This window comes from Microcystis flos-aquae FACHB-1344, from assembly GCF_014698375.1.
GTDB classification, from domain to species: Bacteria; Cyanobacteriota; Cyanobacteriia; order Cyanobacteriales; family Microcystaceae; genus Microcystis; species Microcystis aeruginosa.
Genome location: NZ_JACJSW010000182.1, coordinates 1 through 48,707 on the forward strand (window position 1 = coordinate 1; position 48,707 = coordinate 48,707).

General features: G+C 44.0%; 49 protein-coding genes, 1 tRNA gene and 3 pseudogenes. 26 read left to right on the top strand and 27 right to left on the bottom strand.

Annotation, left to right across the window (positions count from 1 at the left end; translation table 11 throughout):
- Nucleotides 1-420, top strand: a pseudogene (locus H6G48_RS17880) (IS701 family transposase); the annotation flags it as partial.
- A 16-nt stretch (nucleotides 421-436) separates the two neighbouring features.
- On the opposite strand, the pseudogene H6G48_RS17885 reads toward H6G48_RS17880, so the two are convergent.
- The 4 genes and pseudogenes from H6G48_RS17885 to ndhL form a co-directional block, all read right to left on the bottom strand.
- Nucleotides 437-801, bottom strand: a pseudogene (locus tag H6G48_RS17885) (transposase family protein); the annotation flags it as partial.
- A 155-nt stretch (nucleotides 802-956) separates the two neighbouring features.
- On the bottom strand, nucleotides 957-1,385 hold the full coding sequence (locus H6G48_RS17890) for an ATP-dependent zinc protease family protein (RefSeq protein WP_002795887.1): 429 nt from the start codon (nucleotides 1,383-1,385) through the stop codon (nucleotides 957-959).
- A gap of 4 nt (nucleotides 1,386-1,389) precedes the next feature.
- Entirely contained in the window at nucleotides 1,390-1,695 is a 306-nt protein-coding gene (locus tag H6G48_RS17895; RefSeq protein WP_002763321.1) for a DUF3007 family protein, read from the bottom strand.
- A gap of 20 nt (nucleotides 1,696-1,715) precedes the next feature.
- Nucleotides 1,716-1,955 carry an NAD(P)H-quinone oxidoreductase subunit L gene (ndhL, locus tag H6G48_RS17900; RefSeq protein ID WP_002732218.1) on the bottom strand — a complete coding sequence of 80 codons (240 nt, stop codon included), beginning with the start codon at nucleotides 1,953-1,955 and terminating at the stop codon, nucleotides 1,716-1,718.
- 171 nt (nucleotides 1,956-2,126) lie between these two features.
- Here ndhL and H6G48_RS17905 point away from each other — a divergent pair.
- A tRNA-Leu gene (locus H6G48_RS17905) sits at nucleotides 2,127-2,212 on the top strand.
- A gap of 87 nt (nucleotides 2,213-2,299) precedes the next feature.
- Here H6G48_RS17905 and H6G48_RS17910 read toward each other — a convergent pair.
- Entirely contained in the window at nucleotides 2,300-2,938 is a 639-nt protein-coding gene (locus H6G48_RS17910) for an HAD-IA family hydrolase (protein WP_190722712.1), read from the bottom strand.
- Nucleotides 2,928-3,875: a tRNA epoxyqueuosine(34) reductase QueG gene (queG, locus tag H6G48_RS17915; RefSeq protein ID WP_190722713.1), complete on the bottom strand. Its 948-nt coding sequence runs from the start codon at nucleotides 3,873-3,875 to the stop codon at nucleotides 2,928-2,930. Before queG ends, H6G48_RS17910 begins: the two co-directional genes overlap by 11 nt.
- Nucleotides 3,876-4,225: 350 nt before the next feature.
- On the opposite strand from queG, the gene H6G48_RS17920 reads away from it, so the two are divergent.
- From H6G48_RS17920 to tatA, 3 genes are all read left to right on the top strand, one after another.
- Nucleotides 4,226-4,924 (top strand): DUF3782 domain-containing protein, encoded by a 699-nt coding sequence (locus H6G48_RS17920; protein WP_147071181.1) that lies wholly within the window; start codon nucleotides 4,226-4,228, stop codon nucleotides 4,922-4,924.
- A 441-nt stretch (nucleotides 4,925-5,365) separates the two neighbouring features.
- Nucleotides 5,366-6,796 (top strand): dihydrolipoyl dehydrogenase, encoded by a 1,431-nt coding sequence (lpdA, locus tag H6G48_RS17925; protein ID WP_190722714.1) that lies wholly within the window; start codon nucleotides 5,366-5,368, stop codon nucleotides 6,794-6,796.
- A 105-nt stretch (nucleotides 6,797-6,901) separates the two neighbouring features.
- Entirely contained in the window at nucleotides 6,902-7,078 is a 177-nt protein-coding gene (tatA, locus tag H6G48_RS17930; protein WP_190722715.1) for a twin-arginine translocase TatA/TatE family subunit, read from the top strand.
- Nucleotides 7,079-7,200: 122 nt separating this feature from the next.
- On the opposite strand, the gene H6G48_RS17935 is transcribed toward tatA, so the two are convergent.
- Both H6G48_RS17935 and carB read right to left on the bottom strand, forming a co-directional pair.
- Complete coding sequence (locus H6G48_RS17935; RefSeq protein WP_190722716.1) at nucleotides 7,201-8,604, bottom strand: TldD/PmbA family protein; 1,404 nt, start codon at nucleotides 8,602-8,604, stop codon at nucleotides 7,201-7,203.
- A 252-nt stretch (nucleotides 8,605-8,856) separates the two neighbouring features.
- The gene (gene carB, locus H6G48_RS17940; protein WP_190722717.1) at nucleotides 8,857-12,102 is read right to left on the bottom strand and encodes a carbamoyl-phosphate synthase large subunit; all 3,246 of its coding nucleotides are present in this window, start codon (nucleotides 12,100-12,102) and stop codon (nucleotides 8,857-8,859) included.
- 288 nt (nucleotides 12,103-12,390) lie between these two features.
- On the opposite strand from carB, the gene H6G48_RS17945 reads away from it, so the two are divergent.
- Nucleotides 12,391-13,431 (top strand): amidohydrolase family protein, encoded by a 1,041-nt coding sequence (locus H6G48_RS17945; protein ID WP_190722718.1) that lies wholly within the window; start codon nucleotides 12,391-12,393, stop codon nucleotides 13,429-13,431.
- Nucleotides 13,432-13,502: 71 nt separating this feature from the next.
- Here the strand turns inward: H6G48_RS17945 and H6G48_RS17950 are convergent, their stop codons facing one another.
- Together H6G48_RS17950 and H6G48_RS17955 are read right to left on the bottom strand one after the other, a co-directional pair.
- Nucleotides 13,503-13,910 carry an MAPEG family protein gene (locus tag H6G48_RS17950; RefSeq protein ID WP_061432305.1) on the bottom strand — a complete coding sequence of 136 codons (408 nt, stop codon included), beginning with the start codon at nucleotides 13,908-13,910 and terminating at the stop codon, nucleotides 13,503-13,505.
- A gap of 8 nt (nucleotides 13,911-13,918) precedes the next feature.
- The gene (locus H6G48_RS17955; protein ID WP_002741066.1) at nucleotides 13,919-14,425 is read right to left on the bottom strand and encodes a hypothetical protein; all 507 of its coding nucleotides are present in this window, start codon (nucleotides 14,423-14,425) and stop codon (nucleotides 13,919-13,921) included.
- Nucleotides 14,426-14,483: 58 nt separating this feature from the next.
- Here H6G48_RS17955 and H6G48_RS26935 point away from each other — a divergent pair, with 58 nt between their 5' ends.
- From H6G48_RS26935 to ruvX, 3 genes are read left to right on the top strand one after another with little or no spacing between them, the layout of a single operon-like run.
- The gene (locus H6G48_RS26935) at nucleotides 14,484-14,609 is read left to right on the top strand and encodes a hypothetical protein (protein ID WP_268807312.1); all 126 of its coding nucleotides are present in this window, start codon (nucleotides 14,484-14,486) and stop codon (nucleotides 14,607-14,609) included.
- Nucleotides 14,610-14,637: 28 nt separating this feature from the next.
- Nucleotides 14,638-15,879 carry a GNAT family N-acetyltransferase gene (locus H6G48_RS17960; protein ID WP_190722719.1) on the top strand — a complete coding sequence of 414 codons (1,242 nt, stop codon included), beginning with the start codon at nucleotides 14,638-14,640 and terminating at the stop codon, nucleotides 15,877-15,879.
- Nucleotides 15,879-16,316, top strand: coding sequence for a Holliday junction resolvase RuvX (gene ruvX / locus H6G48_RS17965; RefSeq protein ID WP_002763343.1), 438 nt, complete (start codon nucleotides 15,879-15,881; stop codon nucleotides 16,314-16,316). Before H6G48_RS17960 ends, ruvX begins: the two co-directional genes overlap by 1 nt.
- Before the next feature lie 57 nt (nucleotides 16,317-16,373).
- Here the strand turns inward: ruvX and H6G48_RS17970 are convergent, their stop codons facing one another.
- The 3 genes from H6G48_RS17970 to H6G48_RS17980 all read right to left on the bottom strand — a co-directional run bounded on the left by H6G48_RS17970 (nucleotide 16,374) and on the right by H6G48_RS17980 (nucleotide 20,331).
- Nucleotides 16,374-17,636, bottom strand: a complete 1,263-nt coding sequence (locus H6G48_RS17970) for a vWA domain-containing protein (RefSeq protein ID WP_190722720.1) — start codon at nucleotides 17,634-17,636, stop codon at nucleotides 16,374-16,376.
- Nucleotides 17,637-17,953: 317 nt separating this feature from the next.
- Nucleotides 17,954-18,769 (bottom strand): prohibitin family protein, encoded by an 816-nt coding sequence (locus tag H6G48_RS17975; protein WP_190722721.1) that lies wholly within the window; start codon nucleotides 18,767-18,769, stop codon nucleotides 17,954-17,956.
- 308 nt (nucleotides 18,770-19,077) lie between these two features.
- Complete coding sequence (locus H6G48_RS17980) at nucleotides 19,078-20,331, bottom strand: methionine gamma-lyase family protein (protein ID WP_190722722.1); 1,254 nt, start codon at nucleotides 20,329-20,331, stop codon at nucleotides 19,078-19,080.
- Between the two features lie 119 nt (nucleotides 20,332-20,450).
- Between H6G48_RS17980 and H6G48_RS17985 the strand changes: the two genes are divergently transcribed.
- The 4 genes from H6G48_RS17985 to H6G48_RS18000 all read left to right on the top strand — a co-directional run bounded on the left by H6G48_RS17985 (nucleotide 20,451) and on the right by H6G48_RS18000 (nucleotide 25,257).
- Nucleotides 20,451-21,284, top strand: coding sequence for an acyl-CoA desaturase (locus H6G48_RS17985; RefSeq protein ID WP_190722723.1), 834 nt, complete (start codon nucleotides 20,451-20,453; stop codon nucleotides 21,282-21,284).
- A gap of 483 nt (nucleotides 21,285-21,767) precedes the next feature.
- Nucleotides 21,768-22,940 (top strand): 1-deoxy-D-xylulose-5-phosphate reductoisomerase, encoded by a 1,173-nt coding sequence (gene dxr / locus H6G48_RS17990; RefSeq protein WP_190722724.1) that lies wholly within the window; start codon nucleotides 21,768-21,770, stop codon nucleotides 22,938-22,940.
- Between the two features lie 334 nt (nucleotides 22,941-23,274).
- The gene (proA, locus tag H6G48_RS17995; protein ID WP_190722725.1) at nucleotides 23,275-24,570 is read left to right on the top strand and encodes a glutamate-5-semialdehyde dehydrogenase; all 1,296 of its coding nucleotides are present in this window, start codon (nucleotides 23,275-23,277) and stop codon (nucleotides 24,568-24,570) included.
- A 15-nt stretch (nucleotides 24,571-24,585) separates the two neighbouring features.
- Nucleotides 24,586-25,257, top strand: a complete 672-nt coding sequence (locus tag H6G48_RS18000; protein WP_190722726.1) for a riboflavin synthase — start codon at nucleotides 24,586-24,588, stop codon at nucleotides 25,255-25,257.
- A 62-nt stretch (nucleotides 25,258-25,319) separates the two neighbouring features.
- Here the strand turns inward: H6G48_RS18000 and H6G48_RS18005 are convergent, their stop codons facing one another.
- A complete protein-coding gene (locus H6G48_RS18005) occupies nucleotides 25,320-25,790 on the bottom strand; it encodes a PIN domain-containing protein (RefSeq protein WP_190722727.1) in 471 nt (156 codons plus the stop codon).
- Nucleotides 25,790-26,965 carry an ImmA/IrrE family metallo-endopeptidase gene (locus H6G48_RS18010; RefSeq protein ID WP_190722728.1) on the bottom strand — a complete coding sequence of 392 codons (1,176 nt, stop codon included), beginning with the start codon at nucleotides 26,963-26,965 and terminating at the stop codon, nucleotides 25,790-25,792. Before H6G48_RS18010 ends, H6G48_RS18005 begins: the two co-directional genes overlap by 1 nt.
- A gap of 243 nt (nucleotides 26,966-27,208) precedes the next feature.
- Between H6G48_RS18010 and ahcY the strand changes: the two genes are divergently transcribed.
- From ahcY to H6G48_RS18040, 6 genes are all read left to right on the top strand, one after another.
- Complete coding sequence (ahcY, locus tag H6G48_RS18015) at nucleotides 27,209-28,486, top strand: adenosylhomocysteinase (RefSeq protein ID WP_002795864.1); 1,278 nt, start codon at nucleotides 27,209-27,211, stop codon at nucleotides 28,484-28,486.
- A gap of 98 nt (nucleotides 28,487-28,584) precedes the next feature.
- Entirely contained in the window at nucleotides 28,585-29,190 is a 606-nt protein-coding gene (locus H6G48_RS18020; protein ID WP_190722729.1) for a DedA family protein, read from the top strand.
- Nucleotides 29,191-29,196: 6 nt separating this feature from the next.
- Nucleotides 29,197-29,622 carry a hypothetical protein gene (locus H6G48_RS18025; RefSeq protein ID WP_242034690.1) on the top strand — a complete coding sequence of 142 codons (426 nt, stop codon included), beginning with the start codon at nucleotides 29,197-29,199 and terminating at the stop codon, nucleotides 29,620-29,622.
- Entirely contained in the window at nucleotides 29,619-30,044 is a 426-nt protein-coding gene (locus H6G48_RS18030) for a type II toxin-antitoxin system VapC family toxin (RefSeq protein ID WP_190722730.1), read from the top strand. The genes H6G48_RS18025 and H6G48_RS18030 overlap by 4 nt, the downstream gene beginning before the upstream one ends.
- A gap of 128 nt (nucleotides 30,045-30,172) precedes the next feature.
- A complete protein-coding gene (locus H6G48_RS18035; RefSeq protein ID WP_002789758.1) occupies nucleotides 30,173-30,370 on the top strand; it encodes a hypothetical protein in 198 nt (65 codons plus the stop codon).
- Nucleotides 30,367-30,756 (top strand): type II toxin-antitoxin system VapC family toxin, encoded by a 390-nt coding sequence (locus H6G48_RS18040; RefSeq protein WP_002795860.1) that lies wholly within the window; start codon nucleotides 30,367-30,369, stop codon nucleotides 30,754-30,756. Before H6G48_RS18035 ends, H6G48_RS18040 begins: the two co-directional genes overlap by 4 nt.
- 176 nt (nucleotides 30,757-30,932) lie before the next feature.
- On the opposite strand, the pseudogene H6G48_RS18045 reads toward H6G48_RS18040, so the two are convergent.
- From H6G48_RS18045 to H6G48_RS18095, 11 genes and pseudogenes are all read right to left on the bottom strand, one after another.
- A pseudogene (locus H6G48_RS18045) lies at nucleotides 30,933-32,409 on the bottom strand (GUN4 domain-containing protein).
- Between the two features lie 391 nt (nucleotides 32,410-32,800).
- Nucleotides 32,801-33,748 (bottom strand): F0F1 ATP synthase subunit gamma, encoded by a 948-nt coding sequence (locus H6G48_RS18050; protein WP_190357086.1) that lies wholly within the window; start codon nucleotides 33,746-33,748, stop codon nucleotides 32,801-32,803.
- Nucleotides 33,749-33,947: 199 nt separating this feature from the next.
- Nucleotides 33,948-35,456 (bottom strand): F0F1 ATP synthase subunit alpha, encoded by a 1,509-nt coding sequence (atpA, locus tag H6G48_RS18055; RefSeq protein WP_002763364.1) that lies wholly within the window; start codon nucleotides 35,454-35,456, stop codon nucleotides 33,948-33,950.
- A gap of 68 nt (nucleotides 35,457-35,524) precedes the next feature.
- Entirely contained in the window at nucleotides 35,525-36,073 is a 549-nt protein-coding gene (atpH, locus tag H6G48_RS18060; protein WP_002795847.1) for an ATP synthase F1 subunit delta, read from the bottom strand.
- Complete coding sequence (locus H6G48_RS18065; protein WP_061432323.1) at nucleotides 36,074-36,616, bottom strand: F0F1 ATP synthase subunit B; 543 nt, start codon at nucleotides 36,614-36,616, stop codon at nucleotides 36,074-36,076.
- A 147-nt stretch (nucleotides 36,617-36,763) separates the two neighbouring features.
- The gene (locus H6G48_RS18070) at nucleotides 36,764-37,195 is read right to left on the bottom strand and encodes a F0F1 ATP synthase subunit B' (RefSeq protein WP_002795845.1); all 432 of its coding nucleotides are present in this window, start codon (nucleotides 37,193-37,195) and stop codon (nucleotides 36,764-36,766) included.
- Nucleotides 37,196-37,425: 230 nt separating this feature from the next.
- Nucleotides 37,426-37,671, bottom strand: a complete 246-nt coding sequence (gene atpE, locus H6G48_RS18075) for an ATP synthase F0 subunit C (protein ID WP_002740068.1) — start codon at nucleotides 37,669-37,671, stop codon at nucleotides 37,426-37,428.
- Between the two features lie 230 nt (nucleotides 37,672-37,901).
- A complete protein-coding gene (gene atpB, locus H6G48_RS18080; protein ID WP_147068794.1) occupies nucleotides 37,902-38,651 on the bottom strand; it encodes a F0F1 ATP synthase subunit A in 750 nt (249 codons plus the stop codon).
- 57 nt (nucleotides 38,652-38,708) lie between these two features.
- Nucleotides 38,709-39,071, bottom strand: a complete 363-nt coding sequence (locus tag H6G48_RS18085) for an ATP synthase subunit I (protein WP_002789747.1) — start codon at nucleotides 39,069-39,071, stop codon at nucleotides 38,709-38,711.
- A gap of 538 nt (nucleotides 39,072-39,609) precedes the next feature.
- The gene (psbQ, locus tag H6G48_RS18090; protein ID WP_061432325.1) at nucleotides 39,610-40,050 is read right to left on the bottom strand and encodes a photosystem II protein PsbQ; all 441 of its coding nucleotides are present in this window, start codon (nucleotides 40,048-40,050) and stop codon (nucleotides 39,610-39,612) included.
- A gap of 147 nt (nucleotides 40,051-40,197) precedes the next feature.
- Nucleotides 40,198-41,331, bottom strand: a complete 1,134-nt coding sequence (locus H6G48_RS18095) for an FAD-dependent oxidoreductase (RefSeq protein ID WP_190722731.1) — start codon at nucleotides 41,329-41,331, stop codon at nucleotides 40,198-40,200.
- A gap of 219 nt (nucleotides 41,332-41,550) precedes the next feature.
- On the opposite strand from H6G48_RS18095, the gene phaA reads away from it, so the two are divergent.
- The 7 genes from phaA to chlP all read left to right on the top strand — a co-directional run bounded on the left by phaA (nucleotide 41,551) and on the right by chlP (nucleotide 47,804).
- Nucleotides 41,551-42,741 (top strand): acetyl-CoA acetyltransferase PhaA, encoded by a 1,191-nt coding sequence (gene phaA / locus H6G48_RS18100; RefSeq protein WP_190722732.1) that lies wholly within the window; start codon nucleotides 41,551-41,553, stop codon nucleotides 42,739-42,741.
- A 12-nt stretch (nucleotides 42,742-42,753) separates the two neighbouring features.
- Entirely contained in the window at nucleotides 42,754-43,470 is a 717-nt protein-coding gene (gene phaB / locus H6G48_RS18105; RefSeq protein WP_190722733.1) for an acetoacetyl-CoA reductase PhaB, read from the top strand.
- A gap of 89 nt (nucleotides 43,471-43,559) precedes the next feature.
- Nucleotides 43,560-43,835, top strand: a complete 276-nt coding sequence (locus tag H6G48_RS18110) for a BrnT family toxin (RefSeq protein WP_190722734.1) — start codon at nucleotides 43,560-43,562, stop codon at nucleotides 43,833-43,835.
- Complete coding sequence (locus H6G48_RS18115) at nucleotides 43,819-44,031, top strand: hypothetical protein (protein WP_002784823.1); 213 nt, start codon at nucleotides 43,819-43,821, stop codon at nucleotides 44,029-44,031. Before H6G48_RS18110 ends, H6G48_RS18115 begins: the two co-directional genes overlap by 17 nt.
- Nucleotides 44,032-44,110: 79 nt before the next feature.
- A complete protein-coding gene (gene phaE / locus H6G48_RS18120) occupies nucleotides 44,111-45,106 on the top strand; it encodes a class III poly(R)-hydroxyalkanoic acid synthase subunit PhaE (protein WP_190722735.1) in 996 nt (331 codons plus the stop codon).
- Nucleotides 45,107-45,267: 161 nt separating this feature from the next.
- A complete protein-coding gene (locus H6G48_RS18125) occupies nucleotides 45,268-46,362 on the top strand; it encodes a class III poly(R)-hydroxyalkanoic acid synthase subunit PhaC (RefSeq protein ID WP_002795840.1) in 1,095 nt (364 codons plus the stop codon).
- Between the two features lie 224 nt (nucleotides 46,363-46,586).
- Complete coding sequence (chlP, locus tag H6G48_RS18130; protein ID WP_190722736.1) at nucleotides 46,587-47,804, top strand: geranylgeranyl reductase; 1,218 nt, start codon at nucleotides 46,587-46,589, stop codon at nucleotides 47,802-47,804.
- Nucleotides 47,805-47,998: 194 nt separating this feature from the next.
- On the opposite strand, the gene H6G48_RS18135 is transcribed toward chlP, so the two are convergent.
- Nucleotides 47,999-48,565, bottom strand: a complete 567-nt coding sequence (locus tag H6G48_RS18135; protein ID WP_242034691.1) for a hypothetical protein — start codon at nucleotides 48,563-48,565, stop codon at nucleotides 47,999-48,001.
- Between the last annotated feature and the right edge of the window lie 142 nt (nucleotides 48,566-48,707).

Here is a 48,707-nt window from a genome sequence, read left to right on the forward strand (position 1 = left end):
ATCGTCATGAATGCAAGTTCAATGGAAAAAGCCACAGAGGTGGACTATTTCATCACCAATGTAGTTGAGGCAGATACAGTAACAGCGTCGTGGATAGTCAAGACTTACACCGAAAGAAATTGGGTGGAAGTATTCTACCGAGAAGCCAAAGGATGGTTAGGGTTAAGGGAATACCAAGTCAGGGATAAACGAAGCTTACTTCGTCATTTTATCTTGGTGTTTTGTGCCTATACATTTATCCTGTGGCATAAGTTAACTGGGGGATTGCAAAGGCGGTGGGCGAATCGACCTTTAAACACTTTTGTGGAAGCTTTAGAAGCTTTTCGGACAGCGATGTCTTTCCGTTTCTTTGAGTGGCTGACCGAGAATCGGGATGTGTTTGCCGCTTACAAAGCCAGTTTAGGCTTTATTTGGGCTTGAAATTTGTTTAAGTCCCATTAGGATTTTTTCGGGTGTTTTTGAGACTTTTTCCATCTATACCTAGCCCCAATTTATGTCATCTCTTTGTCCATATTCTTCTAATGCCCATTCATTAAACATTTTTAACAAACTCTGCCATTTAACTCCCATCATTACCCTTCTAATTGTTGAATAGGATGGGACTCTTTCGGGAATTATATTAAATTCTTGACTGAGCCTGTGCCGATTATTTTTAGCAAACTCTCCTAGCTCTCTCTAACCTGAGTATCCTAGCATTGTTCCTAGTATTATTACTACTAATACTATCCATAAAGGGTGTCTTTTTCCTTGATCTTTCCGAAAGTCCTTGACTTGTTTCAGTTTTTCTATTAAGCTCAACATATGTTTTAAAAGTTGCCGGTCACTTATCATTTTACCTGATAGTGATCGCTTTTACTTTTGATATTCTGATGGGAGAATGAAACAGCCCTAGGGGGTTGGGGGGGCCACACCCTGCCACCACCGAAAAACTTTTTGCCGCAAACCCTAAATATAACTTAACTCAGTAAAAAAGACTTATTCGGATGGACAAGAAAGCCTTTTTTCAGCGCTTCTCGTCCTAATAACATCCGAAAACCCATGACATCGCGATTAGTTAAAGTTAATTCGATCGCCCATTGACGACCACCAAGCAATACACTTGTTCTAATAACAGGACGTAGTTGACTTTGACCCCCAGAATTTTTTACCTGTCGCCATTCGAGGATTTCTGCGGTGGTGGTGACAGTGTGGTGACTATCTTTTTGGTAGGGATGAACTTGAAAGCGCAGCCAATTGCGATCGCCATCCAGAAAAGGGTGGAGATGAAAAGCGTGTAGGGCCGAGGAGCGAGCGCCTGTATCAATCTTGGCCTTTATTTTGGTAATGCCTAAATCAGGTAAATCCAGCCATTCTCGCCAACCGATGATGATTTTATCGGGTTTCATCCGTCTATTTAGTTTTTTCTTCTTCGATTTCCCGCTGCATTTGGGCGATTTCTTCGGGAGTCATCGCTTCCAGGCGTTTTTTAAAGACGGCATCTTCGTAATCCTTGCGCTGTTTGCCGTAGGTCATATTATCGGTGGCAACTCGAAACAGATAGGTAAAAATCCAACCGATGACACCACCTACCAACACCGCTTGACTCCAAATTCCCGCCGAAGCACTATCTAAACCGGTTTTTTGTAGGATAATGTAGAGGATGCCGCCCATAGCAAACATCCCTATACCAATCCCGATGACATCGATGCGTCTCATGGGTTTTTTTGGTTGATAACTTAAGCTTTTAGGGTACGACGTTGGGGACGGAAGTTAAGGAAAGGACTTAACAACAGCATCCCGGGGAAGAAAAAGCTCATCAGAAAGTACATAAACCCTCTTTCCCAAGAAGAAGCCACATACCAGCGCGTATTGAGGTAGTAGTAGATAACGGCGGGAATGACGAGCAAATACAAGACACTGAGAGATAGGTAGATCAGGGCGATGATAATGGTTTCTTGCGTCAGAATTGATTGCATAAGGATTGATTTTTCTCAATGGCTGTCGGTGAACGGCAATTCACCTGCTGATTATTTTACCCCCTCTTTCCCCCTTTGCGGCGATCGAATTGGCGGGCTAAAATAATTGTTGAAAATACTCTTGCCAATTAAATTATTTGTGATATGATAAAAAATTGTCGGTTAAATAACGGGGGCGTGGCGGAATGGTAGACGCTACGGACTTAAAATCCGTTGAGCCTTATAAGCTCGTGAGAGTTCGAGTCTCTCTGCCCCCATCGCTCGAAGTCTATATTTAAACTGAGTGTTGGGTATTTTAGTACAAATGCCCAAACTGCCTCTCCTTGCCCCTAGGAAAAACTTTTTCAGCCAGCCCTATCTAAAATATCCAATAATTCTAGGGGATGATGAATCAGATGATCGGGGTTAAATTGAGTGAGAATTTGAGGGGAGTTAAAGCCCCAAGCGACGGCCACCACTTGCACTCGACTTTTTTGGGCAGCAGTAATATCTCTAGTTTCATCGCCGACATAAATCATTTCATCGAGACAGAATTTATTTTCTCGAATCAGGCGATCGATAATTTTGTGTTTGCCGAATAAAGGCGTTCCCGAATAGATAAAATCAAATAAATTTAAGAGTTGATTATTTGCTAAAAATATGGTGACGTTTTCCTTGGTATTAGAAGTTATTATTCCTAATCTATAGCCTCTTTCTTTAAGAGTGGCGAGGCAGTGATGCCAGCCATGGAAAGGTTTCAGACATTCAATTTGTTTATTTAATTCCCGTTTAACTCGATAGAGTAAAAAAGGGATTTTAACGGGGGAAACTTGGGATTGTTTAATAATTTCTTGGGAACTAAGGTTTTTTAGTCTGGCCAAATCTTCCTCGTTGATGGGTTGATAACCAAAATTTTTAGCCAAACGATTGACAATCTCCACGAAAGTATCGTGGGTATCGGCGATAGTACCATCAAAATCGAACAGGACTACTTTAATTGTCATCTTGTGCGGGGTGAGGGGAATGGGCTAAATTAGCTTGGGCATTACGTCGCCACTGCTGGGGTTTAATTCGACGCAGGGCTGACGAGATGAAACGACGATCCCACTCCTCTATAGTTAGATTAGCTAATTCCTCCAACCTTGGCGAGAGGTTTTCGGGACGAGGTTGAAAATCCTCCACGTCGGTAACTTGGGCAAAACGTTGATTCCAAGGACAGACATCTTGACAGATATCGCAGCCAGCTACCCAACCTTGTAAATTCTCGGCAATTTCTGTAGGCAAAGTTACAGCACGATTTTCGATGGTATGATATGCAATACAGCGATTAGCATCCACCACAGAGGGACTAACTATTGCTTGGGTCGGACAAGCGCTTAAACAACGGCTACAGGTGCCACAATGGGCGCTATGGGGTCGATCGGGTTCTAAAGGTAAATTAGTTAATATTTCGGCTAAAAAAACCCAACTGCCGTAATTACGGGTAATTAAGTTACCATTCTTGGCAATCCAGCCGATCCCTGCTCTTTGCGCCCAAACTTTATCCTGTACCGGTCCTGTATCCACATAGTAACGGGTTTGAATTTGCTCCCCCTGACTTTCTAACCATTGACTGAGGGCTTTTAATTTTTTACTTAATACTTTGTGATAATCCCGTCCCCAAGCATAACGGGAAATTTTGCCATGGTTTTGCTCTTGACTGTGTTGCTGGGGGGTGTAGTAGTTAAGGGCGAGACCAATTAGCGATCGCGCTTCTGGCCAAAGAGTTTTGATATCCTGTCGTTTCGGGTTAGTCATCCAATCCATATCAGCGTGATAACCCCGCTCTAACCAGCTTTTTAGATGGGATACCGCCGAGTCTTGGCTGTCCACAGAGGCAATACCGACCCCATGGAAGCCCAACTCTAGCGCTTTTTCTTTGATCTGTGTTTCTGATACCATAGAAATATCTTAAGTCAAGTATTTGTAACAATTATTTACAATGATCAATTTATTGAGCCAAATCCCAGGCTGAACAGTTAGAAACTATGATCAACGAAGAAACTGTTGTGGTTCCCGTCCCCGCTATATCGTCCTCATACTAAATCCAGTTATTAAAAACTGATTATTTATTCTCCGTTTTGCATGAGTGCATGAGTAGAAAACGGGTTTCTCCGAGAAACCCGTTTTCTGTGCGTTACTCAACGGATTTAGTATAACTATTGACTTGCTCAATTAACACCCGTCCCTAAAATGACTTGCACTTTGCTAGTACAATTATAGTAAAATAAGAAAGATTAAAACAAATAACCATGTCTCAACCGATTACCATCGAAGATATCTATAAACTTTTTGAGAAAACTAACGAAAAGTTTGAACAATCACGCCAAGAATACGATCGCCGGGCTGCTGAAGCCAAGGCCGAAGCCGATCGCCGGGCCGCCGAAGCCAAGGCCGAAGCCGATCGCCGGGCCGCCGAAGCCAAGGCCGAAGCCGATCGCTGGGCCGCCGAAGCCGATCGCCGGGCTGCTGAAGCCGATCGCCGTTTAGCCAAGCTAGAGAAAACAGTGGCCAATACCAGTCGTGCTGTGGATAGTTTAACCACTCGCTGGGGAAGATTTGTCGAGGAATTAGTCGAACCTGCTGTTATTAGCCTATTTCGTGGCAAAGGTATCGATGTCAAAGAAACCTACAGTCGTGCCAGGGTAAAACGGCAAGGAATAGCCATGGAGATTGATATTTTAGCCGTCGATGAAACCGAGGTAGTTTTAGTAGAATGTAAGTCTCGTTTATCGAAAGATGATGTCAACGAGTTTTTAGAAAAATTAAGTCGATTTAAACAAGCATTTCCCCATTATAAAAACTATCAAGCTTATGGTGCAGTGGCAGGAATAGAAATAGATGAAGGAGTAGATCGTTATGCCTATAAACAAGGTTTATTTGTAATTAAACCATCGGGAGAAACGGTAGAAATCATTAATGATTCTGGTTTCGAGCCTAAATTATGGTAGGAGAAAGATGGTTCCTTCATCTGGCAAAGTATTGGCAGCAGGTCTAATTTTTCCAACCTAGGACTATACTAACTTATGGATACGATGCAGGATTAGTATTCATATTTTGATTCAGTAACGTCTTGCATAATTAATTTTTGAGGATTCAAAAACGGCAAAAATAAGGATTAAATTGCCTAAAATCTGTGAAGAGACCATTTAATTGATTATTATTCATGCTTAATTCTCCTGACTACTGACGACCGGCTCCTAATCCCAACAACAATTTTTGATTTTTACCAGAGGTCTAGTAACGTCTTGTCCTAAAATTGCCAATAGCCAGTTTCAATGCACAAGAGCCTGATGGCTAAAAACTGGCTCCAGTTTTTGACCGGGATAGCACCGCTTGATCACAGTGGATCGTAAAATGGGATAATGCTAACTTTGAGAGTCAGAGAGACTATGAGTGAATTCGACTACGATTTAATTATTATCGGTGCTGGAGTTGGTGGCCACGGAGCAGCCCTACACGCGGTCAAATGTGGGCTAAAAACGGCTATTATCGAAGCCAAAGATATGGGAGGAACCTGTGTCAATCGCGGTTGTATTCCTTCTAAAGCTTTACTGGCAGCCTCGGGACGAGTGCGAGAATTAGCCGATAGTGACCATCTGAAAAGTCTAGGTATTGCCATCGCTGGCGTTAATTTTGACCGTCCGACAATTGCCGATCATGCTAACAACCTTGTCAGTAAAATTAGAGGCGATCTCACTAATAGTCTTAAACGTCTCAAGGTTGATACTATCCACGGTTGGGGAAAAATCGCCGGTCCGCAAAAAGTTAGCGTCATCGGGGATAGTGGCGAAAAAATCTACACCGCTAAGGATATTATGCTCTGTCCGGGGTCGGTTCCCTTTGTCCCACCGGGGATCGAGATCGATCATAAAACGGTTTTTACCAGCGATGAGGCCGTTAGATTAGAAACTTTACCCAAGTGGATCGCAATTATCGGTAGTGGTTATATCGGTCTGGAATTTTCGGATATATACACCGCTTTGGGTTGTGAAGTGACGATGATCGAAGCTTTAGATAGTCTCATGCCTGGATTTGACCCAGAAATCTCGAAAATCGCTGAAAGAGTTCTGATTAAACCTAGAGACATCGAGACTTATGTGGGAGTTTTGGCAAAAAGTATTAAACCGGGGAATCCTGTGGCCATTGAACTGGTGGACGCAAAAAGCAAAGAAGCGATTGAAATTTTAGAAGTAGATGCTTGTTTAGTCGCTACAGGAAGAATCCCGGCGACAAAGAATCTCGGATTGGAATTTGTGGGGGTAGAACTGGATAAACGCGGTTTTATTGCCGTTAATGACAAAATGCAGGTAATTCAGTCCGGTGAACCGGTTCCCCATCTCTGGGCTGTGGGTGATGCTACGGGTAAAATGATGTTAGCTCACGCTGCTTCGGGTCAAGGGGTAATAGCCATTGAAAATATCTGTAATCGCCCAAAAACCATCGATTATCGCAGTATTCCCGCCGCTGCTTTTACCCACCCCGAAATTAGTTATGTGGGTTTAACGGAACCGCAAGCAGAAGTTTTGGCACAGGAAGAAGGGTATAAGGTCGCTGCTGTCAAAACCTATTTTAAGGGAAATTCCAAGGCTTTAGCGGAAGGAGAAACGGAAGGCATCGCTAAAGTCGTTTATCGTCAGGATACGGGCGAATTACTCGGTGTTCATATTATCGGTATCCACGCATCGGATTTAATTCAAGAAGCGGCCAATGCGATCGCTGAACGTAAATCTGTCCATGAACTCGCTTTCCGCATCCACACCCATCCAACTCTCTCAGAAGTCCTCGACGAAGCTTATAAACGCGCTGAAGTGGCAGCATAGAGTCAGTTATCAGTTATCAGTTATCAGTTATCAGTTATTACCGTTAAGTTTCTGACTCCTGAATTCTGACTCCTTTCTCTTTTTTTACTTTTTACTTTCAAGATTATGTTTGGATTAGGTTGGCCAGAAATAGTAATTATTGCTGTGGTTGTTCTCCTGATATTTGGACCGAAAAAAATACCCGAATTTGGGGCAGCTTTGGGGAAAACTTTACGGGGATTTAAAGAAGAAATCAATAAAGATGAGCAAGAAATTGAAGACAGTGACGAGAAGATGAGATAGATTTCGCCAGGATGAAACTCCGCTACAGCAGTTATCAGTTATCAGTATTAAATAGTAGTTTCCCACTTTCTTTTCACTCTTTGCTGTTTACTGATCACTGATTACTGTTTACTGCTCACTGATTACTGAATATCTGCTTCTCCCCCCACCACCACATCGCGGATGCGGAGACTGGGGCCACCGCAGCCGACGGGTAAACCACTTTGACCCCCTTTTCCGCAGCCTCCCGACTCGTCCCAGTAGAAATCATCCCCAATTGCCTCAATATTGGCTAGGGTTTTAAAGACATTACCGGAGAGAGTCACATCCTTAACCGGTTCAGCAATTTCCCCATCGCGAATCATCCAAGCTTCCCCGGCGCTAAAAGTGAACATTTCGCCGTTAGTCATGCCTCCCTGCCAATTTTGGGCATAAACTCCCGTTTTTATCCCCGAAAATAACTCTTTAACGGCAGTGGTTCCCCGTTCAATCCAAGTGTTGGTCATGCGGACAATGGGCGGATAATGATAATTGAGACAACGAGCGTTACCGGTCGGTTTTTCGCCTAATTTGCCCGCCGTTTCCCGCGAATGCAGTCTTCCCACCAAAACCCCATCTTTAATTAACTGAGTCGTGGTCGCGGGGGTTCCCTCATCGTCATAAAAATAACTGCCCCGATGACCTTCCGGATAGGCCCCGTCAAAGATTTGCAGGTTATCTGGTCCAAAACGTTTGCCCATACTCATCACTTCCAAAAGGTCGGGATTTTCGTATAACATATCTGCCTCGGAAAGGTGGCCAAAAGCCTCATGGACGAACAGACCGGTTAAAATGGGATCGATGACGACGGTGTAGGTATCGCCCTTGACAGGGGGCAAAACTAGGGCTTGTACGGCACGTTTAGCCGCCCCCTGCACCTGTTCTTCTAAATTGACCAGATCCTCGAAAGCTTTTCGGGAGCCCGTGGTTTCCCGGCCTGTTTGTACGCTGTCCCCATCCCTAGCGGTGGCCGAAAAACGCATTTCTAAGTCCGACCATTTTTGTTCGATTAAAGTCCCGTCAGAAGTGCCTAAAAGAATATGTTGACTGCTATCGCTGTAACGGACGGAAGTGGTGGCAATACTGGGATGATGTTGACGCAATAAATTATTATAGCGATCGCAGAGGGCTTTTTTATCAGCTAATGGTACTAAACGGGGATCCGTTCCCGTTAAAGGCAATTCACAACTAATAATTACAGGTTCTACCGGAGCAATCAGGGTTTCTTCTTCCCCAATTAAACGGGCAGCAGCGATCGCATCTTCTAATCGTTCCTGTAAACTGGATAATTGATTAAAGCTGGCAAATCCCCAACCTCCTTTATAACAAGCGCGTACCTGACCACCGATAGCAATACCTTCGCTGAGGGTTTCCACTCGTTCGGAACGTAGTAGAATATTCGTCCCCCGCGCTTCTTCCAGACGAATTGTCAGGAAATCGACGCGGTTTTTATAACGGTTAATCAGTTCGCTAATTAGGTTTTTATAGTCGGTGAGAGTATCGGTCATAGGAATTATGAATTATGAATTATGAAGTGGGAAGTGGGGAGCTTTTTTGCTGTGAACAGTAATCAGTAATCAGTAAACAGTAAGCAGTAAAGAGTGAACTGATAACTGATACTAAATCTGGTTATTAAAGACTGATTATTTATTCGCCTTTTTGCATGAGTGCATGAGTAGAAAACGGGTTTCTCCGAGAAACCCGTTTTCTGTGCGTTACTCAACGGATTTAGTATGATAACTGATCACTGACAACTGAAATTAGGCGAGATAATCCTGTAAAGCTTTCACCTCTAAAGGTTGGGATTGCAGGGATTTTAAGGCCGCTACCGTCGCTTTTGCCCCGGCGATAGTGGTGATAATTGGTAACTTATAATCGAGGGCAGTACGGCGAATTTGTCGGCCATCGTTTTGGGATTCTTCACCACTGGGAGTATTGACAATAAACTGAATCAAGTCATTTTTGATCCAATCGATAACGTGGGGACGACCTTCGTGAATCTTTAGCACTAAATCGATATTTTCGCAACCGTTTTCTAACAAAACTTTACGAGTTCCGGAAGTGGCGACGACGCGAAAACCGAGGGATTGCAGATCCTTAACTACGGGAACCATGGGGGTTTTATCGCGATCGTTCATCGAGACAAAAACCGTCCCACTGGTGGCTAAAATCACGCCGGCGGCCATTTCTGCCTTAGCGAAAGCTTTGCCAAAATCGCTGTCAATCCCCATTACTTCCCCTGTAGAACGCATTTCTGGTCCCAGGAGAGTATCAGCACCGGGGAACTTCTGGAAGGGTAAAACCGCTTCTTTGACGGCGATATGACGGGGAATTGCTTCGCTGATGATACCCAATTCTGCTAGGGTTTTGCCCGACATGACGAGGGAGGCAACTTTTGCCAGAGGAACTCCCGTTGCTTTGGAAACGTAGGGAACAGTACGACTAGCGCGGGGATTCGCTTCTAAGATATAAACTGTCTCCCCCTGTACCGCATACTGGATATTCATCAAACCGATTACTTTTAAAGCTTTCGCTAGTTCCACCGTCCATTGTCGAATTGTGGTTAAAACCGAGGCACTCAGGGACGTATGGGGGATAGAACAGGCAGAATCGCCCGAATGTACGCCCGCTTGTTCGATATGTTCCATTAATCCCCCGATAACTACTGTTCCCGTGGCATCTGACAGGGCATCCACATCCACTTCGATGGCATTTTCGAGGAATTTATCGATTAAAATCGGGTGATCCGGTTCTATCTGTACCGCATACTTCATATAGCGTTCCAATTCGCTATCGGAATAGACGATTTCCATCGCCCGACCGCCCAAAACGTAGGACGGACGTACTACTACAGGATAACCGATGCGTTGAGCCACCGCTTGGGATTCTTGGAAATTGCGGGCAATACCGTTGAGGGGTTGTCGGATATCTAATTCTCGGAGGATTTTTTCAAAACGTTCCCGATCTTCGGCGGTATCGATCGAATCGGGTGAAGTTCCCCAAATTTTGGTATTTACGGGACAATTAGGCGATTCTAAATATTTTTGCAGGGGAACCGCCAGTTTTAAGGGAGTTTGCCCACCGAATTGAATAATTAAACCCTCTGGTTGTTCCGCTTCGATGATATTTAAGACATCCTCTTTGGTCAGGGGTTCAAAGTAAAGGCGATCGCTGGTATCGTAATCGGTGGAGACAGTTTCCGGGTTAGAGTTGACCATAATCGTCTCAAAACCGGCTTGACTGAGGGAAAAAGCGGCATGACAACAACAGTAGTCAAATTCTATCCCCTGGCCGATGCGATTGGGACCACCACCGAGGATCATCACTTTGCGTTTATCGGAGGGTAAAACTTCCGATTCTACCTGTTCGTAGGTGGAATAATAGTAGGGTGTCAGGGCCTCAAATTCCGCCGCGCAGGTATCCACCATTTTATAAACGGGAACAATACCTAAACCCTTGCGATAACTTCTCACTTCGTCCTCGCTGCTGTTGGTGGCGAAGGCGATTTGGCGATCGCTAAATCCCTGTTGTTTAATAGCGAATAGGTCCTCTTTGCCGAGACTTTTCAGGGGAGTTCGTTTGAGAAACTTCTCGGTTTCCATCAAATCGGCCAATTTATCGAGGAACCAGGGATCGATCCCGGTTAGTTCGTGGATTTCCTCCCCATTCATGCCCAATTTAAAAGCATGATAGATACTATAAACCCGTTCGGGGTTAGGTGTCCGCAAACCGGCCCGGACTTCCGAGAGAGGGGGGAGAGTTTCGACTTTATCGCAACCAAAGCCAAAACGTCCCGTTTCTAGGGAGCGAAGCGCTTTTTGAAAGGATTCTTGGAAAGTTCGACCGATAGCCATGGCTTCCCCGACGGATTTCATCTGGGTGGTTAGAATCGGTTGGGAGCCAGGGAATTTCTCGAAGGCAAAGCGAGGAATTTTGGTGACGACGTAATCGATAGTCGGTTCAAAGGAAGCCGGGGTTTTTTTGGTGATATCGTTGGGAATTTCGTCTAAAGTGTAGCCTACTGCTAGTTTAGCGGCAAATTTAGCGATCGGGAATCCCGTGGCTTTCGATGCTAGGGCCGAAGAACGGGATACCCGGGGATTCATCTCAATCACGATTACGTCGCCGTTAGTGGGATTAACGGAGAATTGGATGTTCGATCCGCCGGTTTCTACGCCAATTTCCCGAATAATTGCCTTAGAATAGTCCCGGAGGCGTTGGTATTCTTTATCGGTCAGGGTTTGGGCGGGCGCAACCGTAATCGAGTCGCCGGTATGGACCCCCATCGGGTCAAAGTTTTCGATCGAACAGATGATCACCACGTTATCGGCTAGATCGCGCATGACCTCTAATTCGTATTCTTTCCAGCCAATTAGGGATTTTTCGACGAGAATTTGCGATGTAGGCGAACAATCTAGACCATACTGGGCCATCGGTTCAAATTCTTCTTGGTTATAGGCAATACCGCCCCCCGTTCCGCCTAAAGTGAAGGCCGGCCGGATAATGAGAGGATAGGAACCGATCTGATGACCGATCGCTTTTGCCTCCTCTAAATTGTTGGCAATCCCCGAAGGACAAACGGGAACACCGATTTTCTCCATTGCTTTTTTGAATAGTTCCCTATCTTCGGCTTTTTCAATAGCGGGAAGTTTTGCCCCGATCAGTTCCACGTTATATTTTTCTAAAACGCCGCTTTTGGCCAAAGCTACGGCGGTATTGAGGGCAGTTTGGCCGCCCATAGTCGGTAGAATCGCATCAGGACGTTCTTTGGCGATAATTTTCTCGACAATTTCCGGCAGAATTGGTTCAATGTAGGTGCGATCGGCCATTTCTGGATCGGTCATGATCGAGGCGGGGTTAGAATTGACTAAAATTACCTCATAACCTTCTTCTCGTAGGGCTTTACAGGCTTGAGTTCCCGAATAGTCGAATTCACAGGCTTGTCCGATGACAATCGGGCCAGCGCCCAAGATTAGGATTTTCTGTAAGTCATCACGGCGTGGCATAGGCTTAGGGTTGCTTGAGGATAAACCCCAATCATTGTATATGTTGTCACCCCTCTATTCCCTAAAGCTTTATTTAGGTTTAATGACCTTATTCTAGCTGTCAGCCTTGAATCAGTGATCGGTGATCAGATCTGAGCCTTGCACTAGCGACTGTTCACTATCTCCCCGCTCCCCAACACCCAACCGCTCACCGGATAGGTACTGGTACTATTTGGGAACGATTGTCAAACAATTGTAAAACTTCGTTATATTTAAGGAACATTTGAGAGACTAAGGAGCATCGGAGTTGTGGCTTTATACGCAGATTTGCATCGGCATTTAGGGGGATCGGTAGTACCGAGAATTCTCTGGCGCTACTTTCACAGACATGAGCGGGATTTAGCGGCCAAATTCCAGGAATACCCCGCTTTTGAGGAATTTTACACCCGTGAACGCAATAGTTTAGATGAGTATTTGGAATTACATACCCTCGTCGAAAGTGTTCAAACCGCCCAAACTTTGCCCTATTTTATTTATCGTCTGATTCGCGGCGCTTACATCTTCGAGAATCTTGCCTATTTAGAATTGCGCTATACTCCCTACTATCGCACCGACGAACATTTGAACCAAACAGAGCGAATCGAGCAAATGCGCTCGATTGTCGAGATCGTCGGTCAAGCCTCGAAAATGAGCGAATATCCGATTATTACCAGTCAAATTCTCTGTATGCACTCGCGACTTCCCTCCGAAGTCAACAAAGCGATCGTTGATCTGGCCCTAGAGATGAAAGAATACGTCTGTGCGATCGATATTGCCGGGGGTGATTCCTACTACCAAACTCGACTAGAGGAATTTGCTGGTTTATACAGTTATGCCAGGGAAGAGGGTTTAAATACCACCGGCCATCTTTACGAAACAAAGGACGGTTGTTATCCCCAATTACTGCCCTATCTGCAAAGAATTGGTCACGGTATTCAAATTCCCCTACAATATCCGGAATTGCTGCCGGAAGTTGCCCGTCGTCATCAATGTTTAGAAGTCTGTCCCACCACCTATTTAAAAACTGGCACCCTCAAAAGTTTATCGCAATTAAAGATAGTCTTTGATCGCTGTTCTGAAGCGGGGGTTGATATTGCTATCTGTACCGATAATGCCGGTTTACACAATGTCCGGCTGCCCTTCGAGTACGAAAATTTACTCACCCTGGACGTGATCGATTTTCGACAATTACAAGCTTGTCAAGATGCGGCTTTTCGTCATGCTTTTGCCTGGCCCTACAGTCAAAAACCCGCCTCACTTTTAACTGGTTTGTTATCAGTGGATAATCCCAAATTACCAGTTTATCAGTAACAGAATTAACTTTAGTTCGGGTTAAGCAACTTCTAACCCGATTTCCCATCGGGGTTTTTGCCCCTCCCGAACTACTGAATCTTGATTAAACTCAACCCAAAGAGAGTATAGGTACAGAGAGAGCCGAGACCGAACATCAGGGAACGAGCGATTGGGACATTAGTGATATAAAAAAGGGAAAATAAAAGCCGGAGGATCACAAAAGCGATCGCACAGGTAGCGGCCAGGGAGGAGGAGACTCCTGTAACGTAGGCCATGAGAGCGGCGGCACTATAGATCATAAAGGTTTCAAAACCATTTTGATGGGCCCAAGTTGCTCGTTTAGCGTAGTCTGGGAGTTGGTCGAACATGGCCCGGGGAGCGGAGGTATCGTAACCCACCTTAGCTCTAGCGTAAGCCACCAGCAGAAAAGGTAGATAGACAGAGATAGCGGCAGCCACTATCGAATAGAGAAGAATGGCACTGACGGAGAGATTCATCGCTGAATTTAGTCAAAATAAAATAGGGTAACTAGCTTGCGTTGATCTTCCGCTTCCGCGCAGGTTTGCAAAAGGGTTTGACTGTCGTGGAAAGCAAAACAGATTAACTGTTGACAACGATTGATAATCTCCCGATTACAGAGGCTGCTGGCTTCCCCTAGGGATAGATGGTCATTTTCGGGACATTCCACCAGATGGATAACCTGCTGGAGTTGTTCTTGGGATTCCAGGGGCTGGCGATCGAGACTTTGGGGTAAGATCACGGTTAACAGATTAGGATCTGCCCGCATTGCCCCCTTAATGACGGCGGAATTGGTTCCCGTCGCCCCGGAGGTCATAATCCGATTGCCCGCCAGCACGAGGGCATAGGCCATCATTTCGATCAATTGCTGGTGCGTGATGGGAACGTGACGGGAACCCAATAAAGCGACGCGCTTAGAACCGGTCTGCTGAATGGCGGCTAGTTCTTGAGCTAGAGTGTCTAGGGTGTTAGTGGTATCTACAGATTGACTCAAAGACTTTTACTGCAAATTCGGACTGATTAACCGTCCGTTATTGTAGCATCGAATTGTCATGATCGGAAATTTGGCCCAAAAAACCCCAGCGACCGATCGAGGTGTTCTTTCGGTGGTGGTCCCCTATGATCCCTCAGAAATTGTTATTGGTGGGGAAGTGCCTCTAGATTCTGCGGTAAGATAGGTGCATAGACGATATTTACCCCAGAGCCATGACCACTTCTCCTGTTCCCCAAGGGGACGATTTTAGCGATCGCCAGATCCGTCCCGTACAATATCGGGATTTGGAAGACATTGAAGCTTTAACCCTGGATGACTTCGATGAGGATATTGATCGTCGCGCCCAAAATTTCCGCACGCAGGTGCAACAGGTGCGGCCTTGGTTTGGGTTGTTTAAAATTCTCAGTTTTTTTCCCAATCCTCTCCAACACCGTTTTCATGTCTATGTGGCTGAGTCCATGGCCAATCGGGGAGAAGAAGGGAAAATTCGCGGGGCAATCCAAGTCACCCCTTTTAATAGTAGTCGCAGCACTTGGCGGGTGGAACAGGTGCGGGTGCATCCGGCGGAGTCTTTAAGCGAACCCAAGGGCATCGGGGCGCAATTACTGCGTTATTGTCTAGAAACGGTTTGGGAAGCGCGCACCTGGGTGTTAGAGGTTAATATCAATCAAAAGGACAGTTTGGCACTTTTCCGGCAACACGGTTTTCAGCCTTTGGCGGAATTAACCTATTGGTCTTTACCGCCGCAATTATTACAGGAATTGAGCAAACAAGAGGCAGATTTACCGAATTTACTGCCCGTGAGCAATGCTGACGCTCAATTACTTTATCAGTTAGATTGTGTGTCTATGCCGCCGCTACTGCGTCAGGTATTTGATCGCCATATCCAGGATTTTAAAATCAGTTTAGTTGATAGTTTGCTCTATCGCTGTCAAAGTTGGTGCGGCAGTCCGCAAATTAGTCGCGGTTACGTTTTTGAACCGCAACGAAAAGCGGCGATCGGTTATTTTGAATTAATTCTATCTAATCGGGATGAGCGACCCCATCAAGCGAAATTAATTGTCCATCCCGCCTACACTTGGCTCTATCCTAAGTTATTAATCCAGATGGCCCAGATCACTCGCAAGTATACCCCTCGCTCGCTAGAGTTGATATCTGCCGATTATCAGCACGAAAGACGGGAATATCTGGAACAATTGGGAGCGATCCGCAGTTCCCACACCCTGATGATGTCGCGCTCGGTATGGCACAAAATCCGCGAAACTAAGCCGGAAAATTCCGCCCTGGCAGAAATGCTGCAGGGTTTACAACCGGTGCCGCGAACTCCCATCCCTAGTCGGATGTCTTGGTTAAAATGGCCCAATAATCCCCCCCTGGACCCCCTCGACAGTCCGGGGGAACTTCCCCCGGTCAAACCGCCCTCGGAACCCCCCGATCAGGGGCATCCAGTGTGATGGAAAGAGTCGCCGCCCTCGGCTTAGATATCGGCAAAAAACGGGTAGGAGTGGCAGGATGTGACGGCACTGGTTTAATCGCCACCGGTTTAACCACGATTATCCGTTCTTCCTTTGTTGCCGAATTACCACAGTTTGAGGCGATTGTCAAGGAAAGAAATATTAAGATTTTGGTGGCGGGACTGCCCTATACCATGGCCGGAGAACTAGGATTTCAGGCCCAACAGGTGCAAAAATACGCCCAGAAACTAGCGATCGCCTTAGATTTGCCCCTCGAATACATTGATGAGCGTTGCACGTCCCTAGAGGCGGAAGAATTCTTAAAAGCCAAAAAACAGTTTTCCTCTTGGGATAAGGGAGCGATCGATCGGGAAGCGGCGGCGATTATTTTACAACAATGGCTCGATCGCCGACGGCGAGTTAATACTGTTGTTTGAGGGGAAGAGCGAACATTGTCACCAGAAAAATTACTAGGGGCAAGGGGCGAATTTTAATCATTTTCCTGCTTCTTCGTCGGTTTGTAGTCTTGTTTTAGCAATAATGCGGGTTTTCTTTAAATCTCCCTCGCTCAATTCTTCTCCCACCTGTAAACGGGTGGCATTAGTTTGGAGGACAGTGGCGGCGTTTTTTTCTCCCAACTGTAGAGCGGTTTTGGCCGCGGTTTGTAGCATGGTGGCGGCGGCTGCTCGATCGCCCTGTTTTAATTTTTCTTCAGCGATTTGGGTTTGACGATATTTGGCTAAAGTCAGAGTCGATTTCTGAACTTGCTCGTTTAATTGGGATTGATAGATAGCTTGGGAGGTGATATCAAGGCTAAAAGTCGCAGTTTCTAGTCCTTTTTGACCGGAAGCGGGATCATCGTAGCGAATCTTCACTTTAGCTATGGTGTGAGTACCGGGGGGAATTTGGTCAATATAGAGATTGAGGAGGAGAATTTTTTCTTCATCTATCATTAAATCACCCAAACGGGTGATGTAAAAATTGCCCTCTTTTTGTAGGCTCATTTCTATAGTTTCTGGAGCAACTTGGGCAATGGGTTTTAACTCCGCTAAATGAGTCCTGGAATCTAATTCTAATTGCAGGAAAGCGTTAGTTAACCGCACAGATTGCAGACGGTTAAACAGACGAGTAAATTCAATTAAAGCCTGTTCGGGTCTTTCGATATAAGATAAACTTCCGCCAGCGATATCGGCAATTTTTTCTAGGATATCTTGATTCCAACGATCGCCAAAACCGAAGGTATTTAAGGTGATACCGTACTCAGCCGCTACTGCGGCTAATTTTAAACAGCGTTGATTATCTCCGTGTTCATTTTCACCATCGGTAAGCAGAAAAATATGAGATACATAACCTTTGCTGCCGCTGGAACTTTCTTGGATACCTAATTTTATCCCTTCATCGATCGCCGTACCTCCCCCCGCTTGTAATTGTTGAATTTTTGAGCGAATTAAGGTCAGATCATCCTCTCGCGATTGGGAGGGAAGAATAACTTTGGCGCGATGATCGAAAGCTATTACCGAGAGACGATCATTAACTCCGAGGGATTCTATTAAACTTAAAGCCGCTTTTTTGACCGTTTCTAGCGGTTTTCCCTGCATAGAACCGCTATGATCGAGAACTAAACAAAGATTAATCGGTAAATTTGTGTTGATCTGTTCACTGGTGGCGGCGATCGATAGCATCAGTTGACGTTGACTGCTGTTTTGATTAGCATCGATATGACTGTCACTCAAGGCCGATTTTAGAGTTACCCGCATAAGAGTTTTTAATCGTGGTCGTTGATATTTATATTGTAATGAGTATAGTTAGATTTGTGTTTATTTTACCGTCCGGCATCGAGTTAAACAAGTTCCAGAAGTGGCTGCATTTAATTTTCGTCAATCTACGATACTCACCTGCGGTTGTTCATATATTGGGAATAATTTTAAAATCACTGATAATTCCCGATTGTCGATATTTCTACAAAGTTAAGATGCGGCCCCAGCAGTTCTTGCGGGAAATTTTACCTTAGCCAGTCGGCCCTATTCTTTCGTGGAAGTCATGGTAAAATCTCTTTAATGCGAACTAAAGTTATTTACTTTTTTTGAGATGATAACAAATTGGAATCGATGTTGATCAGGGGAAGGGAGCCTGAACCAGTCATGACGACAGGAAAACGTCCATCCCACTTTTCGATTGCTCGTTGTTGTAAAATTTCTGCTGTTAGGTTTTGGCGCAATAGTTTTTGAGCTTCTGCCTGTCCCTTCGCGCGGTTGATTTCCGCTTTCGCTTCCTGTGCTGCTTGTTGTGCGCGAAAAGCAGCTTCTTGTGCCTTTTGTTCCGCTACTTGTTTGGCTTCAATCGCTGCGTTAAACTCTTCAGAAAAACCAAAATTAACGAGAGATACATCATTGATAATTATCCCATAACGTCTTAGTCTTTGGGCGAGGGAATTGTCAATTTCACGTTTGAGTTCTCCTCGCTCTTGCAAGATATTTTGTACGGGACGTTGTGCTGTTGCTGCTTTGACAATTTCCGATACTGCTGGGTTGATAATACCAGAGACAATCTCATTGATATCCCCAACTTGTTGATAAATCTGATTAACTTTGTCGGGGTCGATGTGCCAGTTAACGATAATAGTTGTTTCCACATCTTGCAAATCTTTGGAAGCTCCTTTTGCCTTTACTTCCGTTGTTTGCACTCGAACGTTGAGGGTCTTGATCTTGGTGACAATCGGTATCACGGGATGAATTCCTTCATCGAGGATTTGTTTCTGCACTTTGCCAAAGTACATGACAACGCCGCGTTCGCCAGTATCAATAACGGCAAAAGGGCGCAGTATGGTAGTAAAAGCTAATATTAAAATTCCCCCCGCCATTAATGGTATTATATTGCGATTGTAATTCATGACAACTCCTGAGATATTTGATCGGTTTTATCGTACCACTGTTATTATAAGTAAGTAATCTCAATTAATTTTTAGATAGTGGGACAAGCTTCTGGTTCTTTGTATTTTATCTTTAATTGTAACCGGCTACTTAGTTGATGATAGGTGGTGCGTTACTTCAATCATAGTCCATCACACAATCACAGTCGATGATAGGTGGTGCGTTACGAGGGATTGTTACCTTCCAGTCACAGCAGCAATTTTGGCTGTCTAACGCACCCTAAGTTTTACTTTTTGTTAACCACAAAGACAGGAAGTTAGGATTTTAACTAAGGGAGAGAAGGAAGGTTAGGGGAACCATTCAACAAAGCGGCGATCGCTTGTTCTAGGGCCAGGGAAATATGAGTCCAATGGGTTCCCCCCTGACAAAAAACGATATAGGGTTCCCGTAGGGGTCCATCGGCGGAGAATTCCGAGGTGCTACCATCGATAAACGTGCCACCAGCCATCACTACTTGGCTCTCATAGCCCGGCATTTGGGCAGGAATGGGTTCCAAGTAGGAACCGATGGGAGAATAGGCTTGAATGGCTTTACAGAAGGCAATCAGCTTATCGGGGGAACCGAGTTTAATCGCTTGAATAATATCGCGTCGAGGCACAAAAGGAGCGGGATTGACTGGATAACCCAACTTATCGCCCACATAGGCAATTAAATGACTGCCTTTCATCGCTTCTCCCACCATTTGCGGTGCTAGAAACAATCCCTGATAAAGAAGACGATTTTGGTCAAAAGTTGCCCCTCCCTCCCTACCGATCCCCGGTGCTGTCAGACGATAGCAGGCCATTTCCACTAATTCCGCTTTACCTGCTATGTATCCCCCGGCCGTGACGATTGTACCTCCGGGATTTTTAATTAGAGAACCGGCCATTAGATCTGCCCCCACGTTGGTGGGTTCTTGGGTGTTGATAAATTCTCCATAGCAATTATCGACAAAACAGACCGTATTCGGGTTTTGTTGTTTAACTATACGGACAATTCTCTCGATTTCGTCAATAGACAAACTCGATCGCCAGGAATAACCGCAAGACCTTTGAATATGTACTAAACGGGTTTGGGGTTTAACTGCTGTTGCCAAGGCCAACCAATCGATCGCACCGGTAGAATCTAGCTCTAATTGCCGATAACTAACGCCAAAATCCTTTAAAGAGCCTTGACCACTGCCCCTAATCCCAATTACTTCTTCTAGGGTATCGTAGGGCGCACCCGCTACCGCTAACATCTCATCCCCCGGTCGAAGAACCCCATACAAGGCACAGGCGATCGCATGGGTTCCTGAAACAAATTGTACCCGCACCGCTGCCTTTTCGGCCCCCAGGGCTTGGGCGAACACTTGATCTAAAGTATCCCGTCCCAAGTCATCATGACCATAACCACTAACACTGGCAAAATGATGCACCCCGACGCGGTTTGCACGGAAAGCGCAGAGGACTTGACGGAGATTTTCCTTGACCTGTGCGTCAATTTCCGAAAAAATGGGCAGTAAGGCCTTTTCTGCCCTGTGGAGTAGAGGGGGGATATCCATCAAACAATAGACTGTGATATTTGTTACTATTTATTAAGCGTCAAAGTTCCCCCTGTGTCAAATCGAGACAGATAAGACGATGATGCTCTGTCTCCTGTTGTTTCCCTTTGGGTTATTCAATGACTGTTGCGACTTCCGAAAAACTTCCCATTGACTGGGTGACTCTCATCTACATGGCTTTTATCCACTTAGTGGCTCTTTTAGCCTTCTTGCCTAGCAATTTTAGCTGGGGTGCAGTGGGAGTGACATTGATTCTCTATTGGATTACCGGGGGTTTAGGAATTACCCTCGGTTTTCATCGTCTGGTCTCCCATCGGAGTTTTAAGACTCCCAAATGGCTAGAATACTTTCTGGTTTTCTGCGGGACCCTCGCTTGTCAGGGGGGTGCGATCGCATGGATAGGTTTACATCGTATTCATCATAAATATTCTGATACTGCTCCCGATCCCCACGATTCTAATAAAGGTTTTTGGTGGAGTCACATGGGTTGGATGCTGCACGAAATTCCTGCCGACGAAGAAATCGCTCGTTTTACCCAAGATATCGCCGACGATCCTTTCTATAAATTCTGTCAAAATTATTTTGTTCCTATCCAAATTGTTTTAGGCTTAATTCTCTATGCTATAGGCGGTTGGCCGTTTGTAATTTGGGGAATTTTTGTTCGCTTGGTCTTAGTTTTCCACTCCACTTGGTTTGTCAATAGCGCCACCCACAAATTTGGTTATGTTAGCCATGAGTCCCACGATAATTCTAAAAATTGTTGGTGGGTTGCTCTCTTAACTTTTGGTGAAGGTTGGCACAATAATCACCATGCCTATCAGTATTCTGCCCGTCATGGACTACAATGGTGGGAAGTTGACCTGACTTGGATGACCATTCGTCTGCTGCAAATTCTGGGATTAGCTACTAATATTAAGTTACCCCCCAGCACAGCAACGGCGACAGAAAGTTAGTTTTATCCAGTTGTTAAATTAAATCTAGCCGAACTTATGTTTAAGTTCGGTTATTTTTTCTCCGACTTAACCCAAATCTAACGGCTTTTCCCACGGCACAACTGAGGAATATAGGTACGGCGAATCCTCCCCCAAAAAACGAAATCATTGATAGGATAAACTTGATTATTTCCTCCTCTGTCGAACATTGACTGGGAAAGCACAACTCATCCCAAGAGCGAAGGATAACCAACCAAAAAAGAAAACACACAGGGGAAATAAGAGGCAAAAAACCAGACCCCCCGCTAGACAGCCTAATCCATTGGCCTTTCTATTCGATTTCTTCTCTGTCACCATCTCTATCGCTAACTTTTTCTAAGCCGTAGCATAAAAAGGTCAAACTATCAACTTTTTTAACAAATGTTTAATATTTACGCTGATGTGCCGGAAAGACCCCAGAGAACGTATATTTAAAGCTAATCCCCAAATTATATTAAGTTTCTAATGAAAAAAATCTCGATTTTAGGCTCTACAGGCTCGATCGGCACTCAAACTCTCGATATTGTCACCGATCATCCCGATAAGTTTCAAGTGGTGGGATTAGCCACGGGTAATAATATTCAACTACTATCGGAGCAAATTCGGCAATTTCGCCCGCAAATCGTGGCGATTAATAACGAAGGTCAACTAGAAGACCTAAAAAGCCTAATTTCCGACCTTGACTATACCCCGATTATCCTAGCAGGAAAGGAAGGAGTAATCGAAGTGGCCCGTTATGGCGATTCCGAAAGCGTCGTCACGGGAATTGTCGGTTGTGCGGGATTGCTGCCGACAATTGCCGCTATTACTGCTGGTAAAGATATCGCCCTCGCTAATAAAGAAACCCTGATTGCTGGCGGTCCAGTGGTGCTGCCTTTAGTGGAAAAACACCGAGTTAAATTATTACCTGCTGACTCGGAACATTCAGCTATTTTTCAATGTTTACAGGGAGTTCCCACTGGGGGATTAAAAAAGATTATTCTCACCGCTTCTGGGGGTGCTTTTCGGGATTTACCCGTGGAAAAATTGCCGCAAGTAACCGTAGCTGATGCCCTGAAACATCCTAACTGGTCTATGGGCAGAAAAATCACCATCGATTCGGCTACTTTAATGAATAAAGGTCTAGAAGTTATCGAAGCTCATTATTTATTTGGTGTCGATTATAATGCGATCGATATTGTTATTCATCCTCAAAGTATTATTCACTCTTTAATTGAGTTACAGGATACATCGGTTTTAGCTCAATTAGGCTGGCCAGATATGCGTTTACCCCTGTTATATGCCTTGTCTTGGCCCGAAAGAATTTATACCGATTGGGAACCTTTGAATTTAGTTAAAGCCGGCAGTTTAACTTTCAAAGAACCCGATCATCAAAAATATCCCTGTATGGGATTAGCCTACGCAGCTGGCCGCGCAGGTGGGGCAATGCCAGCAGTATTAAACGCGGCTAATGAACAAGCGGTAGCGTTATTTTTAGAAGAAAAGATTAGCTTCTTAGATATTCCCCGGGTGATCGAAAAAGTTTGCGATCGCTTTGCAATTCATAACACTTCTACCCCTAGCCTAGATGACATTTTAGCCGCCGATAATTGGGCGCGTCAAGAGGTATCTAACTGTCTGATTGCCAATCTGGTCTAGATAGTCTAGATTCTGTAGGGATGTTAACTCTAATGTCTCTACAGGTCTAGGATAGAAAAATTACTAATTTCGGCTATTTTTTCTAGATAACCTTCAATAAACCTCTTGCCTAATTAATTTTTGAGGGTTCAAAAACGGCAAAAATAAGGATTAAATTGCCTAAAATCCGTAAATAGACCATTTAATTGATTATTATTGATTCTTAATTATCCTGACTACTGACTCCTAACCCTAACAACAATTTTTGATTTTTACAATGAGGTCTAATGACCCTGAAACTTGATCAAAAATAAGATAAAATAAACAAGATAGCGGTTATTACTTTTAATTTTCTATGGTTACAACTTCTCTATCCCTCCCCGAAATCGCCAGAGAAACCCGTCAAGCGAGTCGTCAACTGGCTATCCTGACTAACGAAGAAAGGAATGAAGCTTTAGAGGCTATTGCTGAGGCTTTGACTGCCAATGCCGATAAAATACTAGAAGCGAATATCGCCGATGTTCAAACAGCCAAGGCGATGGAATTATCCCCAGCTTTATGTGCGCGATTAGAGTTAAGTCCCAGCAAATTAAAAGCCGCTATTGCCGGGGTGCGAGATGTGGCTAAATTAGCAGATCCTTTAGCTACGATGCAAATTAATCGGGAATTAGATCAAGGTTTAATTCTGCGGAGAATAACCTGTCCTTTAGGGGTTGTAGGTGTTATTTTTGAAGCTCGTCCCGATGCTTTAATTCAAATTACCAGTTTAGCGATTAAATCTGGTAATAGCGTTATTTTAAAAGGGGGGAAAGAAGCGATCCGTTCTTGTCAAGCTTTAGTAACAATTATTCATCAGGCCTTGAGTGAAACTAAAGTTAATCCAGCGGCGGTACGATTATTAACAACACGAGAAGAAATTCAGGAACTCTTAAAACTCGATCAATACATCGATTTAATTATTCCTAGAGGTTCTAACGAATTTGTTCGTTATATCCAAAATAATACCCGCATTCCTGTCCTCGGCCATGCCGATGGTATCTGTCATCTCTACATCGACAAAGAAGCCGATTTAAGCAAAGCAATTAGGATTACCGTTGATGGTAAAACCCAATATCCTGCCGCTTGTAATACCATTGAAACTTTATTGGTTCATCAAGACATCGCTAGACAATTTTTACCCGCAGTGGCCCGAGCATTAGAGGAAAAAAAGGTTAAATTATTGGGAGATGAAGCAACTCGTCAGATGATTAACGTACCATCGGCCACAGAAGAAGACTGGCAAACCGAATATAGTGATTTAATTCTGTCAATTAAAATTGTTGATAGTCTAGAATCAGCGATCGAACATATTAATTATTACGGTTCTCGACACACGGAAGGCATTGTCAGCGAAAATCTTAACACGGCCAAAACCTTTAGCGATCGAGTCGATGCCGCCGGAGTTTTTCATAATTGTTCCACCCGATTTGCCGATGGTTTCCGTTACGGTTTTGGGGCCGAAGTGGGTATCAGTACCCAAAAAATGCCTCCCCGCGGTCCGGTGGGATTAGAGGGATTAGTCACCTACAAATACCAATTAGTGGGAGATGGTCATATTGTCGCCGATTATTCTGGGGAAAATGCCCAATCTTTCACTCATAAGGATTTATAGTCGAGAAAAAAGCCGATGTTTACAGGATTAATTCAAGCCTTGGCAACGATTCGGGTCGTGGATACTGATAGACTATATTTGTCTGTATCCTCTGATACAATTATCCGAGATTTAATGATTGGTGATAGTGTGGCTGTGGATGGGGTTTGTTTGACAGTCGAGGAAATTCTCCCAGAGGGTTTTCTGGCCACCGCTTCCCCAGAAACCCTACAGCGCACTACTTTGGGACGAAGGATTAAAACAGAAACCAACGTTAACCTAGAAACCTCTTTGCGGGTGGGTAGTAAAATCGGCGGTCATTTTGTCACCGGTCATGTGGACGGTATTGGCTGTTTAGTCGAATCGATAATCGTGGCTAATTCGTGGGAAATGAGCTTTGCTGCCCCTAGTTCCCTAGAAGAGCAGTGGAATAACTACATAGCTCGTTATATCGTCGGTAAGGGCAGTATAGCTGTTAATGGCATCAGTTTAACCGTGGCCGATTGTGATGCCTCCGGCAGCTGGTTTAAAGTGGCTGTCATCCCCCACACCTACGCCGAAACCAATCTTTCCCATTTAAAATTAGGCGATTGGGTGAATCTAGAAGGGGATATTTTAGGCAAATATGTGGAAAAATTGTTAGGAATGCGCTCTTATCACGCTCCTAGCGAGATTAGCCTAGAATTTCTGGCTGAACATGGTTATTAGTTTTCCAGAAAAAGCCTTTTCAACATATAAATTTATTGGCAATTTATCCATTAATTTTAGTTTTAAAATTGCCAACCTTCTCGCTCCATTAAACCCTGAACATTGGTACAATCGATAGAAAAGTGTTGACAGACTGTGGGGATTTTGGGAGCATTAGGCTTCAAGGCTTCTTCGGTAATTACGCAACCGTCTTTTATCTTGGCACAGGCAATAATAAATGGGTCTGCCACTGGTTTTCCTTGTAATCTTGCTTTTTGACTCACTAAATCCTTAAAGTTTCTTATAGAAACAATTTCAGCAATAAATAAAGTTTCCTGAGCAGTGGGTGGTAAAAATATTTGTTTATTGAAGTCTACCCAATCTAGAACAAATTGTTTATTATTGCCATATTCTACTTCTTTAAGCACTTCGCGTACTGATTGTAGTTTACCTTCTGACACAATCAAATCGATTTTTTGCCAAACGGTAGGAAAACTTTTGGGAAAATAGTTTCCTAAAACCTTAAAACTACTTGTGTCAAAAATGTAAACCATCAAAACAGTCCTTTGTCTAATAAATATTGTTCAAGTTTTTCCACCGTAGCAACTTTTTTAATGTTTAGATAATCAGCAACGCGCTCAATATCGTATTGACCTTGATAGTATTTATTGAACACCAGTTTTAGGTAATTTTCTCCCAAATATGTCGCCTGATTAGCATAGTAATCACCTCCAGATTTTTTATTTTTGTCCTGACTTTTTCTCACCTGCTCACTGTACCACTCGGTTACTTTAAGAGTATATTCTTTCTGAGAAATAAAGTTATTATCTAATAGTTTTCGTAGAACTACTTCTCGACTAACCTTATAATCACTGGAAATTTTCGAGATAATTTTATCGTTAACTATTGTTTCTCTAATTATCTCAGAAAAGACATGATTAGGAAGCAAAAACTCCGCAGCAAATTTATTACAAAATATCTCGATACTTTTATTTGCTCCCTGCAAACTATTAATATATCTATCGTCAGACTTAGTAATTCCATTAGTCTGCAAAAGAATATGTGCTAATTCATGAAAAATGGTAAATATTTGTCTAGATTTTTCCGTGCTATTATTAAGATAGATGATCGGAAATTCAATATCTATCAAGCAAAATCCCGAAATTTCTCGCTGCTTAAAAGAACGCTTAAAAATAAAAATACCGGCTTCTTCCACGGCACTCCGCCATTTTTTTAAGGCAGTTTCCTGATCATTCCAGGTCAGTTGTTCTTCTAGAGTAACGTTTAAATAATTTCTGATCTGTTCGGCTAATATCCTTAAATCATCCCTAGAGCTAACCGCAATATCCTGAAAGATTTTCTTGGTACTAGGATTAATACCATTATTAATTTCCTGTAGCGACAATTGCATCGCTTTTGCTTGTCGTAAAGCATAGATAGTATCGGCGGCCAAATTTTCGATTTCAAAGTCTGGCAAAGTTCTAAATTCTTGTTTTTCCTCCGCTTCTGGGGGAGGTTCTGGGAAAAAGAATAAAGCGAGAGGACGTTTATATATTTCTGCTAACTTTTCCAATTGACTATAGGTAGGAAAGTCCTCTCCTGACTCCCATTTCTCGATAACAGAAACCTCTTTTTTAAACTTGACCGCCACAGACTCAAGAGAATATCTCGCCCTTTCTCTTGCCCATTGGATTATCTTGGGATTAACGCCTGTCAGTTTCTCGCCCATCACTTTATCTTATCATCACCAGATAGAGATTTCTAGCTTGATTTAGATCATACAGTAGTTTCATTGTACTATATAATTACCTAAAATAGAGAAAATGTACCGATTTCTGGATAGGTCAGCGAGGGATTGATAACTTTTTACTATATAAAAAACCAGCCGAAAGCTTGACATTAGCCAAAATACCCAGACAATGTTAAGTTAAATTAACCAATAGCCTAGGCTTGTATTTAAGGAAAACCCCTTATGGTAGCAACACCAGTTCAACAGAAATACGACATCAAAGATATTAGTTTAGCCCCCATCGGCAAACAACGCATCGAATGGGCCGGTCGGGAAATGCCCGTTTTGCGTCAATTAGCCGAACGTTACGCCATCGAAAAACCCTTTGCTGGACTGCGTTTAGTCGCTTGCTGTCACGTTACCACCGAAACCGCTAATTTGGCGATCGCACTAAAAGCCGGTGGCGCTGATGCGTTATTAATTGCCAGTAATCCCCTTTCCACCCAGGATGATGTGGCCGCTTGTTTAGTCGCTGATTACGGCATCCCCGTTTATGCAATCAAAGGGGAAGATAACGACACCTATCACCGTCACGTTCAAATCGCCCTCGATCATAAACCCCAGATTATCATCGATGATGGTTGTGATGTAGTGGCCACCCTAGTTAAAGAAAGAAGTCACCAATTACCCGACATTATCGGTACTACCGAAGAAACTACCACCGGTATCGTCCGTTTGCAAGCCATGCTCAAAGCCGGGGTGTTATCCTTCCCGGCAATGAACGTTAACGACGCAGAAACCAAGCATTTCTTTGATAATCGCTACGGTACAGGTCAATCTACCCTTGATGGTATCATTCGCGCCACCAATATCCTCCTTGCCGGTAAAACCGTGGTTGTGGCTGGTTATGGTTGGTGTGGTAAAGGTGTCGCTATGCGGGCCAAAGGTTTAGGCTCTAATGTAATTGTCACCGAAATCAACGCCGTGCGCGCCATTGAAGCAGCGATGGACGGTTTCCGTGTTATGCCCATGGATGAAGCCGCTAAAGAAGGCGATATCTTCATCACTGTCACTGGTAACAAGCACGTTATCCGGGCCGAACATTTTGACCTGATGAAAGATGGCGCGATTGTTTCCAACTCCGGTCACTTTGATATTGAAATCGACCTGCAAGCTTTAGGCGCAAAAGCCGATAATGTTAAGGAAGTTCGCAACTTTACCCAACAATATAGACTAAAAAGCGGTAAATCCGTCGTTGTTATCGGTGAAGGTCGCCTAGTTAACCTGGCAGCCGCCGAAGGTCATCCTAGCGCCGTTATGGATATGAGTTTCGCTAACCAGGCGATCGGTGTAGAATACTTGGTTAAAAATAAAGGTAAATTGGCCCCCGGCATCTACTCGATTCCCTACGAATTAGACCAAGAAATCGCCCGTTTGAAACTGCAAGCCATGGGGATTGAAATCGATACTCTCACCGAAGCCCAATTAGAATATATCAACTCCTGGACTTCCGGAACCTAATATCGGTTATCAGTTATCAGTTATCAGTTATCAGTTATCAGTTATCAGTTCACTGAAAATACTTTACTTTAAAACTGTTTTCTAAATCCTAAAAAATTATGACTGAATGGATTACAAATACAATGACTTCTATGGGCTATTTAGGCATAGCCCTATTAATGTTTTTAGAGAATCTTTTTCCTCCCATTCCCTCGGAATTAATTATGCCCCTAGCGGGTTTTACCGTCCATGAGGGACAAATGCAATTTATTCCGGCAGTGGTAGCGGGGATTTTTGGTACGGTCATCGGAGCGCTACCTTGGTATTATCTCGGTCGGGTTGTGGATGAGGAAAAAATTGAAAAACTAGCCGATAAATACGGCAAATGGATTACCGTTTCCGCTAAAGATATTCAAAAAGCTAATCAATGGTTTAACCGTCACGGTAGTAAAGCGGTTTTACTCTGTCGTTTAGTCCCCGGAGTACGAACTTTGATTTCCCTACCCGCCGGGATGAATCACATGGCGATGATTCCCTTTTTAGTTTACTCCACCATCGGCACGACCCTCTGGGTCGTTTTTTTAACGGCAGCAGGTTACTTTTTAGGGAAAAATTACCCCCTTGTGGAAGAATATCTGGCTCCCGTGTCAAAAATAGCCCTACTTGTCCTGGTTATCTGGTTTATCCTCTGGATTATCCGCAAACGTAACCGCCGGTATGAGTAAGTTTTGATGATAGGTGGTGCGTTACGACGGATTGTCACCTTCCAGTCACAGCAGCAATTTTTGCCGTCTAACGCACCCTACGTTTTACTGCTTATAAAGGGGCAAAAGGATAAGAATATACGAGGTTTTAATATGCCAACAATTAAACTACGTTCTCAGATTGGTAGAGATGGAATCTTACATTTACATATACCGTCCGATTTTAAAGAAACTGAAGTAAATGTTACAGTAACCGTTGAAGCGGTTCAAGAAGTCAGTGAAGATTTAGCAAGTAGAAAAGAGGAAAGAAAACCTCGCTATAATGCTTGGGGCAACCCAGTAGTAGAGCAATCTATTACCCAAGCTATTTCAGGAATGCGCCGCCTTCAAAAAACTGTAGCTTTACCTAAAAGTGAAATTCGTGCCATGCGAGAAGAAGGGAGACGGTTTTGATTGAGTTTGTTTTAGATTGTTCGGTAGCAATTAGCTGGTGTTTGGTCGATGAAGATAACGATTATGCTAACGCAGTATTAGACATAATGCCAAACGCCGAAGCATTTGTTCCCGAAATTTGGTCTTTAGAGATTGTCAATACTCTCCCAGTCGCAGAAAGAAGAAATCGGATGACGGTCGAGCAAACTCAAGCATCGATTAATTGGTTACAGTCTTTACTTATTACTATTGATTCTTTAACTTCAGTCCAAGCTTTTGGCAGGACTTTAACACTAGCAAGAGAACAAAAATTAGCTTCTTATGATGCTGCTTACTTAGAACTTGCTTTGCGCTTAGATTTACCATTGGCTACCAATGATAAGCAATTAATAGATGCAGCATTACGCTGTCAGGTAGAATTACTTAATCCCGCTCTAAATTAAACAAAGTTAGTTTTATCACCCGAATATTCCTTGACTTGGTGGCTCTACCGTACTTGTGATGATAATATATAATGATGGTCTATGACAGAGAGAGACATTAAATACTGTTTGGTATTAGGAGAAAAGCTGTGCCACTGATTAAAATACCAAGGAATTATCTGATTGCTGAAGATGAAAATTTTATTACAGCAGACGTGCCAGATTCACTGCTTCAGCTTTGGCAAAAAGATTATCAAAAGGTGGTTAAAGCCAAAGGTATTCTTAAGGATAAAAAAGCGGCAATGCTATCTCATGTAGAGTCTCTTCGTCGGGAGTGGGATGGATGAAATACGTCTATGATACCAATATTTTTATTTATTATTTAGCCGATGACGATATAGTTACTTCTTTTTTCTCCCAAGCTTTTTTGAGTTTGCATCAGATTTTTATCTCACCAATTGTCAGAATTGAGTTACTCAGTTTTCCTACTTTGTCTAAGGAAGAAGAGCAGATAATTGAAGATTTACTCTCACAGTTTGAATTAATTCCCATATTGAGAGAAATTGAAGATCTGACTATTCAACTGAAACGACAGTATAAAATCAAGATTCCCGATGCCATTATTGCCGCAACAACATTGAGCCAAAATGGATGTTTGGTCACTAGAAATGTTGATGATTTTAAGGGGATTTCCAGTTTAAATATTAAAAACCCGTTTATTGATGAGGGGTAAATAATAGTAGAAGAGCGAGAATTAAAAGTTGACTTATCTGCAAAGTAGCTTACTACTGGAAACCGATAGCTTGATGACAGCAACCAGTGCCAGGTATTGAAGTAGGAAAAAGCCTATGTTTTCGTTCTAGAAATCTCCAAAAATAAGCTTGACAAAAGACCTGAGATCGTTATATCCTACAGGTTACAAGTCTTTGCGCGAGAGATCAAATCGATCGCCTGAACCATCGACCCTCCCCAACTCACACCCGTCCAAAATCTATACGGGAGGTGAGCTTTGGGGGCTTTATCTTTATTAAAACTTAAGTCGCTGTACAGTACCCAACTACCTCCTTTTCTCCAGCCGACGCGATCGCCGAACTTTTCCCACACTTTTTCATTATAATGTCTCGTGCCACCGAGACTCTCATAGATTTCTTTCTGGACGCTGAAGCCAAATTTGCTGTTACTGTAGTGTAGCCAGAGTTGGTTAATAGTTCGCAAATCTTCACAGGGGAAATTGTCAATATCCTCTACTCTCAACCATCTTTCGCTTTCCCTTCCGGCGGCTTCCCTTCCGGCGGCCCGACACATAACTTTATCTGTTTCTTCGTCTGCTTCCTTCCAGTTTCCTGCTGCTAGGAGTTGCTGTAATTTGGAGTAGTTAACACCTCTAGCACTTTTAAGCACAATATTAGCAGCAACTTTAGGCGGTGGTGGTGTTTGAATAACGGGGGTTGCTGGTGTTGGAGAATAACGGGGAGTTGCTGGTGTTTGTATCGAAGTTGCTGGTGATTGTCCCGTCAAATCTTGTAAAATCTCCCGCGCTGACTGATAACGCTTTCTTGTCCCAAACTCGATCATTTTATCAAGAATGCGCCCTAAATCATCCCGAACATTATTATTAACTAAAAACTGTCGCCAAATCCATTCATGGTCACTGGTATCAAATAAATCAAAGGGTGAAATCTGAGTCAACAAATAAATACAAGTGACCCCTAAACTATACAAATCACTGGGATTATTCGCCTTACCGTTAGCTTGTTCTGGAGCGATATATTCCGCTGAACCGATTACCGTACCAGTAACAGAACGATTAAGAGGTGTAACAACTTTAGACGCGCCAAAATCCACTAAAACCGCTTTCTTGTCTGAGTTACGTCTAATAATATTTTCTGGTTTAATATCTCGGTGAACTACTCCCTGACTATGAATAAAATCTAAAACCAGCAAAATATCTGTTAATAAAGCTTTAAATCTTGGCTTCATTAAATACCCCCTGGCTTCTCAATTCTTGTTCTAAATTCTGTCCTTCAATATATTCTTGTACCAAATATTGACGGTCATCATCATGATTGAGATAGGCGAAAAGTTCAGGAATTTGGGGATGTTTTCCTAATTTTTCTAATTGGATTGCTTCTTTTTCAAATAATTCTGAGGCTTTCTCAATTGTATCAGTTCCTTGAGCCGAAGGAAAAAACTGTTTAATCACACAATAAGGTCGAGAAGGCTTACTATAATCTATCGCTTTAAAAGTGCGACCAAATCCTCCTTGACCAATTAATTTAATTGCTTGATAACGCTCCTGTAAGAACAATTTAGAGCGGCATTTTTCACAGAATTTATTGCCATCTGGATTGGCGGAGGAACAATTAGGATTGAGACACAGACTCATGGTTTTTACTCCTTTAAGTAGTTGGGTTGACGTTAAAAAAGTAGCTCTCTTAGGTTTGGTGGGTAAAATGTATTCTAAGATACAGTCCTGCCGGCAAGCGAGTGGAAGGAACCACAGAGACACAGAGGACACAAAGATTGATCACTTCTATAGTAAGTTAAACTGATCAGACAAAAGACCTCTTGCAAAAGTCTTAAGTCGATCCTTGTACAGCAACATTTTTGAAGATTATCAACTACTAATAAATAATTAACTGAAAGTCCCTCCCATTATTGTTTCTATCGTTTGTTTTCGGATTTATGCAAGAGGTCTTTTTTCAGCAAACCCTATACAAAAAAAGGAGTGAAAATAATCACTCCTACTGATAATCAGAAGAAAAAATGGCTTAAACCTAGAGAGCGTTGGCTCCCGCTACTACTTCTAGCAATTCTTGGGTAATAGCGGCTTGACGCGCCTTGTTGTAGGTACGGCTTAAAGTCCCGATTAACTCGCTGGCGTTCTCGCTGGCGTTACTCATCGCCGTCATCCGGGCTGCTAATTCACTCGCTGCCGATTCCTGGAGGGCGCGCAGTAATTGGTTATTTAAGTACAAAGGTAGGAGAGAATCGAGGATTTGGACGGGATTCTGCTCAAAAATCATGTCTTGGGGAAAAACCTGCGCTGGTTGGCTGGCCATTTTTTCCCGTTGTACCTTAAATTTTCCTTCTTTAGTCACCAAACGGAAAATCTCGTCATCCTGTACCGCTAAACCTTGGGTAGTTAAAGGTAACAGGGTTTGAATCACCGGAGTGGCACTGATCAGGGAGATAAAACGAGTATAAATTAACTCGACGCGATCGACTGTTTCCGATAAAAATAAGGAGAGCAATTCATCCCCAATCGTGCCAGCTTCATCGGCAGTGGGAATCTGTTCGAGGTTAATAAATTTGGCGGCAATGGGAGCATTCCGGCGCTCGAAATACTGTGCCGCTTTCCGGCCGGCAACCACTAATTGATACTTAATCCCTTGCTCTTTTAATTCATTCATCCGTTGTTCGGCACGACGGATGACGTTAGTATTATAACCGCCACAAAGACCTCGATCGCCTGTGACTATTAACAGAGCCACGGTTTTTACTTCCCGTTGGGCCAGTAGGGGTAAATTAACATCACTAAAGGCTAAACGACCTTGGAGATTATAAAGTACCTGAGCGAGGGCATCGGCAAAAGGACGGGTACAGAGAACTTGTTCTTGGGCGCGGCGCACTTTTGCGGCCGCCACCAGACGCATGGCCTCGGTAATTTTTTTGGTATTTTTGACCGATTGAATTTGGTCGCGAATCGCTTTGAGATTAGGCATAATTCAGTTATCAGTTATCAGTTATCAGTTATCAGTTATCAGTCAAGAGTCGGGGTTTAGGAGGGAATGGAGAGGTGGGGAAACAGGGAAATGGGGAGATAGAGAAATTTCAACTCATACCCCAAAACCCCAAAACCTCAACACCCCATCCCCCAAAACCTAACCCCCATTACCAACATTCATTTACTGATTACCGAGATTATTTAAAAGCCTGTTTGTACTCGTTGATGCCATCTTTGAGCAGGCCTTCCGCTTCGTCGTTGAGTTGTTTTTCAGTGCTGACGATCTCAACGTAGCGAGGTTTGCTGGTTTTCAGGTATTCCCGTAAACCGGTGCAGAAATCGATAACTTTATCGGTGGCGATATCGTCGAGATAACCGTTTAAACCGGCATAAACCACCGCCACCTGTTCCCAAACGGCGAGGGGGAAGTTTTGGGGCTGTTTGAGGATTTGACGCAGACGTTGACCGCGAGCGAGTTGTGCTTGGGTGGCCGCATCAAGGTCAGAAGCGAATTGAGCAAAAGCTTCTAATTCGTCAAACTGGGCTAATTCGAGTTTTAATTTACCGGCAACTTTCTTCATCGCTTTCGTTTGGGCCGCCGAACCCACGCGGGATACGGAAATACCAGCGTTAATAGCGGGACGGAAACCAGCGTTAAAGAGGTCGGTGGAGAGGAAGATCTGACCGTCAGTAATCGAAATTACATTGGTGGGAATGTAGGCAGAAACGTCACCTGCTTGGGTTTCGATAATCGGCAGGGCGGTCATGCTGCCACCACCGAGGGCATCGCTGAGTTTAGCGGCGCGCTCTAGTAAACGGGAGTGGAGATAGAAAACGTCGCCGGGGTAAGCTTCCCGACCGGGAGGACGACGCATGAGCAGGGATAGCTGACGATAAGCTTGAGCCTGTTTGGTGAGGTCATCGTAGATAACTAGGGTCGCTTTGCCTTTATACATGAAGTATTCGGCGATCGAAGCTCCGGTGTAGGGGGCGATATACTGGAGGGTGGCGGGGTCGTTAGCGTTAGCGGCCACCACCACGGTGTAATCCATGGCGCCTCTTTGGGTGAGGGTGTCGATTACTTGGGCGACGGTGGAGGCTTTTTGACCGATGGCGACATAGACACAGATCACGTCTTCGCTTTTCTGGTTAATGATCGTGTCAATGGCGATCGCTGTTTTACCGGTTTTTCTGTCACCGATAATTAACTCCCGTTGACCACGACCGACGGGAATCATGGCATCGATAGCGGTAATGCCGGTTTGCATCGGTTCACAGACGGATTTGCGAGCGACAATACCGGGGGCGGGGGATTCCACCAGACGGGTTTCGCTGGCGAGGATGTCCCCTTTACCGTCGATGGGACGACCGAGAGCATCAACCACGCGGCCGACTAAGGCTTCACCCACGGGAACCTGAGCGATTTTACCGGTAGCTTTCACCGTACCGCCTTCTTTAATCCCGAAACCGTCACCCATTAACACTGCACCGACGTTATCTTCTTCGAGGTTAAGGGCGATGCCGACGGTTCCATCTTCAAATTCTAATAGTTCTCCCGACATGGCTTGTTGTAGGCCGTAGATGCGGGCAGTACCGTCACCCACTTGCAGGACGGTTCCCACGTTGGAGACCTGTACTTCTTGGTTATAGGATTCGATCTGTTGACGAATAATCGTGCTAATTTCGTCGGGTCTGATAGCTACCATAGTTTAATCTGGGAAAAAGTAAAAAATTAGAAGGTGAAAAAACGGCAAAAAAGGGAGATTAGATGACCTTAGCGCAGGGAGAGGCTGAGGCGTTGTAGTTGACCGCGAATGCTGGCATCAAAGACCTGAGAACCGACTTTGATCACCACACCACCGATCAGGCTGGTATCAACTTTGGTTTTCAGTTCGACCACATTCGCCCCGGTCAGGGTTTTCACTTTGTCGATGACGATTTGTTTTTGGCTATCGTTCAATTCGGTGGCCGAGGAAACTTCCGCTAAAACGGTGTTAGTCAGCACTCTAGCCAGGGTGAGATATTGTTGACAAACGGGTTCTAAAAATTGAATCCGACGTTTATCGACTAATAACATCATGAAGTTAGTTAAATAGGGATTGGCACTGGTTCCCATTACTTGGGAAAGAACGGCTTTTTTAGCTTCTTCTTTGATGACGGGATTGCCGATAAAAGCTCTTAGATCGGGAGCATTTTCCAACAATTCTAAGAGGGATTTAATTTCGCCGCCGATCGCTTCTAATTGTCCGCTGCTTTGGGCGACGGAAAGTAATGCTTGGGCGTAGGGTTCGGCGATTTCTGAACTGATTAAACTTCCCTGCATCTATTTACCTCCTAGGTTGGCCAAACTGCGATCAATTAGGGTTTGTTGTACCGATTCTTCCAGGCCGGTGCTTAACTGGGATTCCACGTTAGCTAAGGCTAAAGCGGTAATTCTTTGGCGTAATTCTACTAAAACGCGATCCTGTTCCGCCGAGAGATCTTTAGCGGCACTTTCGCGCATTCTTTGAATATCGAGTTCGGCTTGGGCGGCGATGTCGGCGGTGACAGCTTTAGCTCTAGATCGAGAGTTATCGATAATTTTTTCCGCCTCTTGTTTTGCCAGGGCGAGTTTTTTCTGTTCTTCGGCGAGGGCGGTAGCGGCAATATTTTTCCGGTTTTCAGCTTCGGCTAAAGCTTCCGCAATCTTCGACTGACGTTCTCCGAGGATTTGTCCGAGAACTTTGCGGCCGTAGAAGATGATTAAACCGAGCAGAATCGAGAGGTTAAATAGGTTAGTTCCTAAGATATCGGTGTTGATGCCGAATCCTTCTGCTGCCGCTTCCTTCGCCTCCGTGGCTAATAATAAAACTGTGTCGATGATCATGATTATTGAGGGCGGGGAGTAGGTTGTTCAGTTATCAGTTATCAGTTATCAGTTATCAGTTATCAGAGGTAAGTTTCCAGTCTTCTAACTCCTGACGACTGAGTTCTATCTTTTTACTGATCACTGTTATTAACCAATGGCTGGGGTTTAGCGAACGAGTTCTGGTCCCAGGAGTTTTTCGAGAATTTGACGGGAAAGAGAGGCCACTTGTCCTTCTAGAGAACGAAAGGCTTCTTCTTTCTGTTGGGCAATTTCGGCGGCGACGGCTTCCTTACGGGCGATCGCTTCTTTTTGGGCTGCGGCAACTCGTTCGCTGGCTAGTTTTTGGGCCTCGGCTTGCGCTTGGGCGATAATCTCTTGGGATTGTTTACGAGCCGAACTTAATTGCAATTCGTACTCTTGTACCAGTGCTTCGGTTTTGGCTAGTTGTTCTTTGGCTCCGCTTTCTGTTTGCCGAATATACTCCGCCCGTTCATCTAAAACTTTACTGAGGGGTTTATAAAAAACGGCGTTCAGGATCACTGCCAAAAGAATAAATTGTAGTGCCATCACTGGCAGGGTGGCATCGAAATCAAACATTGATTTATTCCTGATAAATAGAAGCTATAGGCAGGTTCAAAAAAGGAAGACGATCCCCCTGCTTTAACAATGAACAGTCAGGGGGGATCAGCAAAATTCCCTTAACTAGCTATCAGCCTTCCGTCCCCAAAACCAGACTTTTTAGTTGGCTCCTTTGGCGTTTTTTGAGAGTTTTGAAAACTCTGCCGCCAAGCTGGGGACTGGGGGCTGATAGCCCACTGCTTTTTTAATTAGGCGAAGGGGTTAGCGAACAGTAAAACGAGAGCGATAACCAAGCCGTAGATGGTTAAGGATTCCATGAATGCCAAGCTGAGGAGAAGGGTACCACGAATTCTTCCTTCAGCTTCGGGTTGACGGGCGATACCGGAAACAGCTTCTCCAGAAGCGGTTCCTTGACCAACGCCGGGGCCGATAGCGGCTAAACCAACGGCGAGGGCGGCGGCGATAACGGAAGCGGCAGCTACTGTGGGGTTCATGGTGATTTTTTCCTCTATTTACTAATCAATTTCAATCTGTTGTTTACAGAGCGCGTTCTCAGCCGTAAAAAATGGCTGGTTTTCTGCTCAAAACTCCCGAAAGAGTTTTTGGGAAAGAACGATCTGGGAATTCAGTTGCTCATCCTGAATTCGACCAATAATTTCTTAGTTATTATCCTATTATTTGGACACTTTTCCCTAAGAAATTTTTCTTTTTTCGTCCTTCGCTTTTAAGCGTGTTCTTCTTCGTGTTCCGATTCCAGGGCCTCATGGATATAGGCCCCGGCAAGGGTGGCGAAGACAAGGGCCTGAATAGCGCTGGTAAATAAACCGAGAGCCATCAGGGGTAGGGGTACGACTAGGGGGACAAGGAAGACTAATACGGCCACTACCAACTCGTCCGCGAGGATGTTTCCGAAAAGACGGAAGCTGAGGGAGAGGGGTTTGGTAAAGTCTTCTAAAATTTTGATCGGTAATAGCACGGGAATCGGCTCTAGGTAGTGAGCAAAGTAACCGAGTCCTTTTTTACTGATGCCCGCGTAGAAGTAAGCGAGGGAAGTCAGTAGGGCTAACGCCACCGTGGTATTGATGTCGTTAGTGGGGGCGGCTAATTCTCCTTCGGGCAGTTCGATTAACTTCCAAGGAATCAGGGCCCCTAACCAGTTAGAAACGAAAATAAATAAAAATAGGGTGCCGATGAAGGGCAACCAGGGTCGATATTCCTTTTCTCCTAGCTGGTTTTTGGCTAAATCGCGCAGAAATTCCAGAACGTACTCCATGAGGTTTTGAATACCGCCAGGAACTTTCTGGATCTTGCGGGTAGCGGCGATCGAGGCGATGATTAAGATAGCGAAGACGATCCAGGAGACCGCGATCACTTGCCCGTGAATTTTTAGTCCGCCGATGTGCCAGTACCAGTGTTGTCCCACTTCCAGGGAAGCGAGGCTATAAAAATTAAGCACACTTAAACTGTCTAACATTTTCACCTTGGAGAGATTCGGGTTCGCAAATCAGGGTTATTTTAACGGTCAAAGGGTTTAGGAATCGGCTTTCTGCTCCAACTTGAAGATGGTTTGCAGAGTATAGACGATGATCGCCCCTTTATAGGTCAAAAAACCCAAAAAAACTGGCACTATGTGCAGTTCTTGCCAACGACTGGCGATGATGATTAATCCGGCGAATAGGGCTAATCCTTTTTTGCCTACCCGATTTTTCGTTACCCCCAATTTTTCCACTTCCCCGGCCAGGAGTTTTAGGTAAACAACCCCCACCATTGCCCCTAATAGGTAATTAAGGGCGGTATTGAGGGAATAAAACAAGCACACGGGAATAAAGATCAGACCGCTTAAGATCAGGGTGGTGATCAATAAAGTGTTTTGTAGTTGATAGTATTCCCGCATCGGATCTGACGGCGGGTTGGTTTCTGGGGTTGGGGGAGATTCGATCGATGGATCAGACAAGGTACACCTAAATCAGCGATAGACTAATCTCAATATCTAGATTGCTTTCCGAGCTATGACGCTCAGGTGAGCCACAAGACATATTATCACGGCAGTGGCAACAATTATTAAGCAATTGTAAATGGCCATGATTCCCCCCGCTCTCAGCCGTCAGTTTTTTTCTCCCCCCTCCCCTGCTCCCTTCTTCCCACTTCCCCAACTCCGGCGCTCCCTCTTGCCTGTTCCCTAAAACCAGAGACTTCCTACCTCACTATTAAGATAACTGCTCAGCTTAGTGATCCTGCCAATGGTTAATAAAAAGCAGTTGCTTGGGAAAAGGTAAGGGTCACTATTTTTTTCTATCTTGATTTTTAAACTGAACATCTATAAGAAAAAAAGTTTTTGCGTGCTTCTCTCTGACAACAATCTCTAGGCAAAAAGCCCGAGATTTTTTTAAAAAGCTGATAACTGATCACTGATCACTGATCACTGATAAAAACTAACTGGGAACAATATTTAAGAAAGCATCGAAATCTTTTAATGCTTCTTGGAATTGAGTAGCAGCAAGACTAGCATCTTTTTCTTTGGCTGCCGCATCGATACGTTCAAAGTGAACGAAAAGATTTTTCGCTAACTGCTTGGCTTTTTCTTGGTCTTTGGGCAGTAAATTACGGGATAATCCTACCATTTCCTGACGCAATTGCCCCAAAGGACCGTGGATATAGGTGCGAGTATCTACCCAATTTTTGTCAGCGATGAGGTCTTGCAAAACGCTCATTTTTTGGCGAAACTCTGCGATAGGTTGGATGTAAACCTGTAACTGTTCGATTTTTTGGGGACTATAGACGGTGGGGATAGTTGCTTGAGGACCACTGCAGCTAACCAGCAGGGTAGTAACTAGGACTAAAACTAGGGAAATAATCGAGCGAAGACGTGGCATTGGTTTATATGTACTATTTAACAAACTATTGACGTTCTCTCCCGATAACCAGTCAAGGTATCGGGACGATTTTTACTTTATCAGGTTGTGGGATTCCCAAATCAGATTTTACTCCCAACGACCTTGACAGTAACTCGGTGTCAATAACTAGAGCTTATCAAACTGTTTCATAAAAGCTCGATCGATCCGATCTTTCCATAACCATAATAACGGTGATTGCCAGCCAAAACCGCCCCAAGATGCGATCGCTTTTTGGTCTCCTGTCCCGATTAAACTCAGATAATTTTTCTGGGGAAAATAGGGTTTTAGAGGCTGATTTTGCAGAATTCTGACTAAATTATCGAACAGGGGTTTTCCTTGTCGGACGGCAAAAACTCCCGCTTTCGGACGGGGATAATCTGGAATCGTGGCAATATCTCCCACGGCAAAAATATGGGGATGGGAAAGAGATTGCAGATAATTATTCACTAAAATAAACCCTTTTTCATCTGTCAGTAATCCTGACGCTTTAATCCAACTAGGGGACGAGGCAGTCGTTACCCAAATTGTATAATCCATGGGTAAAACTAAACCCGATGAACAGATAATCCGATCTGCTTGCACTGCCGTCACATCCGTTGATAAATATAATCTAATTCCCCTTTGTTTAAAAATATTCTCTAAACGTTGGCCGACCCAATTATTATGGTTCGGTAGTAGTTTTTTTCCTCGATGAATTAGAGATAAATTCAAATTACTGCTAGAGTTGAGAATTTTGGCCAAACGGGACTGCATATTTAAAGCTAATTCGACCCCGCCTGCACCACCACCAACAATGACGATATTTAGAGTATTATTAGGGTTATTAACCGCTTTTTTCAGGATTTCTTGCCATCCTTCCCGAAAAATCGGCACCGGTTTGGCGGGAATAGTGTACTCTTTAGCACCGATAACATTATCTACTGCCGGGATGCTGCCGATATCGATCGAGAGATAATCAAAGGGAATCGGTGAAGAATTATGACAAATTACTTGACATTTTTCCGTATCTATGGAATTAGCCTTGTCTAAACAGAATTGCGCTTGAGAATACCTAGCTAGAGAAGGTAAATCGATATGAGTCTCAGCAAAATCATAAAAACCGGCGACGTGGCCGGGTAACATTCCCGAATAGGGGGTATGGGTGACATCGCTAATTAAAGTTAATTGAACGTTTTTTAGGGGTGATTGCCCCCAAAGACGAACGGCGATCGCATGACTAGGACCCCCACCGATAAAAACTAAGCGCTTGACTAAATCCATAAAAAAACGGGATTGCTGCCAGAAAAGTTAAATTCTAATGAATATATCTTCTTACACAGAAATTCTGTTGCAAAATCGAGGGTAGATAGACAAAAACTCAAGGCATCGAGGCCATAAACTTTTAACCAATGACAGTAAATTGGGATTTTGATTTTTTCGGACTCGATATTCTTAAGCAAATTCTATCTATTATCTTCGCTTCCCAATAGAGAGAAGTCTATGCAAGAAGTTTATATCGTGGCCGCAGTCCGGACTCCAATTGGTCGTTTTGGTGGGGGATTGATGGGATTATCCCCGGCCGATTTAGGGGCAACAGTGATGAAATCCGCCCTAGAAATCGCTAATTTGCCCCCAGAAGCCCTAGATTTGTACATTTTCGGCAATGTTTTGGGAGCGGGTCATGGTCAGTTAATTCCCCGACAAGCGGCGATTAAAGCGGGAATTCCCGTAAGCGTGGACGGATATCGGGTGGATATGGTTTGTTCTTCGGGAATGATTGCCGTTAGTAACGCTGCCACCTCAATTCGCGCCGGCGAAGCGGCTCTCGTCCTCGCTGGTGGCATCGAATCCATGTCCCAAACCGGCTTTTTTCTCTCCCATCGGGCCCGGTGGGGTTATAAATTCCTCATGGGTGCGCCAGAACAATTAACGGATTTATTACTCCACGATGGCTTAACCGATGCTACCACGGCTGAGGTCATGGGTTCCCAAGTGGATCGCCTCTGTCTCGATCGCGGGGTTTCTCGGCAAGCATTAGACGAAATTGCCGCCTTATCCCACCAAAGAGCGGCCACAGCCACAGAAAAAGGCTGGTTTAAGGGCGAAATCGTGCCAATTGAGCTTAAATCTAAGAAAGGTTCCACAATTATTGCTCAAGATGAGGGTATTCGTTCCGATAGTACCCCAGAAGGGTTAGGAAAACTGCGACCGGCTTTTAATCCGTCGGGAGTTTTAACCGCGGGGAATAGTAGTCAGATTTCCGATGGGGCCGCCGCTATCCTTTTAGCCAGTCAAAAAGCTGTGGATCAGTACGGTTTAAAACCAATTGCCAAAATCCTTGGCGGCGCTGTGGGTGCTGGCAAAACCGAGCGCTTCCCAGAATTCCCCGTCCTAGCGGTGAAAAAATTACTATCATCTCTAGATAAAACGATCGAAGATTTCGATTTAGTGGAAAATAACGAAGCTTTTGCCTTAAATAATCTGCTTTTTGAGATGGATCTGGGGTTAGCTAGGGAAAAACAAAACGTTCACGGTGGTGCGATCGCATTGGGTCATCCTATCGGCGCTTCCGGCGCGCGGATTCTGGTGACGTTAATTAACGCGTTGAAAGTACAGGATAAAACCCTCGGTATGGCGGCCATCTGTCATGGGACCGGTGGCGGAACAGCGATCGCAATTGAAAGAGTTTAGGAGGAAAAAGCTATGGTATCTCTGGGACTAGAGGAAAAAGTTATCGTCGTTACGGGCGGAAATCGAGGCATTGGGGCGGCTATTGTCTCTCTTTTGATAGATTTGGGGGCCAAGGTGGCCTACACGGATTTAGTCGCCGATAATCCCCAGGGTTTAGGCATTGTGGCCGACGTGACTAAGTTGGAATCGATGGAAGCGGCAGCTAAACAAATTGAAGCGGAATTGGGACCGGTGTACGGCATCGTCGCTAACGCGGGGATTACCAGAGATAACTTTTTCGCTAAATTAACGCCGCTAGATTGGGATTTAGTGATTAATGTCAACCTAAAAGGGGTTAATCACACGATTAAGCCGTTTATTGAGGGAATGTATCAACGACAAGCGGGATCGATCGTTTGTATTAGTTCTATTTCCGGTGATCGCGGTAATGCCGGCCAAACTAATTACGCGGCCACAAAAGCGGCAGTTATCGGTTTAGTCAAATCCTTGGCCCGGGAAGCTGCCCGTTATAATATTCGCGCCAATGCGATCGCACCGGGGTTTATTAACACCGAAATGACTTTAGCGATTCCCGATAAAGTTCGCGATAAAATCACCGCCGAAATTCCCTGTCGTCGCTTCGGTGAACCCGCAGATATCGCCTGGGCAACTGCCTATTTACTCTCTCCTGTTGCCAGCAGTTATGTCTCTGGAGAAGTCCTCAGAGTTAATGGGGCCCATCACACCTAATCAGTTATCAGTTATCAGTTATCTAATTCAAAGATGGAAAATGTGTTGGTTATTGTCCCTGCTAAGTTGCTTGATAGTAGCATAAATCTATGAAATTTCAATGGGATCAAGACAAGGCAAATAACAACATCAAAAAACATAGTATATCTTTTGAAGAAGCAGTGACCGTATTTGGGGATCCATTGGCCGTAACGATTTTAGATCCCGATCATTCAGTGGGCGAGTTTCGTTTTCTGACGATAGGACAGTCAAAATCACAAAAGCTGTTAGTCATATCCCATACAGAAAGAGAAAATGAGATTCGCTTAATTAGCGCCCGTTTAGCTAGTAAACAGGAGAGAAAAAATTATGAATCAGGAGTCTGAAGAAACGGTTAATGACGAGATGCGGACTGAATATGACTTTTCTGGTGGTATTCGTGGCAAATATTATCAAGCTTATCGACAGGCTAGTAATGTGATAATTCTCGATCCCGATGTGGCGGAAATTTTTCAAGATTCAGCCTCAGTCAATGAAGCGTTAAGATTACTAGCAAAAATTGCCAAGTCTGGAAAAATATGACTTATCAGTTATCAGTTATCGGGTGTAGGGTGGGTTAGTAAACTAGCGAAATCAGCGTTAAAGGAAAAGGGCAAAAATAATGGATAAACCGACACAAGCTTGGAGTGAGATGGCCGCCGATTACGTCAATCTTTGGACAGAAACCGGGGCAAAAATGTGGTCAAGTTGGTTTGATATGATGGGGGCGATACCGACTCCTATGGGCAATATTAAACCAGAATTGCAAGAGGCAACCCAGCGCTATTTTGATAATCGGGATTTATTGATCAAATTCCTAAAATTATCGATGGAAGCTTGGGAAAGTATCTTCCCAAAAATGCAAACAGGAGAAGACTGGCAAACAATTTTAGATAATTATACCCAACAGATGCGCGGTCAACTGAATAGTTTTACTACCACCACTTCCCAAAGTAGTCAAGATGTCAGTCAACTATGGACAATTTACCTGCAACAATTGCAAAGTATCAATCATTTATGGTTCGATCCTTTGATTCTGTCAAATGATACAATAACTAAAGCTTGGTTAGGTAATACTTCTTCTTTGATCGAACTCAATAATATCTATTGGCAGAAGTTTTATGATGAAACTTTTGGCCAATGGTTACAGATGCCTTTATTGGGATTGCCGCGAGAATTTAACCGCAAATTACTCGATAGTTTTGAAACTTGGCGCGTTCTTTATCAAGCTAGTATTAACTATCAAATTGTGCTGGCTGATATTCAAGTTAAATCCTTTGAAGCTTTAACTAAAAAATTAGTTTTCCTAGCAGAAAAAGGTCAACCTGTCAAGGATTGGCGAGAATTTCAAGATCTGTGGAGTGTCGTCGCTGATGATATTTTTGAAAAGGCTTTTTGTCAACCAGAAAACCTAAAAGTAAGGGGAAAATTTATTAATTCTCTCAATGATTATCGCCTCAAACAGCAGGATTTAATGGAAATTTACCTGCGCTCAATGAATCTGCCTACCCGCAGCGAAGTCGATGAAATTCATCGAACCATCTATGAATTACGCAAAGAGGTAAAAAGTCTCAAAAAAGCTTTAGGAGAAAAAAAAGCAGTAGAAAGTAACAATTAGTTAATTGTGCTTGACAATCAGGTAAGCTATCAGGAGTCAGGATTCAGGATTCAGGAGATAGGGTGATAGGGTGTTGGGGTTTTAGGGGTTTTAGTTGAAATTCCCCCACTTCCCCACTTCCCCACTTCCCCACTTCCCCAATTCTTTAGGAGAATTAAATTATGTGGCCATTTTTGACGCAAGTGAAACTGGAAGATTTTACCCAAGATTATCTAGAATTAACTCAAAAAAATCTCAAAGGGTTAGACAATCTCAAACGAGTTAAAGAAGAAGATATTCAGTGTGGAGTATCGGAAAAAGAAGCAGTTTATCGGGAAGATAAAATCATTCTCTACCACTTCAAACCCGTGGTCGAAAAACCCTTCGAGATACCCTTGCTGATGGTTTATGCTTTGGTCAATCGTCCCTACATGGTAGATTTACAGGAAGGGCGTTCTTTAGTGGCAAATCTGCTGAAATTAGGCTTAGATATCTACTTAATTGATTGGGGCTATCCCACCAGAAGCGATCGCTGGTTAACCCTTGATGATTATATCAATGGTTATGTGGATAATTGTGTCGATTTTATTCGTCAAAGTCACCATCTCGACAAAATTAATCTGTTAGGGATCTGTCAGGGAGGAACCTTTAGTTTATGCTATAGTTCCCTCTATCCCGATAAGGTAAAAAATCTGGTGACAATGGTGACACCAGTGGACTTTTATCAAACCGAGACCCTCTTAAATATGCGCGGGGGGTGTTCCTTGGGAGCCGAAGCATTAGACATCGATTTAATGGTAGATACTATGGGCAATATCCCGGGAGATTTTCTCAACTTAGAGTTTCTGGAATTGAAACCTTTGCAGTTAGGTTATCAGAAATACCTCGATTTTCCTGACATCATGGAAGACGAATCAAAATTAGTTAATTTTCTGCGTATGGAAAAATGGATTTTTGATAGTCCTGACCAAGCGGGAGAATCCTATCGACAGTTTCTCAAGGATTTCTATCAGCAAAATAAACTGATTAAAGGGGAAGTGATGTTAGGAGATAAACGGGTAGATTTACACAATCTGACCATGCCAATTCTCAATCTTTATGCGGATAAAGATCACCTTGTACCTCCCGCTTCTTCCCTCGCTTTAGGGAATTATATCGGTACTTCTGACTATACCGCTTGTGCTTTCCCCGTCGGACATATCGGAATGTATGTCAGTGGCAAAGTGCAACGGGATTTACCCCCCGCTATTAGCGATTGGTTGAAAGCAAGAGCTTAACAATCTTCCCACCTATCCCCTTTTCCAATTTGGGAGAGGGGTGTAAGACAATACAACACATCGATTAAAAAACATCTAGGGGCAGTAAAATAAACTTTTGTAACAGAGGATGTTAAGCACTGTTGCAAGATCGGGCAGAATCGGAGGATATCGTTCCTTTCGGCTAAACCCCTGTGGTACACTGCAAAGCGTACTCGCTCGTAAGTATGTAGGAGAAAACCTGAGTGTTAAGAGTCGCTGTTGTGGGTTCAGGGCCGGCCGGTTCTTCGGCGGCAGAAACATTAGCTAGAGCAGGCATTGAAACCTATTTATTTGAACGCAAATTAGATAATGCTAAACCCTGTGGTGGAGCGATTCCTCTCTGTATGGTGAGCGAATTTGACCTACCTCCTGAAATTATTGATCGCCGGGTGAGAAAAATGAAAATGATCTCCCCCTCTAACGTCGAAGTCGATATTAATCTCGATAATCAAGACGAATATATCGGAATGTGTCGTCGGGAAGTCCTCGACGGTTTTATGAGAGAACGCGCCCATAAATTAGGAGCGCATTTAATCAACGGAACCGTTTACGGTCTCGACATTCCCACCAATAGCACCGATCCCTATACCCTACACTACGCCGATCACTCCCACGGCAATTCCCAAGGGGAAATGAAATCTCTGAAGGTGGACGTGGTTATCGGTGCCGACGGTGCTAATTCCCGCATTGCCAAAGCTATTGATGCCGGGGATTACAACTATGCGATCGCTTTCCAAGAACGCATCCGTCTTCCCCAAGATAAAATGGCCTACTACGAAGACCTGGCCGAAATGTATGTAGGAAAAGACGTATCCCCCGACTTCTACGCTTGGGTATTCCCCAAATACGATCACGTCGCCGTCGGTACTGGCACAATGAAGGTCAATAAAGCCATGATTAAAGACCTACAAGCTGGTATTCGCGCTCGCGCAGCCCGTCGTCTGGAAGGAGGCGAAATCATCCGCGTGGAGGCTCACCCCATCCCCGAACATCCCCGTCCTCGCCGTGTAGTCGGTCGCGTGGCCCTCGTAGGCGATGCTGCGGGAACAGTTACCAAGTCTTCGGGAGAAGGCATCTATTTCGCCGCTAAATCGGCGCGGATGTGTGCCGAAACCATTGTCGAAGTCACTAACGGCGGCCAACGTATTCCCACAGAGGACGAGTTAAAACTCTACCTCAAGCGTTGGGATAAGAAATACGGTATGACCTATCTGGTATTAGATATCCTGCAACGGGTTTTCTACCGTACCGATGCCACCCGGGAAGCTTTTGTGGAAATGTGTTCCGATAAGGATGTACAGAAGATGACTTTTGACAGTTATCTCTATAAAACCGTTGTTCCCGCTAATCCTCTCGTACAGATGAAGATTACCGCTAAAACCATCGGTTCTCTCCTGCGCGGTAACGCTTTAGCTCCTTAAAATCAATTCATAACCGGAAAACCCAATCTCCCCATGGCGGTGGTTGGGTTTTCTTTTGGGTTGTTTCATCTCCTATCTTGCTTAACAATTGAGATAGCAAATTCTCCTCAAATATGCCTGAATCGTGGGTAAGCAGCCCATATAAAGTTCATTTTGTCAAGGATTGTTAAGATGCGCTTACCCCTCGATGGGAGTCATGGTTTTCCTATTCCTAGGTCTTTCTTAATTGTAGGGAGAACTTGAGAATCAGAAATTGGAAACCCGTGATAAAGTGGATAGCCATCAGAATCATAACTGTTATTGGGATGAAATACATAAAACTTGTTTTTTTCTTTTTGATATCCATAGCGTTTTTTTTTATAATCTATGGAATGATTTAAGACTTCTTGAGCTTCTTCGATTGTTAAATCCATTGGAGTTCCTTTAACACTAGGTGCGGTTCCTTTCAATGATGAATCATGTTTAGGAGTTCCAGTGTAACGAGGACATAATTTTCTAGATTGAGTAATCTGGGTTAAATTTCTGATGGTAACATTTTCAGAGGATTGGTTTTTTTCTCGAAATGTTACCTCAACGGTTTCATCAACAAAATCGTCCGATTTTTGTAAACTGAGGAAACTACCTTTAAGTTTCACCGCTCCAGTTAAAGAACTCGATGTAATATTTTTGTTGTTAAAATAGCATTCGCAAGATTCAAGCAATCCTTGGTTATCGATAAATAGTCCCTTGGTTAAAATTAGTATCAAAAATTTAGCCAGCACTTGCTCTTGTGGATGAGGAGACTTTATTTCTGGACTTCCCCCATACAGAAATACTAAAAAATTAACAAAACCCTTACTGCAGGTCGCTTCTCAGAAAAAATTGAAAAGACGCTACTGGGTACATTTTCCCTTTGAAAATGGC

Coding starts and splice junctions, on each gene's coding strand:
- H6G48_RS17890 (WP_002795887.1), bottom strand. CDS start 1,385: ATGAAACCCGATAAAATCATCATCGGTTGGCGAGAATGGCTGGATTTA.
- H6G48_RS17895 (WP_002763321.1), bottom strand. CDS start 1,695: ATGAGACGCATCGATGTCATCGGGATTGGTATAGGGATGTTTGCTATG.
- ndhL (WP_002732218.1), bottom strand. CDS start 1,955: ATGCAATCAATTCTGACGCAAGAAACCATTATCATCGCCCTGATCTAC.
- H6G48_RS17910 (WP_190722712.1), bottom strand. CDS start 2,938: ATGACAATTAAAGTAGTCCTGTTCGATTTTGATGGTACTATCGCCGAT.
- queG (WP_190722713.1), bottom strand. CDS start 3,875: ATGGTATCAGAAACACAGATCAAAGAAAAAGCGCTAGAGTTGGGCTTC.
- H6G48_RS17920 (WP_147071181.1), top strand. CDS start 4,226: ATGTCTCAACCGATTACCATCGAAGATATCTATAAACTTTTTGAGAAA.
- lpdA (WP_190722714.1), top strand. CDS start 5,366: ATGAGTGAATTCGACTACGATTTAATTATTATCGGTGCTGGAGTTGGT.
- tatA (WP_190722715.1), top strand. CDS start 6,902: ATGTTTGGATTAGGTTGGCCAGAAATAGTAATTATTGCTGTGGTTGTT.
- H6G48_RS17935 (WP_190722716.1), bottom strand. CDS start 8,604: ATGACCGATACTCTCACCGACTATAAAAACCTAATTAGCGAACTGATT.
- carB (WP_190722717.1), bottom strand. CDS start 12,102: ATGCCACGCCGTGATGACTTACAGAAAATCCTAATCTTGGGCGCTGGC.
- H6G48_RS17950 (WP_061432305.1), bottom strand. CDS start 13,910: ATGAATCTCTCCGTCAGTGCCATTCTTCTCTATTCGATAGTGGCTGCC.
- H6G48_RS26935 (WP_268807312.1), top strand. CDS start 14,484: ATGATCGGAAATTTGGCCCAAAAAACCCCAGCGACCGATCGAGGTGTT.
- H6G48_RS17960 (WP_190722719.1), top strand. CDS start 14,638: ATGACCACTTCTCCTGTTCCCCAAGGGGACGATTTTAGCGATCGCCAG.
- ruvX (WP_002763343.1), top strand. CDS start 15,879: ATGGAAAGAGTCGCCGCCCTCGGCTTAGATATCGGCAAAAAACGGGTA.
- H6G48_RS17970 (WP_190722720.1), bottom strand. CDS start 17,636: ATGCGGGTAACTCTAAAATCGGCCTTGAGTGACAGTCATATCGATGCT.
- H6G48_RS17975 (WP_190722721.1), bottom strand. CDS start 18,769: ATGAATTACAATCGCAATATAATACCATTAATGGCGGGGGGAATTTTA.
- H6G48_RS17980 (WP_190722722.1), bottom strand. CDS start 20,331: ATGGATATCCCCCCTCTACTCCACAGGGCAGAAAAGGCCTTACTGCCC.
- H6G48_RS17985 (WP_190722723.1), top strand. CDS start 20,451: ATGACTGTTGCGACTTCCGAAAAACTTCCCATTGACTGGGTGACTCTC.
- dxr (WP_190722724.1), top strand. CDS start 21,768: ATGAAAAAAATCTCGATTTTAGGCTCTACAGGCTCGATCGGCACTCAA.
- proA (WP_190722725.1), top strand. CDS start 23,275: ATGGTTACAACTTCTCTATCCCTCCCCGAAATCGCCAGAGAAACCCGT.
- H6G48_RS18000 (WP_190722726.1), top strand. CDS start 24,586: ATGTTTACAGGATTAATTCAAGCCTTGGCAACGATTCGGGTCGTGGAT.
- H6G48_RS18005 (WP_190722727.1), bottom strand. CDS start 25,790: ATGGTTTACATTTTTGACACAAGTAGTTTTAAGGTTTTAGGAAACTAT.
- H6G48_RS18010 (WP_190722728.1), bottom strand. CDS start 26,965: ATGGGCGAGAAACTGACAGGCGTTAATCCCAAGATAATCCAATGGGCA.
- ahcY (WP_002795864.1), top strand. CDS start 27,209: ATGGTAGCAACACCAGTTCAACAGAAATACGACATCAAAGATATTAGT.
- H6G48_RS18020 (WP_190722729.1), top strand. CDS start 28,585: ATGACTGAATGGATTACAAATACAATGACTTCTATGGGCTATTTAGGC.
- H6G48_RS18025 (WP_242034690.1), top strand. CDS start 29,197: ATGATAGGTGGTGCGTTACGACGGATTGTCACCTTCCAGTCACAGCAG.
- H6G48_RS18040 (WP_002795860.1), top strand. CDS start 30,367: ATGAAATACGTCTATGATACCAATATTTTTATTTATTATTTAGCCGAT.
- H6G48_RS18050 (WP_190357086.1), bottom strand. CDS start 33,748: ATGCCTAATCTCAAAGCGATTCGCGACCAAATTCAATCGGTCAAAAAT.
- atpA (WP_002763364.1), bottom strand. CDS start 35,456: ATGGTAGCTATCAGACCCGACGAAATTAGCACGATTATTCGTCAACAG.
- atpH (WP_002795847.1), bottom strand. CDS start 36,073: ATGCAGGGAAGTTTAATCAGTTCAGAAATCGCCGAACCCTACGCCCAA.
- H6G48_RS18065 (WP_061432323.1), bottom strand. CDS start 36,616: ATGATCATCGACACAGTTTTATTATTAGCCACGGAGGCGAAGGAAGCG.
- H6G48_RS18070 (WP_002795845.1), bottom strand. CDS start 37,195: ATGTTTGATTTCGATGCCACCCTGCCAGTGATGGCACTACAATTTATT.
- atpE (WP_002740068.1), bottom strand. CDS start 37,671: ATGAACCCCACAGTAGCTGCCGCTTCCGTTATCGCCGCCGCCCTCGCC.
- atpB (WP_147068794.1), bottom strand. CDS start 38,651: ATGTTAGACAGTTTAAGTGTGCTTAATTTTTATAGCCTCGCTTCCCTG.
- H6G48_RS18085 (WP_002789747.1), bottom strand. CDS start 39,071: ATGCGGGAATACTATCAACTACAAAACACTTTATTGATCACCACCCTG.
- psbQ (WP_061432325.1), bottom strand. CDS start 40,050: ATGCCACGTCTTCGCTCGATTATTTCCCTAGTTTTAGTCCTAGTTACT.
- H6G48_RS18095 (WP_190722731.1), bottom strand. CDS start 41,331: ATGGATTTAGTCAAGCGCTTAGTTTTTATCGGTGGGGGTCCTAGTCAT.
- phaA (WP_190722732.1), top strand. CDS start 41,551: ATGCAAGAAGTTTATATCGTGGCCGCAGTCCGGACTCCAATTGGTCGT.
- phaB (WP_190722733.1), top strand. CDS start 42,754: ATGGTATCTCTGGGACTAGAGGAAAAAGTTATCGTCGTTACGGGCGGA.
- H6G48_RS18110 (WP_190722734.1), top strand. CDS start 43,560: ATGAAATTTCAATGGGATCAAGACAAGGCAAATAACAACATCAAAAAA.
- H6G48_RS18115 (WP_002784823.1), top strand. CDS start 43,819: ATGAATCAGGAGTCTGAAGAAACGGTTAATGACGAGATGCGGACTGAA.
- phaE (WP_190722735.1), top strand. CDS start 44,111: ATGGATAAACCGACACAAGCTTGGAGTGAGATGGCCGCCGATTACGTC.
- H6G48_RS18125 (WP_002795840.1), top strand. CDS start 45,268: ATGTGGCCATTTTTGACGCAAGTGAAACTGGAAGATTTTACCCAAGAT.